We start from the raw sequence: 57237 nt of genomic DNA on the forward strand, positions 1-57237 counted from the left end.
TGTACTGGGGCGCGCGCCGCAAGAAGGATCTCTATCTGCTCGACCTCGCGGAACAGTGGGCGCGCGAGATTCCGAACTTCAAGTTCGTGCCGGTGCTGTCGGAGCCGGATGCGAGCGACGCATGGACGGGCCGCGTCGGCTTCGTGCATCGCGCGGTGATCGAGGATTTGCCGGATCTGTCCGCATATCAGGTGTACGCATGCGGTGCGCCGGTGATGGTCGAATCGGCGCAGCGCGATTTCACCCAGCACCACGCGCTGCCGGAAGACGAGTTCTACGCGGACTCGTTCACGAGCGCTGCCGATCTGGCAAACGCGGTTTGAGATGAGCGACATCGGCGGCGCCGGCGTGTGTGCGCCGCCGATCGCCATGGCTGTTTCCCGAAGCGCGGCTGGCAAGACGGCCGCGCTTTGCACAGGTGGCGGCGGCTTCATCGGCGGCGACGGCGTCGAAGTACAACGCGTGAGCCTGACTCTCGAGCGCGGCGCAATCAGGATGCAATATTTTGTGCAGGGCGCTGCACCCGTCGCTATCCACGGTACCCAGATTCGAAGCGAGAAAATCGACCGCCGTCAGCGTGTCGAATAGCCGGGGACCATACACCGGCTCATGGTGTGCAACGCGGTTGCGCGTCTGATGGAATCTGCTCCAGTTGAACGGCGACCGTCGACCTGTCGATGGCCTTGCTCGGAAAGATGCGCTTCAGCGCGGGTTTCCAGAGCGTCTGCTCGTACTCCCGCGAAAAGAGCCGCTTCCAGAAATACAGCGTGAGTTGCGTGATTACCTGACCGCCGCGAACGACAATCGACCTTTGCCGCGCACCGATCCGCAATTCATGCTCGAGGTCCGGCGGCACACCTCGACGGAACGCCACCTCATCGAGGGCGCGCTTGTCGGCCGCATCCAATTTGATGTAGGCCGCGCGTTGCGCTCCGCGTACCGCCGCTTCGATCTTGCCGCGCTCCTCGTCTTTCCAGACAAACGGCGCCGGTGGGCAGCGTAGCCAGCCTTCCCCACCGAAATGTTCGCTGAGCCGATCGCAGATCGCATTGCGAAGCGCGATTTCGATGACCGCCGTCACGCTCATCAAGGTCCCGGCGAGTCGCAGCATCTGCTGATGCAGCGCAATGGCGTCGCGTGGCGTGGCGGACATCTCTCGAAACGTCGCAAGTCGCTCGTCGGAAAACAGTTTGGTCACGGCGGAAATTTCCGCGTCTGTCAGGCACTCCATTGACGACAACCTCCATGGGTTTTAGAATCGCCAGCGATAAGTCGGGATCAGTGTTGGCAGCTATCTTCGGATGGGCGAACCCCCGGCTTCCTGATCCAGAAAGGGCGCTCAGTCGAGCGCCCTTTCGCATTTCTGGCGGCGTTCGCGGCGACATAGCCTCGTGAATTCGCCGTCCTTGCGTCATCACAAGCGCCTCCCCCCAACCGCCGCCGTCACATTTTAGTCAGCCGCCGATCTCATAATCGTCACTACGCATGAATGCGCGCGGCGATGAAAAATACCCATCCTGTGCAAATTCATGGTTTACACCGGCGCTTTCCTTGTCGTATTCTTTCGCGCATGAACCGCATCCAATCCGAACTTCGACGTCGCCGCTCGCCGCTCCCCTAGGGACGCCGCTGGCTTCGTCACGGATTCGCGCCACACACGGCGCACGCTGTTCGAATCATGAAAGCCACGGCATGCCGTGGCTTTTTTGTTTTTCCGGTCGCCGCTGCGTAGCCCGCAATGTCGGCCAACGCTCATCCACCCTTTACCCCGCTGTCTGGAGCTAGCCGTCATGAATTTCTCCGAGTACCCGATCGAGTCGCTGATGTACATCACGAACCGGCCCGAAATCGTTTTCACGCACGGCAAGGGCTCGTGGCTCTACGACAATAACGGCAAGCGATATCTGGACTTCATCCAGGGCTGGGCGGTCAATAGCCTCGGGCACAGCAACGAAGGCATGATCGAAGCGCTGAACAGGCAGGCCAAGCTGCTGTTCAATCCGTCGCCGGCGTTCTACAACGAGCCGATGGCACGGCTCGCCGGTCTGCTCACTCAGCACAGCTGCTTCGACAAGGTGTTTTTCGCCAACAGCGGCGCCGAAGCCAACGAAGGCGCGATCAAGCTCGCGCGCAAGTGGGGCAAGAAGTTCAAGGACGGTGCGTTCGAGATCATCACGTTCGATCACAGCTTCCACGGCCGCACGCTCGCCACCATGTCGGCAAGCGGCAAGCCGGGCTGGGACACGATCTACGCGCCGCAGGTGCCGGGCTTCCCGAAGGCGGATCTGAACGACATCGCGTCGGTGGAAAAGCTGATCAACGCGAAGACGGTCGCCGTGATGCTCGAACCGATTCAAGGCGAAGGCGGCGTGATTCCGGCCACGCGTGAGTTCATGGAGCAACTGCGCGCGCTGACCAGACAGCACAACCTGCTGCTGATCGTCGACGAAGTGCAAAGCGGTTGCGGCCGCGCGGGTACGCTGTTCGCGTACGAACTGTCGGGCATCGAGCCGGACATCATGACGCTCGGCAAGGGCATCGGCGGCGGCGTGCCGCTCGCGGCGCTGCTGTCGAAGGCGGAAGTCGCCGTGTTCGAAGCCGGCGATCAGGGCGGCACCTACAACGGCAACCCGTTGATGACCGCGGTCGGCTATTCGGTGATCTCGCAACTGGTGGCGCCAGGCTTCCTCGAAGGCGTGCGCGCACGCGGCGAGTATCTGCGCTCGAAGCTGCTGGAACTGTCGGCGGAACGCGGCTTTAACGGCGAGCGCGGGGAAGGCCTGCTGCGCGCGCTGCTGCTTGGCAAGGACATCGGCAACCAGATCGTCGAGAAAGCCCGCGACATGCAACCGGACGGCCTGCTGCTGAACGCGGCGCGCCCGAACCTGCTGCGCTTCATGCCGGCGCTGAACGTCACGAACGAAGAAATCGACCAGATGATGGCGATGCTGCGTTCGATTCTCGACACGCTGTAATCACTCAGGAACCACCCGATGACGACGACCGCCCCGCTCTCGATCCGCCGCTTCGACGCGCGCGACACCGACGCCGTGGTCGCACTGTGGCAGGAAGCGTTTCCCGAGTACCGGGACGTGACGAGGCCGCAGCGCAATCCGCATCTGTCGATCGCCAACAAACTCGCGACGCAGCCCGAACTGTTCTTCGTCGCGACGCTCGACGAGCGTATCGTCGGCACGGTGATGGGCGGTTACGACGGGCACCGCGGCTGGCTGTATTCGCTCGCGGTGGATGCGTCGCTGCGGCGTCACGGCATCGGCACCCGGCTGGTCGCGCATGTCGAGGCGGTACTGACGGGGCTCGGTTGCCCGAAGCTGAATCTGCAGGTGTTGTCGGCGAAGGCCGACGTCCGCGAGTTTTACGAGGCGCTCGGGTATCGCGCGGATGCGGTGATCAGTCTCGGCAAGCGGCTAGGCGAACTGGCCGGGCCGGTCGCATCGAATTGAGCTGAACTGCGCTGAAACTGAACTGAGTACGCCCCAATAGAAAAAGGCTGCATGCGAAAACGCATGCAGCCTTTTTTACGTCGGTCGCTTAAGCCGGTCGTTCGACCGGCCTACGCGCCTGCTTATTCGCCGAGATACGCGGCGCGCACCTTCGGGTCGTCCAGCATCTGCTTCGCGTCACCCGACATCGTGACCAGACCCGAGTCCATCACATAGCCGCGATTGGCCGCCTGCAGCGCCAGACGTGCGTTCTGCTCGACCAGCAGCACGGTCATGCCTTCGGCCGAAATCGCCCGCACCACTTCGAAGATCTTCTCGACCATGATCGGCGACAGACCCATCGACGGTTCGTCCAGCAGCAACAGCTTGGGACGCGAGATGATCGCGCGCGCCATCGCCAGCATCTGCTGTTCGCCGCCCGAGAGCGTGCCCGCGTATTGCGCGGCACGTTCCTTCAGACGCGGGAAGAAGCCGAACATACGATCCACGTCCGCCTTGATGCCGTCCGTGTCCGTGCGCAGATAAGCGCCCATCTGCATGTTCTCGACGATCGACATGCGCGCGAAGATACCGCGGCCTTCCGGCACCATCGCCAGACCCTTCTTCAGCAGCACGTGCGGCGCCATGCCCTTGATCGACTCGCCCATGTACTCGATGTCGCCGATCGTGTAGGGCTTCAGGCCCGTGATCGCCTTCATCGTGGTGGTCTTGCCCGCGCCGTTCGCGCCGATCAGCGTGACCAGCTCGCCCTGCTGCACTTCCAGGTCGATCCCCTTGACTGCCTGAATGCCGCCGTAGTTGACCTGAAGGCCCTTGATTTTCAACATTGCTTGTGTGGTGGACATCAGTGGACTCCCGCACCCAGATAAGCTTCGATCACCTTCGGATCCTTCTGCACGTCTTGCGGCAGACCTTGCGCAATCACCTTGCCGTAGTCGAGCACCGTCATCTGGTTGCACAGACCCATCACGAGTTTCACGTCGTGCTCGATCAGGAGAATCGTCTTGCCGTCGGCGCGGATCTTGTCGAGCAGCTTGGTCAGCTCGACCTTTTCCGTCGCGTTCATGCCGGCCGCCGGCTCGTCCAGCGCGAGCAGTTTCGGATCGGTCGCCAGTGCGCGCGCGATCTCCAGACGACGCTGGTGACCGTACGACAGATTGCGCGACGTGTAGTCCGCGTACTGTGCGATGCCGACGTACTCCAGCAGTTCAATTGCGCGTTCCTTGATCTCGCGCTCTTCCTGGCGTTCGCCGGGCGTCTGGAACACCGCGCCCAGCAGGCCGTGTTTCGTACGCACGTGACGGCCGACCATCACGTTTTCCAGCGCGGTCATACCGCCGAACAGACGGATGTTCTGGAACGTCCGCGCGATGCCGGCCTTCGCCACCTGATACACCGCGGTCGGCGTGTAGTTCTCGCCGTCGAGCTTGAAGTCCCCCGAATCCGGCGTGTACAGGCCCGTGATCACGTTGAAGAAGGTCGTCTTGCCGGCGCCGTTCGGGCCGATCAGGCCGTAAATGGTGCCTGCCTTGATCTCCAGTCCGACGTCGGACAGAGCCTGCAGACCACCGAAGCGTTTGTTGACGCCTTTGACGGACAGTCGAATGTTGTCGCTCATTATTTTCTCTCCCCGGCTTAGGCGCGAACCGGCTTCTTGCCGCCACGCTTCGACAGTTTCGCAATCTTGTCTTCATGCTTGGGCGACGGCCACAAGCCTTCCGAGCGGTACAGCATGATCAGCACCATCGCGAGCGCGTAGACCAGCTGACGGATCACTTCCGTATCGACGATTTCGTGACCGAAGACCATGTTCTGCAGCGGACCCATCGTCGAGCGCAGGAATTCCGGCAGCACGGCGAGCAGCACCGCGCCGAGAATCACGCCCGGGATGTGACCCATGCCGCCCAGCACCACGCAGGCCAGCACGACGATCGATTCCGGCAGCGTGAACGATTCCGGCGACACGAAGCCCTGGAACGAACCGAACATCGCGCCCGACAGGCCGCCGAACGACGCGCCCATCGCGAACGCCAGCAGCTTCACGTTACGGGTGTTGATGCCCATCGCCTTGGCGGCGATTTCGTCTTCGCGGATCGCGGCCCATGCACGGCCGATACGCGAGTGCTGCAGACGCGTACACACCCAGATCACCAGCAGCGCGGCCAGCACGAACAGGTAGTAGTACGAGTACACCGACGGGAACTGGAAGCCGAACAGCGTGTGCGTCTGCGCGAGGCTGAAGTCGCCGACGTGCACCGGATCGATCGCGGTGATCCCCTTCGGGCCGTTGGTGATGTTCACCGGACGGTCGAGGTTGTTCATGAAGATCCGCACGATTTCCCCGAAGCCCAACGTCACGATGGCGAGGTAATCGCCCCGCAGACGCAGCGTCGGTGCGCCGAGCAGCACGCCGAACAGCGCGGCCAGACCCATCGCGCACGGCACGATGATCAGGAACGGCACGTGCAGCCCGTTCGGCGCGAAATGCGCGATCCACTCGAATTGCGTCGACAGGTGCGGCGAGCTGAGCAGCGCCGAGACGTAGGCGCCAACCGCGTAGAACGCGATGTAGCCCAGGTCCAGCAGGCCGGCGAAGCCGACCACCACGTTCAGGCCCAGCGCGAGCATCACGTACAGCATCGCGAAGTCGAGCACGCGGACCCAGTAGTTGCCGCCGGCCGCGCCGATGATCATCGGTGCGGCGATCACGAAGATCGCGGTGAGGATGCCGACGGTCAGCGTCTTCGTCAGGTTCTTTTCAGGGATGAGCGTCGTGGACGGCTCGATCGGTTGAATTGAGGTCATGTCTATTTACTCCCTGGATCAGGCGCGATCTGCAACGCGTTCGCCGAGCAGACCCGACGGACGGAACACCAGCACAATGATCAGCACGATGAAAGCGAACACGTCCTGATAGTTACTGCCGAACACCCCGCCGGTGAGATTGCCGATGTAGCCGGCGCCCAGCTGTTCGATCAGGCCGAGCAGCACGCCGCCCACCATCGCGCCGCCGAGGTTGCCGATCCCGCCGAGCACCGCCGCGGTAAAGGCCTTCAAGCCGGGGATGAAGCCCATGTAGAAGTGCGCATTGCCGTATTCGGACGCGATCATCACGCCGGCCAGTGCGGCGAGCGCCGAGCCGATCATGAAGGTCGCCGAAATCACGAAGTTCGGGTTCACGCCCATCAGCGACGCATTGCCCGGATTCTCGGCAATGGCGCGCATCGCGCGGCCCAGCTTGGTCTTGTGCACGAGCAGCAGCAGGCCGCCCATCACGAGGAACGCCACCACGATGATCACGATTTCAGTCATCGAAATCACGGCGCCGGGCGTCGTGTCGGTGGCCTTGATCACGTTGAGCGGGTCGGTGGGCAACAGCTGCGGGAACGGCAGCGGGTTGCGCGACCAGATCATCATGGCCAGCGTCTGCAGCAGGATCGACACGCCGATCGCGGTGATCAGCGGGGCCAGACGCGGCGCTTTGCGCAACGGCCGGTAAGCCACGCGCTCGATCGTGTAGCCGACCGCCGCGCACACGATGGCCGCGATGATCAACGCAATGACGAGCGTCGGCACGTTGCCGAGGCCGGGGAAGTGGTTCTGCAGCACGCCTATGGCTGAGAGCGCGACCATCGCGCCTACCATCAACACGTCGCCATGCGCGAAGTTGATGATGCCCAGAATGCCGTAAACCATCGTATAGCCCAGTGCGATGATGGCGTAAACGCTGCCAAGCACCAGCCCGTTGAGGACCTGCTGGATGAAGATATCCATTTAATGCTCCTTAGCCCGTGCAACTGGATTCGCGTTGTTCATCAGCCGGTGGGCGGTGATGCGTGACGGAATCTCAACGGCACTGCGGGTACTGATGTAAAAGACCGGTAAGGGTTATCCGCCGCCGGTTCGCCGGACGACCGGGATGCGGTCGCAAGCTCGCCTTGAGCGGATGCAAAAACGGCACCGTTGGGTGGTTTCGGTGCCGTCAGGCTGAACGTCCCGTCATCACATCTTCACGACGTCGAGAACCGCTTTCTTGCCGTCCTTGAAGTCGTAAAGCGTAATGGCGCCCTCTTTCAAATCACCCTTGTCGTCGAACGCGATGTGGCCGATTACCCCGTTGTAATCGGTTGACGGCATCGCAGCCAGCACCTTGGGCGCCTCGATAGAATTAGCGCGCTTCATTGCATCGACAATCACGTACACAGCGTCATACGTGAACGGCGCGTAAATCTGCACCGGCGTGTGGAAGCGGTCCACGTACTTCTTTTCGAAGTCCGCTCCCTTATCCATCTTCGAAAGCGCGAGTCCCGCCTCCGAGCAGACCAGGTTTTGCACGGCGGATCCCGCCAGCTCCCCTACCTTGTCGGTACACACGCCGTCGCCGCCAAGGATTTTTGCCCTGATACCGAGCGCCGCCGCCTGTTTGGTAAACGGCCCGCCCGTTGCGTCCATGCCGCCGAACATGATCACGTCCGGCTGAACACTCTTGATCTTCGTGAGGATGGCCCGGAAATCCGTGGCCCGGTCGTTCGTCGCTTCACGCGCGACGATCTTCGCTCCGCTCGCCTGCACGGTCTTCGCGAATTCGTCCGCGAGCCCCTTACCGTAGGCGGTTGCATCGTCCACTACGGCGATGCGTCTGGCGCTCAACGCCTTCGTGGCGTAATCGGCGAGCGCCGGGCCTTGCTGCGCGTCGGTGGCGACGACCCGGTAGGTCGTCTTGAAACCCTGCAGCGTGTAGGCCGGATTGGTCGACGACGGCGAGATCTGCACGATGCCCGCATCGCTATAGATCTTCGAAGCCGGAATCGACACCCCCGAATTCAGATGCCCGACCACCGCGACCACGTGATCGTCGACCAGCTTCTGCGCGACGGCGGTGCCCGTTTTCGGGTCCGCTGCATCGTCCTGCGCGTCGAGCTCCAGCTGAATCCTGTGACCGTCGATCGTCAAACCCTGCGTATTGATTTCCTCGACCGCCAGACGCGCGCCGTTCTCATTGTCCTTGCCAAGATGCGCAATGCCGCCCGTCAAAGGGGCCGCATGACCGATCTTCACGATAGTCGCCTCGCTTGCCGGTGCCGCCGCCGTCGTGGCCGCCGATGCACCTGCTCCCGCCTCGCCATCCTGTTTCTTGCCGCACGCGGTCAGCATCGCAACCGCGGCCGCGATGGACACGGCGTAAGCAAACTTGACTCGCATTAAGTAGGTCTCCTGCGCCTTGCAAAATCTCGTGTTCCGGGCCTGGAGGCCTTGAGAACGCGCGCATTGTAACTCCAATTTTGCGACGGGCAATATTGTTGAAACGACAGGGTTTTCCTGCATTGCAACCTTATTTTGAGAGCGAAATTCGCATACAGGCGCAACCCGGTTGCGACTATTTTTCGTGCATCAGTTGCACCACCGCCGCGCCCCATGGCATCAAGTGTTGTGGCGAATTGGCTCAAACCCCGGTTGCAGCGCCTTTTGCGTCAGGTATTACGTTTCTATTGGCACTGTTGATCACGCACTATTTTAGTGCGTCAAAAATGCACGCAAGCGGTTTAACGCGCAATAAACGGGGCCGCATCAATGGGATCGAGTTTAAAAACTCATTCGGATTTCAAAAGAATTTGTGCGCAAGGACACCAAAAGCGACTGGCTCGCTTGATATGGCACTTTTTATTTGGAACGCGCCGGCCAGCGCCGGACGAAAAAAAAGCGCGCCCTCGGGCGCGCTTTTCTTACAGGGTTAGCTGATTGTCAGGCTTTCCCGCTCAGCTCAGGCTGGCAGACCCAGCCCGCGCGGCAACGGAAACGCGATGTTTTCCTCGATGCCTTCGAGCGCACGCACGTTGCGCACGCCGAGTTCACGCAAACGGGCGATCACTGCCTGCGCGAGCACTTCGGGCGCCGACGCACCCGCCGTCACGCCGATGCGGCGCTTGCCCTCGACCCACACCGGATCGATCTGATCGGGCGAATCCACCATATAGGCAGGCACGCCGAGCTTTTCGGCCAGTTCACGCAAGCGGTTCGAGTTCGAGCTGTTCGGGCTGCCCACCACGATCACGACGTCGCATTGCGGCGCCATGAATTTCACCGCGTCCTGACGGTTCTGCGTGGCGTAACAGATGTCCTGCTTCTTCGGTTCTCGGATAGACGGATATTTGGTCTTCAGCGCGCGGATGATTTCGGCGGCGTCGTCGACCGACAGCGTGGTCTGCGTGACGAACGCGATCCGCTCGGGGTCGTCCAGCTGCAGGGCCTGCACGTCCTCGATATCTTCGACCAGATGCATCCCCTCGCCGGCCTGCCCCATGGTCCCCTCGACCTCGGGATGGCCCTTGTGGCCGATCATGACGATGTCGAAACCGTCCTGGCGCATTTTCGCGACTTCGATGTGCACCTTGGTCACGAGCGGACACGTCGCGTCATAAACCCGCAGCCCGCGCGACTCGGCTTCGGAGCGCACGGCCTTCGACACGCCGTGCGCGCTGAAGATCACCGTGTTGCCGGCCGGCACCTCTTCCAGCCGTTCGATGAAGATCGCGCCCTTCTTGCGCAGATCTTCGACGACGTAGGCGTTATGGACGATTTCGTGGCGCACGTAGATCGGCGAGCCGTGCAGCTTGATGGCCCGTTCGACGATCTCGATCGCGCGATCGACGCCGGCACAGAACCCGCGCGGCTGCGCCAGCAGGATCTCGGTTTCGGCGAGAGTCGTATCCGTGATGCTCATGTTTACAGAATCCCGATGATTTTCACTTCGAACGCCAGCGCCTGGCCGGCAAGCGGGTGGTTGAAATCGAACAGGGCCGACGTTTCGCCGACTTCCTTCAGAACGCCGGCGTAGCGGCCGCCACCCGGCGCGTTGAATTCGACCAGATCGCCCGGCGAAAAATCCTCGCCGATCATGCTGTTTTCGCGCAGCGTGGCCAGCGACACGCGCTGGATCAATTCCGGGTTACGCGGGCCGAACGCCTGATCCGGGGTTAGCCGAAAGGTCGAATGGTGGCCGACCTTCAAACCCATCAAAATAGCTTCCAGCGACGGTGCCAGTTGGCCGGCACCCAGCAGCAGCGTGGCCGGCTTTTCGGTGAAGGTGTTGATGACTTCGGCGCCATCGGCAAGGGAAAGCCGGTAGTGAAGCGTCACGTGTGAACCGGGTTTCACCTCGGAAATGTCGATGATGCTCATGCAATGCTCGCTCAGTCGAAGCGCGCTGCACGCGGGCGACGCGGGCGCTGGCGGCGCCTCGTCCACGCGTGTGGCAAACCGTCGGGGGTGCCGTGCGCAAAGCGCCTATTGTAAGCCACCTAGCCAGCGGCGGCTTGGGTGCGTCGCACCGGCCGCGATGGTGCGCGTCGCCCACAACTCGAAGCGGAGGACACTCTATATATGGCAGAAAACGCCAGCTTGATCGATGGAACCCCTTCCACTGCGACGGTCCCGGCCGTCGCGCCAACCCCGGCGTCGCGCGGCAAACGGCCACGCCTGGGGCTGGTACGCGGCAAATGGCTGAAGCGCGACATGCCGCGCGAACGGCTGCTCGAACGTGGCGCCGGCGTGCTGTCGGACACCGAGATGATCGCGCTCGTGCTGGGTTCCGGCCTGCCGGGCCACGACGTGTTCAGCGTCGCGCGGGCGCTGCTGCAGCGTTTCGGTTCGCTGCGCGCGATGCTCGACGCCACCTATTCGGATTTCGAAGGCATCCGCGGCATCGGGCCGGCGAAAATCGCGCAACTGCTCGCCATCATGGAAATGGCGCGCCGCTCGCTGGTCGACGTCATGCGCGAACGTCCGCTGCTGAACTCGCCCGAAGTGGTGGAAAAATTTCTCCGCCTGCGCATCGGCACGCTTCAGCAGGAAGTGTTCATGTCGCTCTATCTCGACGCGCGCCATCGTCTGATCGAATGCGAGCAGAGCGCGCAGGGCACGCTTACGCGGATGGCGGTCTATCCTCGCGAAATCGCACGGCGCGCGCTTGCGTTGAATGCGGCCAGCCTGATCGTCGCGCATAATCACCCGTCCGGCGTCGTCGAACCCAGCGCCAGCGACTGCCAACTGACACGAACGTTGCGCGACGCCCTCGCGCTGATCGACGTACAACTGGTCGATCATCTCGTGATCGGCGTCGACAGGGTTTTCTCGTTTGCCCGCGCCGGCTGGCCCTGACAGCGATGCGGCACCGATCGCGACCGGCTTGCGGGCCGCCCGAAACCGCTGGAACCTGGACGGCGCGGGCGTTGCGCGGAGTAAGGTGTCGCAAATAAGGTTTGATTTTGCGGCTTTTTTTCTGCTAGAATTCCGGTTTGCCTTATTTCCAACCCCCTGTTCCGAAGCCACCAAGGCGTTCCGGAAAGGACCAAGCGCCTCTAGTTTCATAACTTAAGCGTGGCTCTTTTCGGGAAACTTTCACGGCGTTCGAACTCAGAATTAGCGTATTAGGAGTGCTCTCATGGCACGCGTATGCCAAGTAACTGGGAAAGCGCCGATGAGCGGCAACAACGTTTCCCACGCGAACAACAAAACCAAGCGCCGGTTCCTGCCGAACCTGCAAAGCCGCCGTATCTGGGTGGAAAGCGAAAACCGTTTCGTGCGTCTGCGCATTTCGAACGCTGGTCTGCGCTTGATCGACAAGAACGGTATCGACGCTGTGCTCGCAGATCTGCGCGCACGCGGTGAAGCCTAAGGAGTAAATCATGGCGAAAGGCGCACGCGACAAGATCAAGCTGGAATCGACCGCAGGCACGGGTCACTTCTACACGACGACGAAGAACAAACGCAACATGCCGGAAAAGATGCTGATCAAGAAGTTTGATCCGGTCGTCCGTAAGCACGTTGAGTACAAGGAAACCAAGATTAAATAAATCTTGGCTCCAGCCCTCTGACGAAGGCAAAGACACACTGAAAAGCCTCGCATTCATGCGAGGCTTTTTTGTTTTTAGCGTCACCGATTGCCGCCGGGCTCACGATCTTAGCGCCTCACTTTTCTCCTCGTCTTAAAACGCACCTTCGCGTACTCAGATAGTCCTAACCCGTTTGGCCAGCTTTCCCTAGTCCAGCGCGGCGCGTATCCTTTCGTGTTTCGACGTCGGGTAGACATCTCGTCGTCACGGCAAAACGATAGGAGATGCGTGGCATGGAATTCGATGTGGCGATTGTCGGTAGCGGGCTGGCGGGCTTGAGCGTGGCACTCAATCTCGCCGAGACCCGGCGGGTTGCGGTGGTCGCCAAGCGATCGATGACTGAAGGCGCGAGCGATTGGGCGCAAGGCGGCATTGCCGCGGTGCTGGACTCGGCGGATAGCATCGAAAACCACGTGCGCGATACGCTGATTGCCGGCGGCGGTTTGTGTGACGAAGCGGCGACGCGCTATATCGTCGAACACGGGCGTGCGGCGATCGAATGGCTGATCAGCCAGGGCGTGCCGTTCACGCGGGATGACGCCGCGGAACTCGGCTTCCATCTGACGCGTGAAGGCGGCCATAGCCATCGGCGCATCATTCACGCCGCGGACGCTACAGGCCACGCCGTGGTCGCCACGCTCAGCGAACGCGTGCGCCGTCATCCGAATATCACGCTGCTCGAAGACCACTACGCGATCGACCTGATTACGTCAGATCGCCTCGGGCTGCCGGGGCGTCGTTGTCATGGCCTGTACGCGCTCGACCTGCAAAACGGCCGTACCGTGACCATCGAGGCGCCGCACACCGTGCTCGCCACCGGTGGCGCCGGCAAGGTCTATCTGTACACCACCAATCCCGACACCGCGACGGGCGATGGCATCGCGATGGCATGGCGCGCGGGTTGCCGCGTGTCGAACATGGAGTTCATCCAGTTCCACCCGACCTGCCTGTTCCATCCGTACGCGAAGTCGTTTCTGATTTCCGAGGCCGTGCGCGGCGAAGGCGGCATCCTGAAGCTGCCGGATGGCACGCGTTTCATGCCGAATCACGACGAGCGCGCCGAACTCGCGCCGCGCGACATCGTTGCCCGCGCGATCGACTTCGAGATCAAGAAGCGAGGCATCGACTGCGTGTATCTGGACATCAGCCATCAGTCGCCCGAATTTTTGCGCGAGCACTTTCCGACCATCCTCGCGCGCTGTCTGGAGTTCGGCATCGACATCACCAAAGAACCGATTCCGGTCGTGCCGGCCGCGCATTACACATGCGGCGGTGTCGTCACGGACCTGGCGGGGCGCACTGATCTCGCGGGCCTTTACGCAGTGGGCGAGACATCGTGCACGGGGCTCCACGGCGCCAATCGTCTTGCCAGCAACTCGCTGCTCGAATGCCTCGTGATTGGACGGTCGGCCGCGCAGGCGATCGAAGAGGAAGGGTTCAGCGCCGCCGTCCACGCGCCGCTGCCCGATTGGGACGAAAGCCGCGTGTCGGACCCGGACGAAGAAGTCGTGGTCGCGCACAACTGGGACGAACTGCGCAGGCTGATGTGGAATTACGTCGGGATCGTGCGCACCGATAAGCGCCTGATGCGTGCCAAGCATCGGCTTGCACTTCTGCGCGACGAGATCCACGAGTACTACGCGAACTTCAAGGTCAGCCGCGATCTACTCGAACTGCGCAACCTGGTGGACGTGGCGTCGTTGATCGTCGAAGGCGCGCGGTCGCGACGCGAAAGCCGTGGGCTGCACTTCAGCCGCGACTGGCCAGCCACCCTGCCGAAGGCGCTGCCGTCGGTGCTGTCGCCGGAGCACGTGCGCAATCGCAACGTGTGACGTTGAACCCGCTCGCGCTTCGCATCCGTTGGCCGGGCGGGTTACATGAGTCCAAGGAAATAAAAAGGCCATCGCCAGTTGAACAATCTGGCGATGGCCTTTCTTTATTCGACGGCCTTCTTCATCCAAAATCCAAAGCCACGCGTGTCGGGCCAATTGGGTAGGCTAAGAACGTCCCCCCCTCAAACAATCCGCATCGAGTAATCGGCCGCGCGAACGTCCTTCGTCAGCGCGCCAATCGACACTCGGTCGACGCCCGTTTCCGCGATCGTCTTCACCGTGTCGAAGTTCACCCCGCCCGACACCTCCAGCACCGCCCGGCCAGCGGTGATACGCACCGCGTCACGCATCGCATCGAACGAAAAATTATCCAGCAGGACGGATTGCGCACGATGCGCCAACGCCGTATCCAGTTGCTCGAGCGTTTCGACTTCGATCTGGATCGACACGCCGGCGTTGAGCGCCAACGCCGCATCCATCGCTGCGCCGACTCCACCGGCCGCCGCGATGTGGTTTTCCTTGATCAGAATGCCGTCGTAAAGCGCGAGACGCTGGTTCGCTCCACCGCCCACGCGCACCGCGTACTTCTGCGCGAGCCGCAAACCAGGCAAGGTCTTGCGCGTGTCCAGAATGCGCGTTTGCGTATGCGCGATGGCATCGACATACCGGCGCGTAGCGCTCGCCACGCCCGACAACAACTGCAGAAAATTCAGCGCATTGCGCTCCGCCGTCAGCAGCGCGCGCACCGGTCCGCGCAGTTCGCACACCGGCGTGTTCGCCGTCATGCGATCGCCCTCCCGGTACAACCAGCGCACTTCGATGCGCGCATCCACTTCGCGCACGACCGCATTGAACCAGGGCACACCGCACAGCACCGCATCTTCACGGACGATGATGCGCGCGTCGCGCACCTCGTCCGCCGGAACCAGACGGCCGGTCTGATCGCCACTGCCGACGTCTTCGGCCAGCGCATCGGCGACATTGCGCGCCAGCGCTGCGTCGAACGCCGCGCCGTATTGCGCGCGAATTTCCGCGAAAAGCGGCGACACCGCGTCGCCCGAATTACGTTCCACCACGTTTTCGACCGCCCCCATCACGCCGCCCCCACGTTCGAATACAACTGCGCGTCGCGCGCGAGATCGCCGCTCGCCTGCACGCGCTTCTTGTGACGCGCGGCGAAATCCAGCATCCGGTCGATGGGCAAACGCGCCCGCTCGCCGATCGCTGCGTCGACGAAAATTTCGTTGTGGCCGCGCTCCAGTACGTCGGCCAGATTCGCGAGACCGTTCATGGCCATCCACGGGCAATGCGCGCAGCTCTTGCAGGTGGCGCTGTTGCCGGCCGTGGGCGCGGCGATCAAGGTCTTGCCCGGCGCGGCGAGTTGCATCTTGTGCAAAATGCCGAGGTCCGTCGCGACGATGAAATGGCTTGCGTCGAGCTTCTGCGCGGCGTCGATCAACTGGGTGGTCGAGCCCACCACGTCCGCCTGCGCCACTACGTTGGCCGGCGACTCCGGATGCACCAGCACCTTCGCGTCCGGATACTCGGCGCGCAGCAGATCGAGCTCGATGCCCTTGAACTCGTCGTGCACGAGACACGAACCCTGCCACAACAGCATGTCCGCGCCGGTCTTGTTCTGAATGTAGCTGCCGAGGTGCCGGTCCGGCGCCCAGATGATTTTCTCGCCACGCGCGTGCAGATCGGCAACGATCTCCAGTCCGATCGACGACGTCACCATCCAGTCCGCGCGCGCCTTCACCGCTGCGCTGGTGTTCGCGTAGACCACCACCGTGCGATCCGGATGCGCGTCGCAGAACGCGGAAAATTCATCCGCGGGGCAGCCGAGATCGAGCGAACAGGTCGCGTCGAGATCGGGCATCAGAATGCGCTTGTTGGGGCTGAGGATTTTCGCGGTCTCGCCCATGAAGCGAACGCCCGCCACCACCAGCGTCTGCGCTTCGTGGTCGCGCCCGAAGCGCGCCATTTCCAGCGAGTCGGCCACGCAGCCGCCGGTTTCGTCGGCGAGTTCCTGCAATTCCGCATCGACGTAGTAATGCGCGACGAGTACCGCTTTCTCGCGTTCGAGCAGCGCGCGAATGCGCGTCTTCAGTGCCGCCTTTTCCTGCGCCGACGGCATGTCGGGTACCTTCGCCCACGCCTGCCCGATCCCGCAGGTCATGCCTTGCGCTTGCGGCCGGTCGTATTCGACGGTCCTGATCGCCTGCTGATCCATGATCTCCTCTGCCCTCGCTCTGCCGCCGCGAATGGTCAACGACGCGTCGTCGCAATTTTCGCGGCCCAAAAAGCAAAACCCCGCCAACGCGGGGTTTTGTGACGTACCGGGATTTTAATGGATTTCGGTATCAGGCATAACGACGCAGTCGCATCGCAAATTCCTGCAGCGCCTTGATGCCGCTCTGTTCGGCGCGATGACACCAATCCTGCAACTGCTGCAGCAGTTGCTCACGCGATGCGTTGGAGCGTTCCCACATGGACGCGAGTTCGTTGCGCATGTCGATGTAGGTCTTCAGCTTCTGGCTGTTCGCGAAGATCTGCGGCAACTGACGCTTCTGCGGCTCGTCCAGACCCGCTTCTTCCTTGTGGAACCAGCTACGCGCACCGCGCATCACCTGGTACTTCTCGCGCGCACCGACTTCCTTCAGATGCGCAAGCTCCTGACGATACGCGCGCTTGAGCGCCTTGCCGTAACGCGCCATCACTTCGTAGCGATTGGCCAGCACAGCCTGCAGCGTGTCCTGATCGAGCACCAGCTTGCCGGTGGTCAGACGCGGCGTGGGCGCGACCTTCTTCACCTTGGCGAGACGGAACGCCGACATGATGCGGATGTACATCCAGCCGATGTCGAACTCGTACCATTTGTTCGACAGCTTGGCCGAGGTCGCATACGTGTGGTGATTGTTATGCAGCTCCTCGCCGCCGATGATGATGCCCCACGGGAAAATGTTGGTGCTCGCATCCGACGAGTTGAAGTTGCGGTAACCCCAGAAGTGCGCGAGACCATTGACCACGCCGGCCGCCCAGAACGGGATCCACACCATCTGCACCGCCCAGATGGTCAGGCCGACCACGCCGAACAGCGCGATGTTCAGCACCATCATCAGGCTCACGCCGAGAATCGGGTATTTGGTGTACACATTGCGTTCCATCCAGTCGTTCGGCGTGCCGTGACTGAACTTGCGCATGGTTTCTTCGTTTTTCGCTTCGGTGCGGTACAGTTCCGCGCCTTCGAGCAACACCTTCCAGATACCGCGCGTTTGCGGGCTGTGCGGATCTTCTTCGGTCTCGCACTTGGCATGGTGCTTACGGTGAATCGCGGCCCATTGGCCGGTCAGCATGCCGGTGGTCATCCACAGCCAGAACCGGAAAAAATGACTGACGACGGGATGCAGCTCCAGCGCGCGGTGCGCCTGGCAGCGATGCAGATAAACGGTCACGCCGATAATCGTGACGTGCGTCACGGCCAGCGTGTACAGCACGAGTTGCCACCACGAGAAGCGCAGCAGGCCGTGGGCAAGGAAGTCGAGCAAGGAATTCAACAAGGCGATTTACCTGTGGAACGAGAGACACGAGACACGCGCGACATGCCCGTGTCAAGAAAGTGAAAGCATACAGCGGGATTGGACGTCATTCTACTTGAACCGTTCCAAGTGTTTGTAACAAATAGAGATTTTTTGTGGGATATCAACAGGATGGCACTCTCCGGCGGCCCTTTTCGCGCGACCGGAGAGGGTGGGATGCCTGTCAGCGGGCGCCGTCCGCCTGATTGGCTGCCGGAGCGGTCATAGTTACCGGCTGCGGCATCGCGGCACTCGCATTGCCGACGATCCGGATTTCGCGTTGCGCGAATGGAATCGAGATGTCGTGCTCGGAGAACAGACGCCAGATGTTGCGGTTCACCGTGGATCGAACGCCCGAGGTGCCAGTGGCCGCGTCCTCGATCCAGAAACCCAGCTCGAGATTGATGCCGTCGGCGCCGAAGCTTGCCAGATACGGCGTGGGCGCGGGCTCCTGGAGCACCCGCGGCACGCCTTCGGCGGCTTGGGCGAGGAGCGCCATCGCCTGTTCGACGTTCGACGTGTATGCGACCTGGACCGCCACCTTCGCGTAACCACGGGTCAGATACGACGACTGGTTCTGCACCACGTCCGTGATCAGCTTTTCGTTCGGGATCAGCGTCTCGATGCCGTCGAGACCGCGCACGACGGTGTAGCGCGTGCGGATCTGCGTGACCATGCCTTGCAGGCCGCTCACGTTGATCGTGTCGCCGATCCGCAGCGACCGGTCGATCAGGATGATGAAGCCCGACACGTAATTGCTGGCGATCTTCTGCAGCCCGAACCCGAGTCCGACACCGAGCGCGCCGCCGAACACGCCGAGCACGGTGATGTCGATGCCGACCAGCGACAGGCTGATCAGAATCGCGGCCAGCATCAGCGCCGCCCGGCCGACGCGCGCCACCACCACCTTCAGGTTGGCGTCGAGCGTGGTGGAGCGGATCAGGCGGTCCTCGAAGGTCGAGCCGAGCCACATCGCGACGACCATCGTCACGCACACCCACAGCAGACCGGTGGTAAGCGAGAGCAGCGTCATGTGCGCATTGGCGACGCGGAAATGCACGCTGGCCATCCACGCGATCACGTCGTCCTGAATGCCCATCACGGTCAGCACCATGCCGGCCCAGACGATCAGCGAGACGAACTTCTCGACGAGGAACAGCCACGGATGGGTCACGCCGTCGTGGCTGAACACGCGCCGCGCGAAGAAAAACACGATGTAGATCAGGCCGATGCCGAACAGCGGCACCAGCGCCAGATCGAGCAGCGCGGTATGCATGAACGGCCCGGCGATCGCGCGCGCCACCCACACGAGCGCCGCGCCGATCAGCGGGAAGAACGCGCGGTTCAGGCTTTCCGCGCCGAAGCGCAGCGTCTGGTAGCGGGTCTGCCGGCGCAGGTCCAGCGTGCGTCGCAGTAGCCGCGCGAGCAGCCACGCCAGCGCGAGCGTGCCGAGCAGCACGCCGACCTGCCAGAGCATCACGGGCTGTCCGAAATCGCGCGAGACGTCGCCGAACATATGAGAAAAGATACGGTTATGCATGATGTCGCCGAAACCGCCGGCGCCCGTGGACTCGAAAACCGAGCCCGCCGGCGCCGGCCAATCGCTGTCGCGCTGCTTAGCTCTGGCGCTCCAGCACGGCGGCGAAGAAGCCGTCGGTGGCGTGACGATGCGGCCACAGCGACAGGTAGTCGCCCATTTCCAGCTCGATCCGCTGCTCGGCCAGCACGTCGCGCGCCGGCACCAGCACGAAGTCCGGGTGATCGGCGAGGAACTGCTGGACGACCGCTTCGTTTTCCGCTTCCAGAATCGAGCAGGTCGCGTAGACGAGGCGGCCGCCCTTCTTCACCAGACGCGCGGCGCTCGCCAGAATCGACGCCTGCTTCGGCGCCAGTTCGGTGATCGACTCGGGCGACTGGCGCCACTTCAGGTCCGGATTGCGGCGCAGGGTGCCGAGGCCGCTACACGGCGCGTCGACCAGCACGCGGTCGATCTTGCCGGCCAGCCGCTTGATCTTCGCGTCGTGTTCGCTGTCGATCAGCACCGGATTGACGTTCGACAGACCGCTGCGCGCAAGGCGCGGCTTGAGCTTGGCCAGACGCCGCTCGGAGATGTCGAACGCATAGAGACGGCCGGTGGAGCGCATTGCCGCGCCCAGCGCCAGCGTCTTGCCGCCCGCGCCCGCGCAGAAGTCGACGATCATCTCGCCGCGCTTCGGCGCAACCAGCGAGCACAGCAACTGGCTGCCCTCGTCCTGCACTTCGAGCCAGCCGTGCTGGAACGCGTCGAGCTTGGTGAGCGGCGGCTTGCCGACCACCCGCACGCCGAACGGCGCGAACGGCGTGGCGCCGGCCTCGATGCCGGCCTTCGACAGCGCGTTCAGCACGTCGTCGCGGCTGGCCTTGATCGGGTTCGCGCGCAGATCCAGCGGCGCCGGGTAATTCAGCGCGGCAGCCAGTTGCGCGAGTTCGGCAGCTTCGAAGCGCTTGTTCAGCGCCTGATAGATCCAGTCGGGCAGATTCAGGCGAATCCGCAGCGGCAGGCTGTCCGGATCGATCGTCGCGACGTGTTCGAGCCAGCGCGATTCCGCTTCCGAGACGAACGGCTTGAGCGCCGTGCGCCCCGCCGTCTGCATCAAGCCCAGCAAGGCCATGCGGCGTGCCGGGCTGCCCGCGCCGCTCTCGGCGAGGTGGGCGAATTCCATGCGCCGGCGCAGCACCGCGAACACGGCCTCCGCGATCACGCCGCGCTCGCCGTGTCCGAGCTTCGGATGCGCGCGGAAAAAGCGGCTGGTGGTGGCATCGGCCGGGCCGTTCAGTCTCAGGACTTCAGCCAGCAAAGTCTCGGTTTGTCCAATCAAAAAACCATGCAATCTCATACGCCCTCTCCGGCGGTGTGACCGGCAAAGAGCCATTGCGGCTCCGGCGGCGTTAGCGTGACGCGCAGGCCGTCGAGCGCAAGACGCCCTTCGACGAACCAGCGCACCGCGCGTGGATAAATGATGTGTTCGGTTGCCAGCACGCGTTCGGCGAGCGTGGCGGGGGTGTCGCCAGCGTCGACGGGCACCGCCGCCTGCGCGACGATCGGCCCGTGATCCAGCTGCGACGTGACGAAATGCACCGACGCGCCGTGCAGCCGCACGCCGGCGTCCAGCGCCTGCTGATGGGTTTTCAGGCCCGGAAAGCTAGGCAGCAGCGACGGGTGCACGTTCAGCATGCGCCCGGCGTAATGATCGACGAAACCGGCGGTGAGCACCCGCATGAAGCCGGCGAGCACCACGAGATCGGGCGCGAACGCGTCGATCTGCCGGGCCAGCGCCGCGTCGAAGCTGTCGCGATCCGGATACTCGCGGTGGTCGACCACCGCCGTGGCAATGCCGTTCGACGCCGCGAACGCAAGGCCCGCGGCGTCAGGACGGTTGGCAATCACGGCGGCGACCTGGGCGGGCCAGGCCTCGTCCGAGCAGGCTCGCACGATCGCTTCCATGTTGCTTCCCCGTCCGGAAATCAGGATGACGAGTTTTTTCATCCGCGGATTTTATCATTCGGGGGACCCCGAAACCGCGACGCGCCGCCGTCTCGTGCGCCGAGCGTTTATAATCGTTTGTTTTGCGGCACCCCGGCCGCCCTACTCCAACCCGCTATCGTGAGAGTCTTCCGCGGTCTTCCCAATGCTGAAAGCCGTGCGCCCTGCGCACTGACCATCGGCAACTTCGACGGTGTCCACCGCGGCCATCAGGCTTTGCTCGCGCACGTTCGCGCGGCGGCGGATGCACGCGGCCTGCCCGTCTGCGTGATGACCTTCGAGCCGCACCCGCGCGAGTTCTTCAACCCGGCCGGCGCGCCGCCGCGCATCGCGCTGCTGCGCGACAAGCTGGAAGCGCTGCGCGCCAACGGCGTCGACCGCGTGGTGGTCGAGCATTTCAATCACACGTTCGCGAGCCAGTCGCCGGCCACGTTCGTCGAGCGGATCATCGTCAACGGGCTGCACGCGCGCTGGGTGATGATCGGCGACGACTTCCGCTACGGCGCGAAGCGCGCGGGCGATTTCGCGTCGCTGAAGGCTGCGGGTCAGCAATACGGTTTCGAGGTCGAGCAGATGGCCACGGTGGCCGATCCGTCCGGTGCGCGCATTTCCAGCTCGGGCGTGCGCGCCGCGCTGGTGGCGGGCGATCTCGACGCGGCGCGCGCCGCGCTCGGCCGCGATTACCTGATCAGCGGCCACGTCGTGCACGGCATGAAGCTCGGCCGCGATCTCGGCTTTCCCACGTTGAACCTGGCCATCGCGCACAAGCGGCCGGCGCTCGCGGGCATTTTCGTGGTGCGCGTGCACGGCGTGGCGGACGAGCCGCTGCCGGGCGTCGCGAGCCTCGGCCTGCGCCCCACCGTCGACGATTCCGGCCGCGTGCTGCTCGAAGTGCATCTGCTGGACTGGCACGGCGACGCGTACGGCAAGCTCGTGCGCATCGAATTCCTGAAGAAGCTGCGCGACGAGGAAAAGTACGTCGACCTCGAAACGCTGACGGCCGCGATCGCGCGCGACGTCGCCAACGCCCGCGCCTGGTTCGCGGCCGTCGGCGCCGGTACGCCGGGCAGCCGGTCCACCGGCTTCGCCACCTCGGCCACCGACCGAATTAGATAGCCGCCGCGGTTCATGCGCGCGTGACCGACGCCGCGTGAACCCTCGCCGCGCGCATCGAAGGGCGTCCGTGGATCACGCGACATGCCTGCCGGGCGCGCCCCACGCCTTCGCGCATCGTGCGCATTCCGCGCCCTGCTGCGCATAGAACGAATTCATCGCGACCACATCATGAGCAACAAGAAAGCCGATTCGAAACCGCAGTCACGCTATCCGGTGAACCTGCTCGACACGCCGTTCCCGATGCGCGGCGACCTGCCCAAGCGCGAGCCGCAATGGGTCAAGGAGTGGCAGGAACGCAAGATCTACGAGAAGATCCGCGCCGCCTCCAAGGGCCGCAAGAAGTTCATCCTGCACGACGGCCCGCCGTATGCGAACGGCGACATCCACCTCGGCCACGCGGTGAACAAGATCCTCAAGGACATGATCGTCAAGGCGCGCAATCTGGCGGGCTTCGACGCGGTCTACGTGCCGGGCTGGGACTGCCACGGCATGCCGATCGAAATCCAGATCGAGAAGCAGTTCGGCAAGTCGCTGCCGGCCGCCGAAGTGATGCAGAAGGCGCGCGCCTACGCGAGCGAGCAGATCGAGAAGCAGAAGGTCGGCTTCCGCCGTCTCGGTGTGCTCGGCGACTGGGACAACCCGTACAAGACCATGAACTTCACGAACGAAGCCGGTGAAATCCGCGCGCTCGCGAAGATCCTGGAAAAGGGTTACGTGTATCGCGGCCTGAAGCCGGTCAACTGGTGTTTCGACTGCGGCTCGGCGCTTGCCGAGGCGGAAGTCGAATACAAGGACAAGAGCGATCCGACCATCGACGTGCTGTTCAGCTTCGCCGAGCCGGAGAAGACCGCGCAGGCGTTCGGTCTCGCCGCGCTGCCGCGCAACGAAGGCGGCATCGTGATCTGGACCACCACGCCGTGGACCATCCCCGCCAACCAGGCGCTGAACCTGCATCCGGAAATCGTCTACGCGCTGGTGGATACGCCGCGCGGGCTGCTGATCCTCGCGCAGGAACGCGTGGAGGCCTGCCTGAAGCAGTACGGTCTGGAAGGCACGGTCGTCGCCACCGCGCCGGGCGCGAAGCTCGTCGAACTGCGCTTCAACCATCCGCTCGCGTCCGCGCATCCGGCCTACAAGCGCACCGCGCCGGTGTACCTCGGCGACTACGTGACGACCGAGTCGGGCACGGGCGTCGTGCACTCGTCGCCGGCCTACGGCGTGGAAGACTTCGTGTCGTGCAAGGCGCACGGCATGGCCGATTCCGACATCATCAATCCGGTGATGGGCGACGGCCGCTACATCGAATCGCTCGCGCTGTTCGGCGGCCTGTCGATCTGGGCGGCCAATCCGCAGATCGTCGAGGCGCTCCGCGCGGCCGGCTCGCTGCTGTACACGAAGTCGTACGAGCACAGCTACATGCACTGCTGGCGTCACAAGACGCCGATCATCTATCGCGCGACGTCGCAGTGGTTCGCCGGCATGGACGTCAAGCCGAACGACAGCGACAAGACGCTGCGCGAAACCGCGCTGGAAGGGATCGAGAACACCGCGTTCTATCCGGCGTGGGGCAAGCAGCGTCTGTTCAGCATGATCGCCAACCGGCCGGACTGGACGCTGTCGCGTCAACGCCAGTGGGGCGTGCCGATGGCGTTCTTCGTCCACAAGGAAACCGGCGAGCTGCATCCGCGCACGCTGGAGTTGCTGGAACAGGTCGCGCAACGCGTCGAGAAAGCCGGTATCGAAGCGTGGCAAACGCTCGACCCGCGCGAACTGCTCGGCGACGAAGCCAATATGTACGAGAAGAACCGCGACACGCTGGATGTCTGGTTCGATTCGGGCACCACGCACTGGCACGTGCTGCGCGGCTCGCACAAGGACGAACTGCAATTCCCGGCCGATCTGTATCTGGAAGGCTCGGACCAGCATCGCGGCTGGTTCCACTCGTCGCTGCTGACCGCGTCCATGCTCGACGGCCGGCCGCCGTACAACGCGCTGCTGACGCACGGCTTCACCGTCGACGGCGAAGGCCGCAAGATGAGCAAGTCGCTCGGCAACGGTATCGACCCGCATGAAGTGGCGAACCGCCTGGGCGCGGAAATCATCCGCCTGTGGATCGCGTCGACCGACTACTCGGGCGAGCTGGCGATCTCCGAGGAAATCCTGAAGCGCGTGACCGAAGCCTATCGCCGCATCCGCAACACGCTGCGCTTCCTGCTCGCGAACCTGTCCGACTTCGACTTCGCGCAGCACGCACGGCCGCTCGAAGACTGGCTGGAAATCGATCGCTACGCGGTCGCGCTGTCGGCGAATCTGCAGAGCGACATCCTCACGCACTACGACAAATACGAGTTCCACCCGGTGGTCGCCAAGCTGCAGACGTTCTGCTCGGAAGACCTCGGCGGCTTCTATCTCGACGTGCTGAAGGACCGCCTGTACACCACCGCGGCGGACTCGGTCGCGCGGCGTTCGGCGCAGACCGCGCTGTATCACATCGCGCATGGCCTGCTGCGTCTGATGGCGCCGTTCATGTCGTTCACCGCCGAGGAAGCGTGGAAGGTGTTCCAGCCGGACAGCGAAACGATCTTCACCGAGACCTATCACGCGTTCCCGGCCGTGCCCGAGGCCGGGGCGCTGCTCGACAAGTGGACGCTGCTGCGCGCCGCGCGCGGCGACGTGACGAAGGCGCTGGAAGAAGCCCGCGTCGCGAACCTGATCGGTTCTTCGTTGCAGGCCGAAGTCGAGATCCGCGCGAGCGGCGCGCGTTACGACGCGTTGACGAGCCTCGGCGACGACCTGAAGTTCGTGCTGATCACGTCGGCGGCAACGGTCGTGAAGGTGGCGAGCGAAGCGGAAGAAGGCGTCGAGGTGCTCGCGTCGAAGTACCTGAAGTGCGAACGCTGCTGGCACTATCGCGCGGATGTCGGCGAACACGCCGATCACCCGTCGCTGTGCGGCCGCTGCTTCAGCAATCTGTTCGGCGACGGTGAAAAGAGGAGCGCGGCATAATGGCGAGAACCCTGTCGAAAGCATCGAGCGGCAATAGTTCGCTGGCGCCCTGGCTGGGCGTCGCGCTGATCGTCATCCTGTTCGATCAGTTGACCAAGATCGCGATCCAGAAGGTTTTCGCCTACGGTATCGCGCACGAGATCACGCCGTTTTTCAACCTGATCCTCGTGTACAACCGCGGCGCGGCCTTCAGTTTCCTCGCGATGGCGGGCGGCTGGCAGCGTTGGGCGTTCACCGCGCTCGGCGTGGTGGCGGCACTGGTGATCTGCTATCTGCTCAAGCGCCACGGCGGCCAGAAGATGTTCTGCACGGCGCTCTCGCTGATTCTCGGCGGCGCGCTCGGCAATGTGATCGACCGGCTCGCGTACGGCCACGTGATCGACTTCCTCGATTTTCACGTGCGCGCGTGGCACTGGCCGGCCTTCAATCTCGCCGACAGCGCGATCACGATCGGCGCGATCCTGCTGGTGCTCGACGAGCTGCGGCGCGTGCGCGGCGCCTCGCGCTAAGCTAACGCCGCAAACGCCACGGATGCCGGCCTGACCCTGCACGGGTGAATGCCGGTATCCGGTTCGAAAGACGCGGCGGCCCCGGTGCGACGCCTCGCGCGATTCCACCATGCGCCGCCCGCCACCACGCTTTGTCGGAGGCTTCGTTGGCAACCGCAGAACTCGCAGGAAAACATCTCGTCCTCGGCATGACGGGCGGCATCGCCTGCTACAAGATCGCCGAACTCACGCGTCTGTTGACCAAGGCCGGCGCGACCGTGCAGGTCGTGATGACCGAAGCGGCCACGCAATTCATCACCCCCGTCACCATGCAGGCGCTCTCGGGCCGTCCGGTCTACACGAGCCAGTGGGACGGCCGCGTGCCGAACAATATGGCGCATATCGATCTGTCGCGTGAAGCCGATGCGATCGTGATCGCGCCCGCCTCCACCGACTTCCTCGCCAAACTCGCGCACGGCATGGCCGACGATCTGCTGTCGACACTCTGCGTCGCGCGCGATTGTCCGCTGCTGGTCGTCCCGGCGATGAACCGTCAGATGTGGCAGAACCCCGCGACGCAGCGCAACGTCACCCAGTTGCGCGCGGACGGCGTGCAGGTGCTCGGCCCCGATTCCGGCCCGCAGGCATGCGGAGAAATCGGCGACGGGCGCATGCTCGAAGCCGCCACCACCTACGAAGCGATCGCGTCGTTTTTCGCACCGAAAATTCTCGCTGGCCGACGCGTGTTGCTGACCGCCGGTCCGACCTTCGAACCGTTGGACCCGGTACGCGGCATCACCAACCGCTCCAGCGGCAAGATGGGCTTCGCGCTCGCGCGCGCCGCGCAGCAGGCCGGCGCCGACGTGCATCTGGTCGCCGGCCCGGTCGCGCTGGACACGCCGTGGGGCGTGTTCCGCCAGGACGTGCAAACCGCGCAGCAGATGCACGACGCGGTGATGCACGCGGTCGCGGACGCCGACATCTTCATCGGCGTGGCCGCGGTGGCCGACTGGCGCGTCGATCACGCGAGCGAGCACAAGATCAAGAAGACCGCCGGGCGCGCGTTGCCGAGCTTCACGTTCATCGAGAATCCGGACATTCTGGCTGCCGTCGCGAAGCTGCCGCATCCGCCGTTCACGGTCGGCTTCGCCGCGGAAAGCGGCGACCTCGAGGTGCATGGCGAGGAGAAGCGCGCGCGCAAGAATGTGCCGCTGCTGATCGGCAATCTCGGCCCGTTGACCTTCGGCCTCGACGACAACGAGGTGATCCTGTTCGAAGCCGCCGGCGCGACCAAACTGCCGCGTGCCGACAAGCAGACGCTCGCGCGCGCGCTGATCGCGGAAATCGCGAAACGTCTGCCCGACGCGAGTCTGATTCGCTGAGCGCCGCGCGCGGCGGCCGGCGACAGATAAGTCGCCAGGCATCGCCGGCCGCGTGTGCCGCATGAAATTTCTGGAGTTATGCCGACATGACGCTACTCTCCGTGCTCGATCAAACGCCCGTGATCGCCGGGCACTCGGTGGCGGATGCGATCGCCGCCACCGTCGAACTTGCGCAACTCGCCGACGACCTCGGCTACACGCGCTACTGGTGCGCCGAACATCACGGCTTGCGAGGCGTGTCGAACCCTTGCCCCGAAGTGCTGCTCGCGCGCCTGGGCAGCGTGACGCGGCGCATCCGGCTCGGCTCTGGCGGCGTCATGTTGCCGTACTACAGCCCGTTCAAGGTCGCCGAGCAATTCATGATGCTCGAGGCGCTGTTTCCGAACCGGATCGATCTCGGCGTCGGCCGCGCGCCGGGCGGCGACATGCGAACCGCGCAGGCGGTCGCAGCCGGCGACTACAATCGCGGCGACATTTTTCCGCAGCAGGTCGCCGATCTGATCGGCCTGATGCACGGCACACTGCCCGAGGAGCACATCGCGCGAGGCGTGCTGCTGCAGCCGCAGGTCGACACGCGCCCGCAATTGTGGATGCTCGGATCGAGCGAGTTCGGCGGCTTGCTGGCGGCGCAACTCGGCATTCGCTTCGCGTTCGCGCATTTCATCAATGCGCATTTCGGGCAGCAGGTGGCGCAGGCGTATCGCGAGCGCTTCAAGGCCAGTGACGAAACGCAGCAGCCCTATCTCGCCGCCGCGGTCTTCGTGATCTGCGCGGACACCGAACAGGAAGCCGCCGATCTGGAAAAAGCCGTCGACCTGCGCCGTGTGCAGATGGCCTACGGCCTGAACGAACCCATCCCGACGATCGAACAGGGCATCGCGCAGGAATACGGCCAGCGCGAACAACTGGTGATCGCGCGGGAACGGCCGCGCAGCATCGTCGGTACGCCGGACAGCGTCGCTGAACGCATGCGTGCGTTGCAGGAGCAGTTCCAGGCCGACGAACTGATCGTATTGACCGTCGCGGGCAGCTATCGCGCGCGCCTGCGCTCCTATGAACTCCTCGCGGACGCTTTCCAGCTGGCCCGCTAAGCTTCAACCTTCTCTTTCACGAACCTGCATGAAACTCGACCTGAAGATTCTCGACGCGCGCATGCGCGACCAACTCCCGGCCTACGCGACCACCGGCAGCGCGGGCCTCGACCTGCGCGCCTGCCTCGACGCACCATTGACGCTCGAACCCGGCCAGACGGCGCTGGTGCCGACGGGCCTCGCGATCCACGTCGGCGATCCGGGTTACGCGGCGCTGATTCTGCCGCGTTCGGGTTTGGGTCATAAGCATGGGATCGTGCTGGGCAATCTTGTCGGTCTGATCGATTCGGATTATCAAGGCCAACTGATGATCTCGACGTGGAACCGCGGCGAGACCACGTTCGTGCTGAATCCGATGGAACGCCTTGCGCAGTTGGTGATCGTGCCGGTGGTGCAGGCCGAGTTCAATATCGTCGAGGACTTCGAGACCAGCGAGCGCGGCGCGGGCGGGTTCGGCAGCACCGGCAAGCATTGATGATGCGGCACATGGCGGCCCTGCGATCATCCGAAGACGCGGCCTCCAAGACATAAAAAAACGGCGCGGGTTTTGCAACCCGCGCCGTTTTTTCTTGCGATGCGCGCCCGGCTTTCGCCAGGCGTCACGCCACCGACCTTACTCGACCTCGACCGCTTCCGGATTCGGATTGCGCGGCGCCGGATGCTCGTCGAAGGTCAACTGGACCTTGTCTTCCGCATCCACGTCGACCGACACGCGACCGCCGTTCATCAGCTTGCCGAACAGCAGCTCGTCGGCCAGCGCACGACGGATCGTGTCCTGGATCAGACGCTGCATTGGCCGCGCGCCCATCAGCGGGTCGAAACCGTGCTTGGCGAGATGCTTGCGCAACGCGTCGGTGAAGAGCGCGTCGACCTTCTTCTCGTGCAACTGATCTTCCAGCTGCATCAGGAACTTGTCGACCACGCGCATGATGATTTCCTCATCGAGCGAGCGGAAGCTGATCGTTGCGTCCAGACGGTTACGGAACTCCGGCGTGAACATACGCTTGATGTCGACCATTTCGTCGCCGGTTTCGCGGCGGTTCGTGAAGCCGATCACCGACTTGCCCATCGCCTCGGCGCCCGCGTTCGTCGTCATGATGATGATGACGTTGCGGAAATCCGCCTTGCGGCCGTTGTTGTCCGTCAGCGTGCCGTGGTCCATCACCTGCAGCAGCACGTTGTAGATGTCCGGATGCGCCTTCTCGATTTCGTCGAGCAGCAGCACGCAGTGCGGCTTCTTCGTGACGGCTTCGGTCAGCAGACCACCCTGGTCGAAACCGACGTAGCCCGGCGGCGCGCCGATCAGCCGGCTGACCGCGTGACGCTCCATGTACTCGGACATGTCGAAGCGGATCAGCTCGATGCCCAGCGTGAACGCGAGCTGCTTCGCCACTTCCGTCTTGCCGACGCCGGTCGGGCCGGAGAACAGGAACGCGCCGATCGGCTTGTCCAGCTTGCCGAGGCCCGCGCGCGCCATCTTGATCGCGGCCGACAACGCGTCGATCGCCGGGTCTTGCCCGAACACGACGCTCTTCAGATCGCGATCCAGCGTCTGCAGCTTGCTGCGATCGTCCTGCGACACGCTTTGCGCCGGCACGCGCGCGATCTTCGAGATGATCTCTTCGATCTCGTTCTTGCCGATGGTCTTCTTCTGCTTCGACTTCGGCAGAATGCGTTGCGCGGCGCCCGCTTCGTCGATCACGTCGATCGCCTTGTCCGGCAGATGACGATCCGTGATGAAGCGTGCCGACAGTTCAGCCGCCGCCGACAGCGCGCCCGACGAATACTTCACGCCGTGATGCTCTTCGAAACGCGACTTCAGGCCACGCAGAATCGCCACCGTCTGCTCGACGGTCGGCTCGGTCACGTCGACCTTCTGGAAGCGGCGCGACAACGCAGCGTCTTTTTCGAAGATGCCGCGATATTCGGTGAAGGTCGTCGCACCGATGCACTTGAGCGTGCCCGACGACAACGCCGGCTTCAGCAGATTCGACGCGTCCAGCGTGCCGCCCGACGCGGCACCCGCGCCGATCAGCGTATGAATTTCGTCGATGAACAGAATGGCGTGCGGACGTTCCTTCAATTCCTTGAGGACCGTCTTCAGACGCTGTTCGAAGTCGCCGCGATATTTGGTGCCGGCGAGCAACGCGCCCATGTCGAGCGAATACACCTGGGCGTCCGCGAGGATGTCCGGCACTTCGCCGCGCGTAATGCGCCATGCGAGGCCCTCGGCGATCGCCGTCTTGCCGACACCGGCTTCGCCGACCAGCAGCGGATTGTTCTTGCGCCGGCGGCACAGCACCTGCACCACGCGCTCGACTTCCGACTCGCGCCCGATCAGCGGATCGATGCGGCCGTCTTTCGCCATCTGGTTCAGGTTCTGCGTGAACTGGGCGAGCGGCGTTTCCTTCTGCGCGGCGGCTTCGTCGGACTCGGCATTCGCGTCGCTCGCTTTCGCGGCGTCCGTGCTGCTCGTCTTGGCGATGCCGTGCGAGATGAAATTGACCACGTCCAGACGCGTCACGCCCTGCTGCTGCAGGTAGTAAACCGCATGCGAATCCTTCTCGCCGAAGATCGCCACCAGCACATTCGCGCCGGTGACTTCCTTCTTGCCGTTCGAGGTGGATTGCACATGCATGATCGCGCGCTGGATCACACGCTGGAATCCCAGCGTGGGTTGCGTGTCCACGTCGTCCGTGCCCGGCACGGTCGGCGTGTTGTCATGAATGAAGTTGCGCAGGTTCTGGCGCAGATCCTCGATATTGGCCGCGCATGCACGCAACACTTCCGCCGCTGTCGGATTGTCCAACAGTGCCAGCAAAAGATGTTCGACCGTTATGAACTCGTGCCGCGCCTGGCGTGCTTCCATGAACGCCATGTGCAGGCTGACTTCCAGTTCCTGGGCAATCATGCTTCCTCCATCACACACTGCAGCGGATGCCCGGCCTGCCGTGCGTGGGTAACGACTTGCTCGACTTTGGTCGACGCGATGTCCCGCGTATAGACCCCACAAACTCCCCTGCCTTCGCGATGCACCTTCAACATTACCTGTGTTGCGGTTTCACGATCTTTATTGAAGTATTCCTGCACGATCATCACGACAAATTCCATTGGCGTGAAGTCGTCATTCAGCAGCACCACCTTGTACATGGAAGGCGGCTTGAGTTTTTTCTCCTGCCGCTCCAGTACGGTGCCGTCCTGCTTGTCCGGGATAATCGCCATACACCCATTCTAAACAACTAGGACAGGCCCGCAATCCTGTCAAAACCCGGCCGACCGGCCGGTGAGCCCGTTCGCCAACGTCTGGTGAACTCACCCTCACCAAAACGTGCGCCATTCGACGAGCCGTTTGCGGAGCCGGCCCCTATCCTGATGCAGCGCGGCCTTGCTGCACCGCAGTCGGATCGAGTATCGCACAACCTGCCGGAACCGGCTGGAACGCTCGCCCCGTGCCTCTCGGCGGTGGGCAACTGACAGGACAGCATGTGAGTCGATTATGCGACTTTTCAAGACAGCCCGCTTGCGCAACCGCACATAACAAAAGCGGGAAAAACCCTGGAAAAGCATGTGTTTGCAACTGGACAACGGCCGTCTCAAAATTTTCTTGACACCCGAATAAAGAGCCCCAACAATCAAGCTGGCACTTTTTTCACTGAGCCATAATTTCGAAAAAATGCCGATGGTGAGCTTGTGAGGAGGGAGCGGCTGCCTCGCGCGGTCGTCGAGCTTTTCGAGGGCTCGTGGTAGTGATATGAGTTACAGGGGAAGTTGGAATGGCAACTGGTACGGTCAAATGGTTCAATGACGCAAAAGGTTTCGGATTCATCACGCCTGATGAAGGTGGCGAGGATCTGTTTGCACACTTCTCGGCCATCCAGATGAATGGGTTCAAGACCCTCAAGGAAGGCCAGAAGGTAACCTTCGAGGTCGTGCAAGGCCCGAAAGGCAAACAGGCATCGAACATCCAGGCACCTGCCTGATAACGTTCGATACCCGTCCTTTGAAACCCGGCTTCGTGCCGGGTTTCTTTTTTGTGGCGCAGCGCGTTGACGCTCGTCGCATGCGAATCGGATTTTGGGTCCGACGCTCTAATACGCCGGGATAGGCCGAGTTTGCAATCCATCGCGCATCATCCCAGCATGTAAAACAAAAAACCCCGGTAACGCGCGATGTGTCGCCGGGGTTTGCCGGCACGCATCGACGCGTGCCGGAATGCGTGTAGAAACGCGTGTAGAAACGCCGCTTACATATTCTCGATCAGCACCTGCCCGAAGCCCGAGCACGACACCTGCGTCGCGCCTTCCATCAAACGCGCGAAGTCGTATGTGACGCGTTTCTGCAGGATCGACTTTTCCATCGACTGGATGATCAGGTCGGCCGCTTCGAACCAGCCGAGGTGACGCAGCATCATTTCCGCCGACAGAATTTCGGACCCCGGATTCACGTAGTCCTTGCCCGCGTACTTGGGCGCCGTACCGTGCGTGGCTTCGAACATCGCGACCGAGTCCGACAGATTCGCGCCCGGCGCGATGCCGATCCCGCCGACTTGCGCGGCCAGCGCATCCGACACGTAGTCGCCGTTCAGATTCAGCGTGGCGATCACGTCGTATTCAGCCGGACGCAGCAGGATCTGCTGCAGGAACGCGTCCGCGATCACGTCTTTAACGACGATATCGCCACCCGTCTTCGGATTCTTGATCTTCATCCACGGGCCGCCATCGATCAGCTCCGCCGCGAATTCCTTCTGCGCGAGCGCATAGCCGTAGTCGCGGAACGCGCCCTCGGTGAACTTCATGATGTTGCCCTTGTGCACCAGCGTGACCGAGCGGCGATCGTTGTCGATCGCGTACTGGATCGCCTTGCGCACGAGCCGCTCGGTGCCTTCGCGCGACACCGGCTTCACGCCGATCCCCGAGGTTTCCGGGAAGCGGATCTTCTTCACGCCCATTTCTTCGGTCAGGAACTTGATGACCTTCTTCGCCTGCTCGGACTCGGCCGGCCATTCGATGCCGGCGTAGATGTCTTCCGAGTTCTCGCGGAAGATCACCATGTTGGTCTTTTCCGGCTCACGCACCGGCGACGGCACGCCCTTGAAATACTGCACTGGCCGCAGACACACATACAGATCCAGTTCCTGGCGCAGCGCGACGTTCAGCGAACGGATGCCGCCGCCGACCGGCGTGGTGAGCGGCCCTTTGATCGACACCACGTATTCCTTGAGCACCTGCAGCGTCTCTTCCGGCAGCCACACGTCCGGTCCGTACACCTTGGTCGATTTCTCGCCGGCGTAGATTTCCATCCAGTGGATTTTCTTCTTGCCGCCGTAGGCTTTTTCGACCGCGGCGTCCACCACCTTGATCATCACCGGCGTGATGTCGAGACCCGTGCCGTCACCTTCGATGTACGGAATGATCGGCTGGTCGGAAACGTTGAGCGAGAAATCTGCGTTGACGGTGATTTTCTCGCCGCCGGTGGGGACCTTGATGTGCTGATACGGCATGATCGGACTCCAGTGATAGCCAGGCTGAAAGCTGATGGGAGACTGCGAAAATGGGCGCTTCCTCGCTGCGCGCAATGCCGGACGCCTGCAAGCGACCTGGCCGCTATTCTAGCCCACGCGACTGCCGCGTCATGGGCGCGGCCGCTCGGGGTTTTCCAACATGACAGCGGATTCGCGCAACGAGTACAAACTCCTATGTCTTATATAAGACATAGGAGTTATCGGCGCGCATTATGCATTATTATCCCGCCCATGACTATCCGGCCAAACGGCCAGCGCGGCGCTTTTTGCCGGCAGGGTTCGCGCGGCGTCATCCGCCGTGCAGCCGCCTCACGCGCCTCCTACTCTTGCCTCTCCATGCGCCTTCTCGCCCTGAACAAACCGTTCGGCACCATCTGCCAGTTCTCTCCTCACGAAACGCGCGCGTCGCTGGCCGACTGGGTCAAGGTGCCGGGCGTCTATCCGGCCGGCCGTCTCGATTCCGACAGCGAGGGCCTGCTGCTGCTCACCGACGACGGCGCCTTGCAGGCGCGCATTGCCGAACCGCGTCACAAGCTCATCAAACGTTATTGGGCTCAGGTGGAAGGCGCCGTCGATAGCGCCGCGCTGACGAAGCTCGCTCGCGGCGTCGACCTCGGCGACTATGTGACGCAGCCGTGTCGCGCGGAATACGTCGAACCGGGCGATACGCTGTGGACTCGCACGCCGCCGATCCGCTATCGCGCCGCGATCCCGACGACGTGGATCGAGTTGTCCATCACCGAGGGCAAGAATCGCCAGGTGCGCAGGATGACCGCCGCGGTGGGATTTCCGACGCTGCGTCTGGTGCGCGTCGGCATCGGCGCGCTCGATATTTTTTCGCTTGGACTGCAACCGGGACACAGCGTCGAATTGCCGTCGCGGGCGCCTTGGGACGGTGTCGCCTGACGGGTGTCATGCGAGAACAGGCGCGAGCAAGCAGGCGCACGCGCTCGACAATCTGACTCGCCGCTTGTGGATAAGACAACTAACTCGTTGTATCCGCAAGCAATTCAAAGCGTGAAACTCGCATTAAAAAACGTGAAACAAACACGCTCGCGTCACACGCGCGTCATTCGATCCGCTTCATTACACCCGCATATAAATTTTCCAGAAAAATGACGTCAACCGTCGTGCGAGCTCACGCGTTATTCGACGCAGATGCCGCCCGAAGCTATCCGGCATTCAGCCTTAAGGGCCTTTGCACAAGCCGCTCACGCGGTCGACGCGGGGAGTCTGAGCGCTAAACAGACGCGTCGAAAAATTTGTTCGATGCGCTGTCAACCGAAAGGTGGATGGCACGTTTACCGACATGACTCTTACATAACCGGGTCATTTGGTTAATTAACTAAAGCTGAGGATTCTCAAAATGAACAAACTGATCGCCGCTCTGGTCGCTGGTCTCTTCGCAACGGCAGCATTCGCACAAGCTTCGGCACCGGCAGCAGCTCCGGCAGCAGCAGCTTCGTCGGCAAAGAAGACCACGAAGAAGGCTCACAAGAAGTCGCACAAGAAGGCAGCAGCAGCAGCTGCAGCTTCGGGCGCTTCGGAGTAAGTTTGTTGTAAAAACGCAGTCAAGAACTAGCTTCATTGCCGTTCTTACGGCGTTGAAAGGCAGATCACCGCAAGGCGATCTGCCTTTTTGTTTTTGACCTGCTCGCGTAACATTCGCGGGTTAATTTCCAGCAAGGAGTCATGCCGTGCGATTTTCCATGCGCTCGTCGATTGCGCGTTTCGCTGTAGCCGTTGCATTGCCGCTCGCCGCGCTGTCGTTCGCCGCCAGCACCGCCCCTGCGCACGCGCAGGACATGCCGTCCGGCGCGAAGCAGCCCAGTGAATTTCCGCGCGTGAAGCTGACCGCCGGCATGTTCGTGATCGACGCCGCGGTCGCCGCGAACGACGCGGACCGCGAGCAAGGTTTGATGTATCGCACGACCCTCGCGCCGAACGAAGGCATGCTGTTCGTCTTCAACGAGCGCGCGGTGCATTGCTTCTGGATGAAGAACACGTTGATCCCGCTGTCGATCGCATTCATGCGCGCCGACGGCACGGTCACCGATATCGACGAGATGCAGGCCGAGACCACCGACAATCACTGCCCGAAGAACAACGGGGTGTACGCGCTGGAGATGAGCAAGGGCTGGTTCACGTCGAAGGGCATCAAGCCGGGAATGAAGATTCAGGGCCTGCCGGCCGCGCAGCAATAAGACGCTCCGATTCCGCGAAGCCGGTGCCTGCAAAACAGGCACCGGCTTTTTTTATGGGCGCGCGTCCCCATCTCGGAACGACGCGCGCCGACCCGGTCCGTGAGTTTCCTGCAAAAGCCGGGCCGACGCGCTATCCTAGTATTCTCAGCACCGCAACACCCAGGCTCCCCGGGCGGCATCAGCAAGCGGCCCGGCAGCGTTACAAGGCGCGCTATTCCAAGGAGGTTCACGTGCCCCGCAAGACTCCCATCGAGCGCTACCGGAACATCGGCATCAGCGCTCACATCGATGCCGGCAAAACCACCACCACTGAACGCATCCTGTTCTACACAGGCGTGACCCACAAGATCGGCGAGGTTCACGACGGTGCGGCGACGATGGACTGGATGGAACAGGAGCAGGAGCGCGGCATCACGATCACGTCGGCGGCCACCACCGCTTTCTGGAAAGGCATGGCCGGCAACTATCCGGAGCATCGGATCAACATCATCGACACGCCGGGACACGTCGACTTCACGATCGAAGTGGAGCGCTCCATGCGCGTGCTCGACGGCGCGTGCATGGTGTACGACTCGGTCGGCGGCGTGCAGCCGCAATCCGAAACCGTATGGCGTCAGGCGAACAAGTACAAGGTGCCGCGCATCGCGTTCGTCAACAAGATGGACCGCGTGGGCGCGGATTTCTTCCGCGTGCAGCGGCAGATCGGCGATCGTCTGAAGGGCGTCGCGGTGCCGATCCAGATTCCGATCGGCGCGGAAGAGCACTTCCAGGGCGTGGTCGATCTGGTCAAGATGAAGGCGATCTTCTGGGACGAAGAGAACCAGGGCATCAAGTTCGAATACCGTGATATTCCGGCGGAGCTCGCGGCAACGGCCAAGGAATGGCACGACAAGATGGTCGAGGCCGCGGCCGAGGCCAGCGAGGAACTGCTCGACAAATATCTGGGCGGCGAGACGCTGAGCGAAGAGGAAATCAAGCACGGCATCCGCACCCGCTGCATCGCCAACGAAATCGTGCCGATGCTGTGCGGCAGCGCGTTCAAGAACAAGGGCGTGCAGGCCATGCTCGACGCGGTGATCGACTATCTGCCCTCGCCGGTCGACGTGCCCGCCATTACCGGCCACGACGAACACGACAAGGAGATCGAGCGTCACCCGACCGACACCGATCCGTTCTCGGCGCTCGCCTTCAAGATCATGACCGACCCGTTCGTCGGCCAGTTGATCTTCTTCCGCGTGTATTCGGGCGTGGTGAATTCGGGCGACACGGTCTACAACGCGATCAAGGAAAAGAAGGAACGCCTTGGCCGGATCCTGCAGATGCATGCGAACGAGCGCAAGGAAATCAAGGAGGTCTACGCGGGCGACATCGCCGCGGCCGTCGGTCTGAAGGAAGCGACGACGGGCGACACGCTGTGCGATCCGAACCACGTGATCATCCTCGAAAAGATGATTTTCCCGGAGCCGGTGATTTCGCAGGCCGTCGAGCCGAAGACCAAGGTCGACCAGGAAAAGATGGGTATCGCGCTGAACCGTCTTGCCCAGGAAGATCCGTCGTTCCGTGTGCAGACCGATGAAGAATCCGGCCAGACGATCATCTCCGGGATGGGAGAGCTGCACCTGGAAATTCTGGTCGACCGGATGAAGCGCGAGTTCGGCGTGGAAGCCACCGTCGGCAAGCCGCAGGTCGCGTATCGCGAAACGGTGCGCAACAAGGTCGAAGACGTGGAAGGCAAGTTCGTCAAGCAGTCGGGCGGCCGCGGTCAGTACGGTCACGCGGTGGTGACGCTGGAGCCGGCGGAGCAAGGCAAGGGCTACGAATTCGTCGATGCGATCAAGGGCGGCGTGATTCCGCGCGAGTACATCCCGGCGGTCGACAAGGGCATTCAGGAAACGCTGAAGGCCGGCGTGCTGGCGGGGTATCCGGTGGTCGACGTGAAGGTCACGCTGACCTTCGGTTCGTACCACGACGTCGACTCGAACGAAAACGCCTTCCGCATGGCGGGGTCGATGGCGTTCAAGGAAGCGATGCGCAAGGCGAAGCCGGTGCTGCTCGAACCGATGATGGCCGTCGAGGTGGAAACGCCGGAAGACTTCATGGGCAACGTGATGGGCGATCTGTCGAGCCGCCGTGGTCTGGTGCAAGGCATGGAAGACATCGCGGGCGGCGGCGGCAAGCTGGTGCGCGCCGAAGTGCCGCTCGCGGAGATGTTCGGTTATTCCACGTCGTTGCGCTCGGCCACTCAGGGCCGCGCCACGTACACGATGGAGTTCAAGCACTACGCCGAAACGCCGAACAACGTCGCCGAGGCGGTGATCAACGCGAAGCAGAAGTAAGCGTTCGAGTTAGCTGCTGGCGTCGATAGACGTTGAAGAAGCCCGTCCCTCGTGGACGGGCTTCTTCGTTTACAGGCACCGTGACGGCGGCCTCCGCCTCCAGAACGCCAACGGTCACCATGGCGTGTCCGGCCTCCATTCCGGCACCCCACGCCTTTTCGAACGTGCAAGAATGCGGCAGGAACGACGCGCTGCCGATCGTCGTCACCGACGCCCACGAGGAGACACATCATGAGCCAGGATCACGAACATCCGCACTACAAGAACGAACATCCGGCCACGCCGATCGACTGGCGCGAGCACGGCGTGAAGGTCATCAAGGGCGATCAGCTCGACAGCAACACCGCGCAGACGCCGGGCATGAATCGCGCGGCCGCGATCAACGCAGCGCGGGTCGGCGCGCAGAAGATCTGGGCCGGCACGGTGACGATTCATCCGAACGCGAAGACCGGCGCGCATCATCATGGCGCGCTCGAAAGCGTGATCTACGTGGTGCGCGGCCAGGCACGCATGCGTTGGGGCGAACATCTCGAGTTCACCGCCGAAGCCGGCCCGGGCGACTTCATTTTCGTGCCGCCGTATGTTCCGCATCAGGAGATCAACGCGAGTACCGACGAGCCGCTCGAATGCGTGCTGGTGCGCAGCGACAACGAGGCCGTGGTGGTCAATCTGAACATCGACGCGGTCGAAGCGCCGGAAACCGTGTTCTGGGTCGATCCGATTCACAAGCATCCGCATGATCATTGAAGACCGTCGAGGTTCGTCGACCGTCGCCGATGCGGTAAATCCAACAGCGCTCGCGCCACGCAGTCGGTAAGAATGCAGCGTAAAAACAGCGGTTTTCCTGCGTTAGCGCCGCCTGGACGCAACACCTTCGCCATGCATGGAGGCATGCGCGCCAAGGCCAACGCACGGAACGTTGTGACGACGACACATCCCGGCCCTTTTATGCGCGAATCATCGCTCGCGGGTTGCCGCAAGGGCTCCGCATCGCGAGGCAATCGCTTACACTGAACCCGCTTTGCGCAGCCCGGCGAGCCCTTTCGCCGCCGCGCCTTTTCCGCCGCCGTAACGTCCGCCGCCGGCGCGCCTCGCGCCCGGCTCGTGCGAGACCCGTGCGGCCCTTCAGCAACCGGCAACAGAACGGACTGGACACTCCATCGATGAAGACTCCCGCGGACCGAACCACCGATCTCGATCTCAACCTCGACGCAGCCCGCCTGCGCGCGGACAACCTCGGCCACCACGCGCTCGACGAATTTGCCGCCGGCCGCATCACGCGCCGCGAACTGCTGCGCTACGCGAGCGTGATCGGTTTGTCGCTGGTGGGCGGCGGCGTGCTGAACGCGCCGCGTGCGCGGGCTCAGGGCAACGCGGCGGCGTCGAACCAGACGATTCGCGTCGCGCATCTGACGCCGGCCGGCGCGGTCGATCCGCTCACCGTCACGGACGCCGCGAGTCTCGCGCTGCTGAATCAGACCGGCGAATTCCTGATCGACGACGACGGCGAAAAACTCGTGCTGAAGCCGGCGCTCGCGCTGTCGTGGAAGCCGAACGACAAGGGCGACGTGTGGACCTTCAAGCTGCGCCCGAACGTCAAGTTCCACGACGGCCAGGTATTCGGCGCGAAGGACGTGGTCGCCACCTTCGACCGTCTCGCCGATCCGGCGAGCGGCTCGGCGGCGCTATCGGTGCTGAAGGGCGTGCTGTCGAAAGGCGGCGCGAAAGTCGTCGACGAACACACGGTGGCTTTCCACCTCGACGCACCGAACGGCAACTTCCCGTACTACGTTTCCTCGGACAATTACAACGCCGTGATCCTGCCCGCGAACTACGCGGGCGGCTATGAAAAGACCTTCATCGGCACGGGTCCGTTCAAGCTCGAAAAGTATCAACCGAAGGTCGGCGCATCGTTCGTGCGCAATCCCGACTACTGGGGCGACAAAGCGTTACCGCAACGGGTACAGTTTTCCTTCTACGCTGACGAACAGGCGCAATTGCTCGCGCTGCAGGGTCATCAGGCAGACGTGATGGGCACCTTCACCGTGCAGGGCGGCGCCAGCATCCTGAACAATCCGGACTACAAGGCGGTCGGCGTGAAGTCGAGCGCGCACCGGCAGATTCACATGCGCAACGACAGCCCGCTGTTCAAGGACAAGCGCGTGCGCCAGGCGCTCGCGTTGTCGCTCGATCGCGACGTGCTGGTGCGCGGACTCTTCAAGGGCCGCGCGCAACTCGGCAACGACAGTCCGTTCGCGCCGGTGTTTCCTTCGTCCGACGCCGGCGTCGCGCAACGCCGGATCGATGTCGCCAGGGCAAAACAACTGCTCGCGCAGGCCGGCGTGCCGAACGGTTTCGACGTCACGCTGACCACCGAAAAGTACATGGAGATCCCCGACCTCGCGGTCGTCGTGCAGAACGCGGCGAAGGCGATCGGCGTGCGCATCAATCTGAAGGTGGAGAGCCAGTCGCTGTACTACGGCGCCGGCACGCCGGGTAAATCGGACTGGCTCGACTCGCCGCTCGGCATCACCGACTACGGTCATCGCGGCGTGCCGAACGTGTTCCTGAATGCACCGCTCACCAGCAACGGCACATGGAACGCCGCGCACTTCAAGAACCCGCAATACGATCAACTGGTCGCGCAGTTCGTCGCCGCGGTCGATCTCGGCTCGCAGAAAAAAATCGCCGGGCAGATCCAGACGCTGCTGCTCGACGAAACGCCCGTCATCATTCCGTTCTTCTACGATCAGCTGATCGCGATGCGCAAGGGCGTGAACGGCGTGCGCTTCACCGCGCTCGCGCAACTCTATTTCGACCGTGCGGTGCTGAGCGCCTGAGCGCGGCGCGTTTGCGGCAGGAGCACACGATGTCGACCATGGCGCCCCCTTCCGTCCCGTCCGTCTCCAGCGGCAATGCCGCGCGCGTCGCGCGGTTTCTGGCGACGCGCGTAGGCCTCTCGCTGATCACGCTGTGGCTGTTGTCGGTGATCGTGTTCGCGGGTGGCCAGCTGTTGCCCGGCGACATCGGCCGCGCGGTGCTCGGGCCGCTCGCCGATGCGCGCGCGGTCGCCGCGCTCAATCATCAGCTCGGCGCGGACCGGCCGTTGATGACGCAATACGTCGAATGGATCGCGCATTTCGTGCGCGGCGACATGGGACTGTCGTATGCGTACCGCGAGCCGGTCGGACCGTTTATCGCCGACGCGCTCGCGCATTCGGCCAAACTCGGTCTGCTCGCGTTCATCGTGGTCGTGCCGCTCGGCATCGCGGGCGGCGTGTGGTCGGCCATGCATGCGGGGCGCTGGCTCGATCGCACGATCAGCATTGCCGGTTTGTCGGCCACCGTGGTGCCGGAGTTCGTATCGTCGATCGTGCTGATTCTGGTGTTCGGCGTGTGGCTGCGCTGGCTGCCGATCGAGGCCTCGTATCCGCCCGATGCGGGCCCGCTCGAACAGTTGCGCCATCTGATTCTGCCGGTGCTGCCGCTGGTGCTGGTGTTCTTCGGCTACATCGCACGGATGGCGCGGGCGGGCACCGTGGAAGCGCTCGATGCCGACTACACGCGCACCGCGATCCTCAAGGGGCTGCCGCGCCGCGTGGTGATCTGGCGGCACGTGCTGCGCAATGCGCTGCTGCCCACCATCACGGTGGCTGCGACGCAACTCGGCTACATGATCGGCGGTCTCGTGGTGGTCGAGACGCTGTTCCACTATCAGGGGATCGGTTCGTTGATCTACAACGCCGCGAAGGCCAAGGATTTCCCGATGCTCGAGGCCGGCGTGCTGACGATCGGCGTGGTGTACACGGTGGCGAATCTCGTCGCCGATGCGCTGCACGTGCTGCTCAATCCGCGTTTGCGGGTAAGGAGCGCCGAATGAGCGACGTCGTGCCGCCCAGCCCAGGCGCGCCGGCGCCCGCGCCTTCCGCGCCGCCGTCGCCGTCGCCCTCGCCACGTCCGAACGCCGAGCCGCGCTTCGATCAGTTGCGCGTGCTGCTGCGCTCGCCGACCTTCGTCGTCGGTGTCGCGATCGTCGCGTGGTGGATCGTCTGCGCGCTCGCCGGACAGTGGATCGTGCGCATCGATCCGTACGCGTCCGACCCGCTCAACTCGCTGATGCCGCCCGATAGCACGCACTGGTTCGGCACCGATCAGCTCGGCCGCGATGTGTTCTCGCGCGTGATCGTCGGCGCGCGCGACATTCTTACCATTGCGCCGCTCGCCACGCTACTCGGCACCGTGGCGGGTACGGCGCTGGGGCTGATCGTCGGTTACTTCGAAGGCTGGGTCGACAACGTGGTGGGCCGCGCGATCGACGCCGTGCTCGCGTTGCCGCTCGTGATCGTCGCATTGCTCGCGCTCGCCGCGGTCGGCGCATCGAACTTCACGGTGATCCTCGTGATCGGCATCACCTTCACGCCGATCACCGCGCGCACCGTGCGCGCCGCCGTGTTCGCCGAACGTCATCTCGACTACGTGGCCGCCGCGCAACTGCGCGGCGAACGCGCGCCGTACATCATGTTCGTGGAAATCCTGCCGAACGTGCTGCCGCCGATCATCGTCGAGGCGACCGTGCGGCTCGGCTACGCGATCTTCGCGGTGGCCACGCTGTCGTTTCTCGGCTTCGGCATTCAACCGCCGTCGGCTGACTGGGGGCTCGCGCTGTCCGAGTCGTACACGCTGATGGCGGGCGGCGCGTGGTGGACCGTGGTGTTCGCGGCGGGCGCGATCGCGTCGCTGGTGGTCGGCGTGAACCTGATCGCCGACAGCGTACAAGGCGTACTCGACCGATGAACGGACCGCCGCCTTCCTCATTCCCCGCCTTCGACGTGTCGAAGAGCGATCGCACCGACGCGTTGACCGTCGTCGGTCTCACGGTCACGTACCGGATGCGCGGGCGCGACCGCGAAGTGCTGCAGGACGTGTCGTTCCGCGTGCGGCGCGGCGAAGCGTATGGACTCGTCGGCGAATCGGGCTGCGGCAAGTCGACCGTCGCGATGGCCGCGCTGCGTTATCTGCCGCGTAACGGCAAGGTGAAGGCCGGCAAGATCGTCATCGCCGGCGAGGACGTGCAGAAGCTCGACGCCGATGCGCTGCGCAATCTGCGAGCCAATGCGATCTCGATGGTCTATCAGGACCCGGGGCGCGCGTTGAATCCGTCGCTGACGATCGCGCGTCAGGTCTCCGAAGCGTTCGAAGCCGCCGGCGCGACACGCGGCGAAGCGTTGCAACGCACGCGCGAGATGCTGCAACGCGTGCGCATCGCGGCGCCGGATCGCGTGATGGAGAGCTATCCGCACCAACTGTCGGGCGGGATGCAGCAGCGCGTGGTGATCGCGATGGCGCTGGCATCGAACCCCGCGCTGCTGATTCTCGACGAACCGACCACCGGGCTCGATGCGACCGTCGAAGCCGAAGTGCTCGATCTCGTCGCACAGTTGCGCGAGGAATTCGGCACCGCCGTGCTGTTCATCAGCCACAACCTCGCGGTGATCGGGCGGATGTGCGAGCGCGTCGGCGTGCTGTACGCGGGCAAGCTGGTCGAGGAAGGCGCGACCCAGGATGTGTTCTCGCGGCCGCGTCATCCGTACACCGTGGGGCTGCTGCGCTGTCTGCCGACCGAGGGGCGCAGCAAGGACAGCGAGCGGCTCGATACGATCGCCGGCAGTCTGCCGTTGCCGGGCTCGGTCACGCAGGGCTGCATCTACGCGGAACGTTGCCGTCTCGCCGACGATCGTTGCCGCCGCGAAGCGCCGCCGCCGTATCGGGTGAATGCGGCGCATGGCGATCAGATGTCGCGGTGTCATTATCACGAGCGGGCGCTGGAGTTGCCGCGCGTGGGGGCGGATGGGGCGGTGCTGGAGCGGTGGGAGGCGATGCGTGGTGCTGGTGCTGGTGCTGGTGCTGGTGCTGGTGCTGGTGCTGGTGCTGGTGCTGGTGCTGGTGCTGGTGCTGGTGCTGGTGCTGGTGCTGGTGCTGATAATGCTGAGGTTACCGGTGCCACTGCCAGCGCCGCAACTGGAACTCGTAGCGACAAGGACCGCCCACGCCCGCTCGTCCTTCGCGCCGCCAATCTCTCGAAGACTTTCCACGTAAGCGGCGCGCCGCTGCGCGCGGTCGACAACGTGTCGATCGATCTCGCGCGCGGCGAAACGCTCGGCCTCGTCGGCGAATCGGGCAGCGGCAAGACGACGCTCGCCAAGCTGATGCTCGGCCTGCTCACGCCCGATGCCGGCAGCGTGCTCGAACTCGACGGCGCACCACTCGCCGCGCGCGTCACGCGACGCAACGACGAGCAGGTGAAGTCGTTGCAGATCGTGTTCCAGAACCCGGACTCGGCGCTCAATCGCGCGCATTCGGTCAAGCGTTTGATCGGCCGCGCGCTGTCGCGGCTCACCGCGCTGCGCGGCCCCGCGATCGACGAACGCCTCGCCTCCCTCACCGCCGACGTGCGTCTTCCGGCCCGCTACCTCGGCTCGCGCACGCGGCAACTGTCCGGCGGACTCAAGCAGCGCGTGGCGATCGCTCGCGCGTTTGCCGGCGAACCGCGCGTGGTGGTGTGCGACGAGCCGACCTCCGCGCTCGACGTCTCCGTGCAGGCCGCGATTCTCAATCTGCTCGCCGACCTGCAACGCGAACGCGACGTGAGCTACGTTTTCATCTCGCACGATCTGCACGTGGTGCGTTATCTGTCGGATCGCATCGCGGTGTTGTACCTCGGACGATTACTGGAGATCGGGCCGGCCAGGGCGGTGTTCGACGGTCCGCACCATCCTTATACCGAGGCGCTGCTGTCGTCGGTGCCGACGCTCGATGCGCACGGCGAGGCCCTGGACGATGCCGATGCCGCAGGCGACGCACGCCCCCGTATCCGCATCCGCCTGTCTGGTGATCTGCCAAGCGCGGCCTCGCCGCCGTCCGGCTGCGTGTTTCATACGCGCTGCCCGCGCAAGCTCGGCGCGATCTGCGAGCAGCAGGAGCCGCCGTTCGCCGATGCCGATGCCGATGCCGATGCCGATGCCGATGCGAATGTGAATGGCGGCGGCGCCGCTTATCCGAACGCCCAGGCCAGCGACATCGGCGCCGCCGCGCATCGAATCCGCTGCCATATCCCCATCGACGAATTGCGCGCGCTGCAAACCGCCGCACGCGGCAAACCATCCTCCCCGCCTCCCGGCGACCGCTTGAACGACGCACCGGATAACGCCGAATAACGCCGAATCGCGCCAGACGCCGGATAAAACCCGGCACGACGACCGATACGGCGACATCGCCGCATCGGTCCAATCGACCCGATTCCCGCGTTTGCGGCCCGCGCGTTTCATCGCCGAAACGTTTTCCCCTGTTTTTTCGGCACCGGCATCGCACATGCCTGTTCGAGGCCCGTCGCCGCAAGGCTTTGCGGCCAGTGGCATGGATATCGCTAAATAGTGGCCAGACATCGCGGACGAACGGTTCGACGACGCGGCGGCCCGGCAAGAGCGACGCATCGGCGGAGCGTGGTCAGTCACGTCCATGCGCGATCGAATGCGATGCCGTGCGGTGGCGGGCGGCGCTCGTGGGACACGCGCATCGAGCGTCGACCGTGAGGGTCCGCGTAAGGAGCGCATAGCCGTGACGATGAGCGATCGACCAGACTCGGCAAAAGGACTCGGGGAACGGTGAGGTCCGCGGACGAACGGACCCGCCGCTGCGGAATCGGCATGAGAGATGACGGCAGCGAGGCGCCGGCGTTCCCTCGGGAGAGAGGCGATGAACACCAGAAGACTCAATCGATATTACTTCGGGGTACTGCGCAGTGCGGCGATCGTCGCGGGCGTCACCGCGTTGGCGACGCAACTCGCTTACCCGGCATCGACGGATGTGATCCCCAAGTGGATCGTGCTCGCCGATGCTCCGCTGGCCGCCAGCGGCACGCATGGCACGCACGACGACGCCGCGCTGGCGCAGGCGGACACCGCGACGGTCGGCGGCGCGACCGCGGGCGGCATGCAAACGGGCGGCGTGGCCGCGGGCGAATCGGCGATGGGCGCCGAGCCAGGCGCCCCGAGCGCCGCCGACGATGCCGCCGCGGTCTTCCAGCCCCGCGGCTGCGATGGCGCGACGCTGTTCGGCTGCGGCCATCATGGCGGCGGCAGCGGCAGCAACGGCGCGTCGAGCGCGGGCGGCTCGGGCAATAGTGGAGCGGGTGCCGGAGCCGGTGCAGGTGCGGGCGCCGGTGCGGCTGGCGGCGGCGCAGCGGGCTCGGGAAGCGGTAGCGGGAGTTCCGGCAGCGGTGGAAAGGGAAATAGCGGTGGAAGTAGCGGTGGTGGAAGTAGCGGTGGTGGAAGCAGCGGTGGTGGAAGCAGCGGTGGTGGAAGCAGCGGCGGCGGAAGCAGCGGCGGCGGAAGCAGCGGCGGCGGAAGCAGCGGCGGCGGAAGCAGCGGCGGCGGAAGCAGCGGCGGCGGAAGCAGCGGCGGCGGAAGCAGCGGCGGCGGAAGCAGCGGTGGCGGAAGCAGCGGCGGCGGCAGCAGTGGAGGCAGCAGCGGTGGCGGCAGCAGCGGCAGCAGCGGGAGCGGCGGCTGTGGTTGCGGCGGTTCCAGCGGCGGCCCAAGCGGTGGCAAAGGCGGTGGCTTTGGTGGTGGGTTTGGCGGTGGCTTCGGTGGCGGTTTCGGCGGAGGCTTTGGCGGAGGCTTCGGCGGCGGTCACGGAGGCAAGGGCGGCAGCGGTAACGGTGGTGGCAACGGCGGAGGAAGCGGGCACTAGCAAGCGCCCGTTTCACGGGTAGGGGGCCCCCGCGCCCTACCCGCCGTCGACGACACGGCCGGCTATCGCCTGCTGTCCGCTGGCATCGGCGGTGGCGTCTCGATCCCCCGGTCGAGCGTCACCGCACGAGGCCGGTTCCCTCCTTCCGTTCGGTCGATCCGCCACGCCGTCGAGCCAGCCATTCTTTCGACGCAACGTCGAACTCCCCGCTTCACGATCCCGACCGTCGATCCCGGCCGTCGCAAGGAACCCGGAACCAAACCGGAACACGCGCCTCATATCAATTCAACGTTCGATATGAGGGCACCACAATATGCAAGGAAACGTCCCGTCCTCCGCGGCACGCGTGGCTACCGGTCTGCTTGTCACCGCCGCGCTGGGTTTCGCCTCGCTCGCTCATGCGCAGACTCCCGCACCCACGCAGGCCGCCGCGCCGCTGTCGCCGACGCTCTCGCAGGCCGCCCCGCCGGTCGATCCCACCTTCTCCGCCTATTCGCTCGCCCAGACCTGCAGGCAGAAGAGCGACAACGTCGCGCAAGGACAATGCGTCGGCGCGATTCGCGGCATCATTCACGGCTATCAGTACGGCGTGCTGTTCCTGAGTCAACGCAGCGCGTTGCCGGCCAACGAAACGCAACGCGTGTCGCTGTGTTTGCGCAACACGCCGGTGTCGTCGATCGTCGACGAGTTCGTGACGGATGCTTCGCAAGTCAACGACGAGTCGCTCAAGCACACGCCAGCCGAAGTCGCCGTACTCGGCTCGGTGCACATGCATCACAACTGCGATTAAAAACGGCGGCGTAGATAGATAGCGGCGGCGAGCGCCAGGGCCCGCAGTCGCCGTCGCGCTCACAGCATCTCAAGCGGACGCTTGCTGCGCGGCGGTTTGAAATAAGCGTCGAGCGCCGCGAGTTCGCCGTCGTCGAGCCGCAATTGCGACGCGCGATGATTTTCCTTCACGCGCTCGACGCGCCCCGTCTTCGGAATCGCGAACACGCCCGGCTCGCGCAATACCCACGCGAGCGCCACCTGAAACACGGAAAGGCCGCGCGCCTGGGCGATCTCGTCGAGCGGCGAGTGCCTGGGCAGACGCGCATGATCGACGGGGCTGTACGCCATCGCCGGCAGCTTGCGCGCCGCGAGCCATGGCAGCAGATCGAATTCCGGTCCGCGGCGCGCCACGTTGTAGAGAATCTGATTGGTCGCGCAGGCATCGCCGCCCGGTACCGCGAAGAGTTCTTCCATGTCCTCGGTGTCGAAATTGCTGACGCCCCAGTGACGGATCTTGCCCGCGCGGCGCAACGCCTCGAAGCCCTCGACGGTTTCCTCGAGCGGCACCGAGCCGCGCCAGTGCAGCAGGTACAGATCGAGCCGATCGGTCTTCAGGCGCTTCAGGCTCTGCTCGCAGGCCGCGATCACCCCGCGCCGTCCCGCGTTGTGCGGATACACCTTGCTGACCAGAAACACCTGATCGCGCAAACCGGCGAGCGCTTCGCCGAGCAGTTGTTCGGTCGCGCCGTCGCCGTACATTTCCGCCGTATCGATCAGCGTCATGCCGAGTTCGATCCCGCAGCGCAGCGCGGCGATTTCGGCGGCGCGCCGCGCGGGCGCTTCGCCCATCTCCCACGTGCCCTGCCCCAGTTTCGGAATGCGTTCGCCGTCCGGCAGGCTCACGCTTGCGATGTCGCTCGTCATGCTGACTCCTCGAAATGGCTCGATGGTAAGTAAGGCGTCGGGATGCGCGCCCCGCAAAAAATCATAGGCCGAGTTTAGCGGCTGAGCGGGCATCCGACCGGCCACCTGGCAAAAGCCCGCTATAACGCCGCGCGCCGATGTCATAGAATTGCCGCTTGTCCTTCTTGCGTGAGCCTTATGACTTCTGCCTCGGAAGACCGCTGGCGCGACCTGCGTCCGGACCCGGAAAACGATACGCCGCTGTATCTGCAACTTGCCCGCAAGCTCGGCGCCGCGATTCACGAGAATCGCTGGAACGCGGGCGAGGCGTTGCCTTCCGAGCGCGTGTTGTCCGAGGCGCTCGGCGTATCGCGGATCACGTCGCGCAAGGCAATCGCGTTGCTGGTCGAGCAGGGGTTGATCCGGCGCACGCAAGGCGCGGGCAGCTTCATCACGCCGCGCTACGAAGACCCGCTGTCGCGTCTGTCGAGCTTCAGCGAAATGCTGCGGCGGCGCGGCTTCACGCCGAGTTCGAAGTGGCTGTCGCGCGATATCCTGCCGGCCAATCGCGATGAGGTGATCCAATTGGGGTTGTCGCCGGCGGCGGCGGTCACGCGTCTGCGGCGTCTACGGCTCGCCGACGGCATCGTGATGGCGGTCGAGAATTCCACCTTCCCCGCCGCGGTCATTCCCGATCCGCAGGCGATCGGCGATTCGCTGTACACGTACCTCGAACAGCGCGGCTTGACGATCGTGCGCGCGTTGCAGCATTTCCGCGCGGTAAACGCCAGCGATGAAATCGCGCAGCAGATGAGCATCGCACCGAACGACGCGCTGCTGTTGATCACCCGCGTGGGCTACACCGCCGATCAACGGGCGATCGAATTGACGGACACGTATTGCCGCAACGACTACTACGACTTCGTTGCGGAGTTGCGGAAGTAGACGGGCCCGGTGTCACGCCGCCGGTGGAACGACGGGAGACAGGAGACGGGCGGCGAACGCCGGACGTTCGAACCGTGAAGCGCGGGCCGGGCACCACGACGCACCACGTACCCGCGCCGCATACTCGCTCAGCGCATCACCACCACTCGGCCGCATGCGCGCCCAGCCTTGCCGGCGGCAACGCGTAAGACGCCGGCGTCCCATCCAGTTGCTCAGCGGGCAATACGCCTGACACCCGGCCGAAATCGGAATCCACGCTCGCGAGGCAATCCCGAACCTCGTCGAGCGTGACGTCGGGCGCTTGCCAGCCATCGGGAATCTGGCCGAGCGACTGCAACCATCGTCCGGTTTGCGCAAGCGACAGCCGCACATGCCAGCTGCCGCCTTCGGTCGCGCGGCGCGCCAGCGCGACCATCGCCCCGAACGCGGCGAGATAGCCGGTCGCGTGGTCCAGCGCCTGACACGGCAGATGCTTCGGCGCCTTCCATCCCGCCGCCTGCCGCTCGCTCCACGCGATGCCGCTCGCCGACTGCACCAGGCTGTCGAAGCCGCGCCGCTGCGCCCACGGCCCTTCATGTCCATACGCGGAAACGGATACGTACACAATGCCGGGACGCAGCCGCGCCAGTTCCTCGGGACCGAAGCCGCGCGCCGCCAGCGCACCGGGACGATAAGCCTGCAGGAACACGTCGGCATGCGCGGCAAGATCGCGCAACGTGGCGCGCCCCGCTTCGTCGCGCAGATCGACCAGCGCCGAGCGCTTGCCGCGGCCGTTGTCGATCACCAGCGGCGGGATGTTCGGCAGATGCGGACCGTTGATCATCAGCACGTCGGCGCCGTGGTGCGCGAGCGCGCGTCCGGCCACCGGTCCCGCGATGATGCGCGACAGGTCCAGCACCCGCACGCCGTCCAGCGCGCGCGGCGCGCCGTGTTCCGTCGCGTGCGACGGCCTGGGCGGTTCGGATGGCGCGTCGCCGATGCGCTCGATCTCGAACAGCGGCAAGCCCGCGATCGCCTTCGCCTGGTCGAGCGCGGCCCATTCGCCGGGCGTGCGAATCAGCGCCGCGCACAACCCGGCGTCGGCGAGCGTCTGATCGAGCGTCGCGCCGTCCCATCGACGGATCGCCGCGGCCACCGCCTCGGGACTGTTTTCACAATCCAGCACCGTCAGCACGCCTTGCAGATGATGCGGAAAATTCGTGTGCAACTGGATCCAGCCGCCGTCGCGCGTTTCGTAGAAGCCCATCACCGGATCGCGCAGCGCGGGCGGCGGACCGTCGTCGATCCGCAGATACCGCTCGCTGCGAAACGAGGCCAGCGCGCGCCGCATCTCGACCGTCACCTGCTGCCGATGACCGCCGCGCAGCCGGTGATATTCCGCCGCCGCGAGCCCGGTCGCCGCGATGGTCGCCGACGCCAGGCTGCCGACCCGGAACACGGACGGCAAACCGGGATCGTCGCCGCTGAGCGACACGTTGTGCAGTGCGGTCGGGTCGCAGCCCGCCAGGGTCCAGATATGTTTGAGCGCGAGTTCGGATGTCATGGCCGTGGTGATCGGAGCGAATAGAGGTTCATCGGGCTTATCGGGTTCTTCGAGTGAGCCGAGTCTAGAATTCCGCCGCTCGCCGATCAATCTTGATTATGATAATCAACATATATTGATTTCTTCGGTTCCGATCGCTTTCCATGCCTACATCGAATTCCCTGACCGCACGCGAAGCCGCCGCCGCGCTCGGCATCACCCTGCCGACGCTGTATGCGTACGTCAGCCGCGGCATGCTCCAGTCCACGCCGGACGCGCAAGGCAAGCACCGTCTCTACGATGCCGCCGAAGTGCGGCGCCTCGCCAAACGCAAGGAAGACGGCAAGCGCGCGGGCAAGGTCGCGCAGAAGGTGCTGGACTGGGGCGTGCCGGTGCTCGAATCGTCGATCACGCTGGTATCCGACGGCCGCCTGCTATATCGCGGACGCGATGCGATGGAGCTGGCGGCCGAGGCGTCGCTGGAAGACGTCGCGGCGTTGCTGTGGGAATGCAGCGCGCGGCGCATCGCCCAGGCGCCGGCCGTCCCGGTCGCCGCCGCGCAGTGGGGCGCGTGGCTCAAGCTCTGGGCCGACAGCACGCCGCTCGACCGTGCACTGGTGCTGCTGCCGGCCGCCGCCGCGCAGATGCCGCGCGTGTGGGCGCTCGGCCGTGACGCGCAACTCGATACCGCCTGCGCGGTGATGCGGCTGCTGGCCGCCGCGATGATGTCGGCGGCGCCGTCGAACGAACCGCTGCATCGGCAACTGGCGGCCGCGTGGCAGGTGCGCAACCGTCAGCAGGCGGGGTTATTGCGCGCGGCGCTGGTGGCGTGCGCGGACCACGAGTTGAATGCGTCGACCTTCACGGTGCGCTGCATCACGTCGACGGGCACGCATCTGTTCGGCGCGGTGGCGGGCGGACTGGCCGCGCTGGCCGGACCGCGTCATGGCGGCGAAACCGTGCGGATCGCGGCGCTGCTCGACGAGGCATCGCGCGCGCCCGACCTCGACCGTTATCTGGCGAATCGCTTCGCCCGCCTCGAGCACGGCGCGCACGGACCGATGCTGTCGGGCTTCGGTCATCCGCTGTATCCGGACGGCGATCCACGCGGACGCCTGTTGCTGTCGATGCTCGCCGACTGCGCGCCGGCCCGCTCGCCGCTCGGCGACGTGATGGCACTGGCGCGCACGGTGCGCGACACGACCGGCGCGGAACCGAATGTGGACTTTGGCTTGGTGGCGATCGAACGGGTGCTGGGCTTGCCGCCGGGATCGGCGTTCACGCTGTTCGCGGTGGGCCGGGTGGTCGGCTGGATCGCCCACGCGATGGAACAGACGCGCGACGGCCGGTTGATCCGGCCGCGCGCGCGGTATGTCGGGGACTATGAGGCGTAGCCGGGATAGGGATGAGGTGGCTAGCCCCGATCTCGCGGCAAAGGTGATGAGGAAACCGGGCCTGGCTCAGTGGCTCAGCCGCTAAGGCCCGCCCGCGGCGTCACACTTTTCGTCAAGCTACGCCCAGCCAGCGCGGCAGCCGGTTGAACAGCGACCAGCTTGCGATCGGCGTCATCGCCGTGCGTTCCGAACCGCTCGCCACCGCGAATCGCGCGCCGGCCTGCCCCGCGCTGATCCACGCGACCGCCCGCTTCGGCAGCTCGACCGACTCGCCGGTGGCGAGCCAATGGTCGGTGGCCTCGCCTTCGACGGTCAGCCAGATCTCGCCCGAGATCACCTTGAAGATCGACGGACGCGCGACACGCCAGGCCGCGACGGGTTCGCCCTGTTCCAATTCGAAAATCCGGACTTCACGCATCGCACTCTCCTTCGAAGCTTTTTCTGTTGTATCGATTATTGACGTGCGATCATCGGATACCCATGCACAGTTCCGAACACTTTCATCGGAACTGTTCAGTCGAAAAACCGGACAGTTGCCACAAGCGACTGTCACCTCGGCAAACGGCGAACGCGGCAAGCCGCTGCGCCGTGAGAGAAGCGGGAAAGGAGCCGCGATGAAACTCGAAATCCAGCTCGAACGGGACAGCGGTGTGCCGCTGACGGAACAGATCGTCACCGGCGTCACCACGTGGATCCGCACGCGCACCGCCCATCCCGGCGCGAAGCTACCGTCGATCCGCCAGTTCGCGGCCGATTACGGCGTGAGCCGCTTTCCGGTGATCGAAGCGTACGACCGCCTGGTATCGCTCGGTTACGTCGATTCGCGCCACGGCTCGGGCTTTTATGTGGCCGACCGGCAACCGGCCGGGACGGCTTGCCAGGGCTCGTCGGACCTGCGGCGCGCGGAAGAGGAAACCGACCATCTGCTGCAGCAGTTCAACCATCCCGGCGAAATGCTCAAGCTCGGCAGCGGCTTCATTCCGGAAGGCTGGCGCGATGTCGACGCGCTCGCGCAGGCGATCCGCCACGTATCGCGCACGGACCCCGCGAGCATGGTCGATTACACGACGCCGTTCGGCAATCTGACCTTGCGCGAGCATCTGCAGGCGCGCATCGGCCAGTTGGGGATTCAGGCCGAGCCGTCGCAGATTCTCATCACCAACGGCGCGAGCCAGGCGTTCGATCTGCTGATCCGCTACATGCTCAAGGCGGGCGACACGATCTTCGTCGAAGACCCCGGTTACTACAATCTGTACGGCCTGCTGAAGCTGCACGGCGCGAAACTGATCGGCATTCCGCGCACCCGCAACGGCCCGGATCTCGACGTCATGCAGGCGCAGTTGAAACTGCACCGGCCGAAGATGCTGTTCATCAACACCGTGTTCCACAATCCGACCGGCACCACGGTCGCGCCGCAGGTCGCGTTCCGGCTGCTGCAGATGGCGCGCGAACACAACTTCTCGATCGTCGAGGACGACATCTACGCGGATTTTCAGACCGACGTCACCGATCGGCTCGCCACGCTCGATCAACTCGAACATGTGATCTACGTGGGCGGATTGTCGAAGACGCTATCGTCGTCGCTGCGGATCGGCTACGTGGTTGCGAGCCCGGCCATCATCAAGGATCTGGTCGACATCAAGATGCTGACGAGTATCGGCGGCTCGCGTTTTGCGGAGGCGGTCGCCGTGTCGCTGCTGGAGCGCGGCGCGTATCGCAAGTACCTGGAACGCCTGCGCCGCCGTATGCGCGACGCGCTCGGCTCGACCATCCAGACGCTCGAGGATGCCGGGTGGGAGTTGTTCGATAAACCCGTCGGCGGCAAATTCCTGTGGGCGCGCGTGCCGCATGTCGGTGATGCGCAACGGCTCGTCGAGTGCGGGGCGCCGCTGGGCGTGACGGTCGCGCCGGGGCACTATTTCCGGCCAGGCATGGAGGTGAGTCCGTGGACTCGCATTCATATCGCGTTTGGAAACGCCCCGCGCGCGCAGGCGTTTTTTCATGCGGCGGCGAAGTTGCCGGAGTCGGCGTGATGTGGGCAAGGCGTGAGCGGGGCGTGGGAGCGGACGGTGGCCGATGCGTCCTTTGCCTTCCACGCTGCGACCGGCGGCGCTTTTCCCTAGAATAACGAGTCCCAGTCCGTCCAAAGTGCGCTAGCCGCTGCCCATGTCCACGCCGCCGACTCCGCCCGCTTCCCGCACCACGTCCTCCACTGACGGCACTGCTGCGACCACGGCTGCGGCTACGGCCACTGCGGCTCCTGCCGCGGCGGCCTCCAATGCGGCGGCCTCCAATGCGGCGGCGACGCCGTCGGCCCGCTCGCTGACCGTGATGCTGTGGCTCGTCGCCACCGGCTTCTTCATGCAGACGCTGGACTCGACGATCGTCAACACCGCCCTGCCCGCGATGGCGACGAGCCTCGGCGAATTGCCGCTACGCATGCAATCGGTGGTGATCGCCTACTCGCTGACGATGGCGGTCATGATCCCCGTGTCCGGCTGGCTCGCCGACAAGTTCGGCACGCGGCGCGTGTTCTTCAGCGCGATCCTCGTGTTCGCGATCGGCTCGCTGCTGTGCGCGAACGCCCACACGCTGAATCAACTGGTGATCTTCCGTATCGTGCAGGGCGTGGGCGGCGCGATGCTGCTGCCGGTCGGACGGCTTGCCGTGCTGCGCACGTTTCCGGCGGAGCGCTATCTGCCGGCGCTGTCGTTCGTGGCGATTCCGGGCTTGATCGGACCGCTGATCGGCCCGACGCTCGGCGGCTGGCTCGTGAAAATCGCGTCGTGGCACTGGATCTTTCTGATCAACGTGCCGGTGGGCGTGGCCGGCTGCATCGCGACGTTCATCTTCATGCCGGACAGCCGCAACGAACACGTCGGCCGGTTCGACTTCAAGGGCTATCTGCTGCTCGTGCTTGGCATGGTGGCCATTTCGTTTGCCCTCGACGGCCGCACCGAGTTCGGCATTCAACATGCGACGGTGCTGGTGCTGCTGATCCTGAGCCTCGCCTGTTTCGTCGCCTACGGTCTGCACGCGGTGCGTGAGCCCGCGCCGATCTTTTCGCTCGATCTCTTCAAGATCCACACCTTCAGCGTCGGTCTGCTCGGCAACCTGTTCGCGCGGATCGGCAGCGGCGCGATGCCCTATCTGATTCCGCTGCTATTGCAGGTGAGTCTCGGCTATAGCGCGTTCGAGGCCGGCATGATGATGCTGCCGGTCGCGGCCGCCGGCATGGCGTCCAAGCGGCTCGTGACGAAATTGATCGTCCGGTACAGCTATCGCAGCGTGTTGATGATCAACACGGTGCTGGTCGGCCTCGCGATGGCGAGCTTCGCGTTGACCAGCGCGAACCAGCCGCTGTGGCTGCGGCTCGTACAGCTAGCGTTCTTCGGCGGCGTCAACTCGATGCAGTTCACCGCGATGAACACGCTGACGCTGAAGGACCTCGGTACCGGCGGCGCCAGCAGCGGCAACAGTCTGTTCTCGCTGGTGCAGATGCTGTCGATGAGCCTTGGCGTGACCGTCGCCGGCGCGCTGCTTGCAACCTTCACGGGCTTGCTGCCGCGTGTGACGGCCGCTAATTCGCTGCCGGCGTTTCACGCGACGTTCCTGTGCGTGGGGATCATCACGGCGGGCTCGGCATGGATCTTCGCTCAGCTTGCGCCGGATATCCGCACGCTGGCGAAGAAGACGGACCCTTCGGAGAGGACTTGAGTGGTGCGGCGGCGGTTGTTCGATCGGAGCGGTGCTGCGAGGCGGTTGTCGGTCGGCCGGAATGGCGCTGCGCTGCGCGGCGCTAAATTTGCAGGACGGCGGGCTTTGGTTCTGCATCGACTCGCTGCGGCGCGCGACGGACCGCAACGACCTCCGTCGATTTTCATCGACCCGCAACGGGGCGCACGTCGCACCAGCAAAGTGCGAAGCGTGGCCATCCCGCCCGCACTGGCGCACAATCATCGCTTGAGCCGGCGATAGGCAGAGCCACGGCAGGGGCTAGCACAGCGATGTGGCAGCGCCAAGGCAGCGATCGGACAGCCTGCGTACCGTGTTTCCGCGGTGTTTCCGCGGTGTTCCCGTGGCGCTCGCGCAGTGTTTCCGCGCGCGCATAGTTCTTGCTCGCCTATCCTGTAAACTCACTGCTTGCGCATGCGGACTCGTGTCGAGCATGCAGGCGCGCCGCCACTTCCACACGACTGACATGATGAGCATGATCGAACTCGATCCTCCCGGCTTCCAGCCCCCCCGCCCGATGGCCGGCGACGAAGGCTCGCGGCGCACCGTCCTGTACGGCGGGTACACCGTCTTCAGCGTGTTCCAACCGGTTTTCTCGGTCTCGCACCGGCGCGCGATCGGTTACCACGCCTCGCTGCGCGCTCACGACGAGCACGCGCGGCAAGTCCCCTCGCACGAGGTATTCACGCAAGCCGCCCGGCGCGGCGACCTGCTGGAACTCGGGCGGCTCGCCGAATCGCTGCATCTCGGCAACTTCAACGCGTTCGACAGCCACGACGAATGGCTCTTT

General features: G+C 64.1%; 52 protein-coding genes (2 of these 52 only partly in view). 32 read left to right on the forward strand and 20 right to left on the reverse strand.

Going from position 1 to position 57237, the window contains the following annotated elements; all coding sequences use genetic code 11:
• Together LFL96_RS15390 and LFL96_RS15395 are read left to right on the forward strand one after the other, a co-directional pair.
• Positions 1–323 carry the 3' portion of a CDP-6-deoxy-delta-3,4-glucoseen reductase gene (locus tag LFL96_RS15390; RefSeq protein ID WP_280996061.1) on the forward strand. 709 nt of this gene lie to the left of the window's left edge, so only the last 323 of its 1032 coding nucleotides appear in the window; its start codon lies beyond the left edge, outside the window; the stop codon is at positions 321–323.
• Position 324: 1 nt separating this feature from the next.
• Positions 325–588 carry a hypothetical protein gene (locus tag LFL96_RS15395; protein WP_280996062.1) on the forward strand — a complete coding sequence of 88 codons (264 nt, stop codon included), beginning with the start codon at positions 325–327 and terminating at the stop codon, positions 586–588.
• 19 nt (positions 589–607) lie between these two features.
• Here the strand turns inward: LFL96_RS15395 and LFL96_RS15400 are convergent, their stop codons facing one another.
• The gene (locus LFL96_RS15400) at positions 608–1087 is read right to left on the reverse strand and encodes a hypothetical protein (protein WP_280996063.1); all 480 of its coding nucleotides are present in this window, start codon (positions 1085–1087) and stop codon (positions 608–610) included.
• A gap of 703 nt (positions 1088–1790) precedes the next feature.
• Between LFL96_RS15400 and LFL96_RS15405 the strand changes: the two genes are divergently transcribed.
• Together LFL96_RS15405 and LFL96_RS15410 are read left to right on the forward strand one after the other, a co-directional pair.
• A complete protein-coding gene (locus tag LFL96_RS15405) occupies positions 1791–2975 on the forward strand; it encodes an acetylornithine transaminase (protein ID WP_280996064.1) in 1185 nt (394 codons plus the stop codon).
• An 18-nt stretch (positions 2976–2993) separates the two neighbouring features.
• Positions 2994–3464, forward strand: a complete 471-nt coding sequence (locus LFL96_RS15410; protein WP_280996065.1) for a GNAT family acetyltransferase — start codon at positions 2994–2996, stop codon at positions 3462–3464.
• Between the two features lie 122 nt (positions 3465–3586).
• On the opposite strand, the gene LFL96_RS15415 is transcribed toward LFL96_RS15410, so the two are convergent.
• The 5 genes from LFL96_RS15415 to LFL96_RS15435 form a co-directional block, all read right to left on the reverse strand.
• On the reverse strand, positions 3587–4309 hold the full coding sequence (locus LFL96_RS15415) for an ABC transporter ATP-binding protein (protein WP_280996066.1): 723 nt from the start codon (positions 4307–4309) through the stop codon (positions 3587–3589).
• The gene (locus tag LFL96_RS15420; RefSeq protein WP_280996067.1) at positions 4309–5082 is read right to left on the reverse strand and encodes an ABC transporter ATP-binding protein; all 774 of its coding nucleotides are present in this window, start codon (positions 5080–5082) and stop codon (positions 4309–4311) included. Before LFL96_RS15420 ends, LFL96_RS15415 begins: the two co-directional genes overlap by 1 nt.
• 17 nt (positions 5083–5099) lie before the next feature.
• Positions 5100–6269, reverse strand: coding sequence for an ABC transporter ATP-binding protein (locus LFL96_RS15425; protein ID WP_280996068.1), 1170 nt, complete (start codon positions 6267–6269; stop codon positions 5100–5102).
• 18 nt (positions 6270–6287) lie between these two features.
• Complete coding sequence (locus tag LFL96_RS15430; RefSeq protein ID WP_280996069.1) at positions 6288–7238, reverse strand: branched-chain amino acid ABC transporter permease; 951 nt, start codon at positions 7236–7238, stop codon at positions 6288–6290.
• A 228-nt stretch (positions 7239–7466) separates the two neighbouring features.
• Positions 7467–8666 carry a branched-chain amino acid ABC transporter substrate-binding protein gene (locus LFL96_RS15435; protein ID WP_280996070.1) on the reverse strand — a complete coding sequence of 400 codons (1200 nt, stop codon included), beginning with the start codon at positions 8664–8666 and terminating at the stop codon, positions 7467–7469.
• Positions 8667–8764: 98 nt separating this feature from the next.
• Between LFL96_RS15435 and LFL96_RS15440 the strand changes: the two genes are divergently transcribed.
• Positions 8765–9199 carry a hypothetical protein gene (locus LFL96_RS15440; protein ID WP_280996071.1) on the forward strand — a complete coding sequence of 145 codons (435 nt, stop codon included), beginning with the start codon at positions 8765–8767 and terminating at the stop codon, positions 9197–9199.
• Between the two features lie 26 nt (positions 9200–9225).
• On the opposite strand, the gene ispH is transcribed toward LFL96_RS15440, so the two are convergent.
• Together ispH and LFL96_RS15450 are read right to left on the reverse strand one after the other, a co-directional pair.
• Positions 9226–10185, reverse strand: coding sequence for a 4-hydroxy-3-methylbut-2-enyl diphosphate reductase (gene ispH / locus LFL96_RS15445; RefSeq protein WP_280996072.1), 960 nt, complete (start codon positions 10183–10185; stop codon positions 9226–9228).
• A gap of 2 nt (positions 10186–10187) precedes the next feature.
• Positions 10188–10643, reverse strand: coding sequence for a peptidylprolyl isomerase (locus tag LFL96_RS15450; protein WP_280996073.1), 456 nt, complete (start codon positions 10641–10643; stop codon positions 10188–10190).
• A 201-nt stretch (positions 10644–10844) separates the two neighbouring features.
• Here LFL96_RS15450 and radC point away from each other — a divergent pair, with 201 nt between their 5' ends.
• The 4 genes from radC to nadB all read left to right on the forward strand — a co-directional run bounded on the left by radC (position 10845) and on the right by nadB (position 14187).
• Positions 10845–11621 carry a DNA repair protein RadC gene (gene radC, locus LFL96_RS15455; RefSeq protein ID WP_280996074.1) on the forward strand — a complete coding sequence of 259 codons (777 nt, stop codon included), beginning with the start codon at positions 10845–10847 and terminating at the stop codon, positions 11619–11621.
• A 283-nt stretch (positions 11622–11904) separates the two neighbouring features.
• Positions 11905–12138 carry a 50S ribosomal protein L28 gene (gene rpmB / locus LFL96_RS15460; RefSeq protein WP_064268656.1) on the forward strand — a complete coding sequence of 78 codons (234 nt, stop codon included), beginning with the start codon at positions 11905–11907 and terminating at the stop codon, positions 12136–12138.
• A 10-nt stretch (positions 12139–12148) separates the two neighbouring features.
• The gene (gene rpmG, locus LFL96_RS15465) at positions 12149–12316 is read left to right on the forward strand and encodes a 50S ribosomal protein L33 (RefSeq protein WP_007180630.1); all 168 of its coding nucleotides are present in this window, start codon (positions 12149–12151) and stop codon (positions 12314–12316) included.
• A 272-nt stretch (positions 12317–12588) separates the two neighbouring features.
• Positions 12589–14187, forward strand: a complete 1599-nt coding sequence (gene nadB, locus LFL96_RS15470) for an L-aspartate oxidase (protein ID WP_280996075.1) — start codon at positions 12589–12591, stop codon at positions 14185–14187.
• 182 nt (positions 14188–14369) lie between these two features.
• On the opposite strand, the gene nadC is transcribed toward nadB, so the two are convergent.
• The 6 genes from nadC to purN form a co-directional block, all read right to left on the reverse strand.
• The gene (nadC, locus tag LFL96_RS15475) at positions 14370–15281 is read right to left on the reverse strand and encodes a carboxylating nicotinate-nucleotide diphosphorylase (protein ID WP_280996076.1); all 912 of its coding nucleotides are present in this window, start codon (positions 15279–15281) and stop codon (positions 14370–14372) included.
• Positions 15281–16420, reverse strand: coding sequence for a quinolinate synthase NadA (nadA, locus tag LFL96_RS15480; protein ID WP_280996077.1), 1140 nt, complete (start codon positions 16418–16420; stop codon positions 15281–15283). The genes nadC and nadA overlap by 1 nt, the downstream gene beginning before the upstream one ends.
• Positions 16421–16550: 130 nt before the next feature.
• Positions 16551–17747: an acyl-CoA desaturase gene (locus LFL96_RS15485; RefSeq protein WP_280996078.1), complete on the reverse strand. Its 1197-nt coding sequence runs from the start codon at positions 17745–17747 to the stop codon at positions 16551–16553.
• 202 nt (positions 17748–17949) lie between these two features.
• Entirely contained in the window at positions 17950–19305 is a 1356-nt protein-coding gene (locus tag LFL96_RS15490; RefSeq protein WP_280996079.1) for a mechanosensitive ion channel domain-containing protein, read from the reverse strand.
• Positions 19306–19381: 76 nt separating this feature from the next.
• Positions 19382–20641, reverse strand: coding sequence for an RsmB/NOP family class I SAM-dependent RNA methyltransferase (locus tag LFL96_RS15495; protein ID WP_280996080.1), 1260 nt, complete (start codon positions 20639–20641; stop codon positions 19382–19384).
• On the reverse strand, positions 20638–21291 hold the full coding sequence (gene purN, locus LFL96_RS15500) for a phosphoribosylglycinamide formyltransferase (protein WP_280996081.1): 654 nt from the start codon (positions 21289–21291) through the stop codon (positions 20638–20640). The genes LFL96_RS15495 and purN overlap by 4 nt, the downstream gene beginning before the upstream one ends.
• Before the next feature lie 117 nt (positions 21292–21408).
• Between purN and LFL96_RS15505 the strand changes: the two genes are divergently transcribed.
• From LFL96_RS15505 to dut, 6 genes are all read left to right on the forward strand, one after another.
• Positions 21409–22404 carry a bifunctional riboflavin kinase/FAD synthetase gene (locus LFL96_RS15505; protein WP_280996082.1) on the forward strand — a complete coding sequence of 332 codons (996 nt, stop codon included), beginning with the start codon at positions 21409–21411 and terminating at the stop codon, positions 22402–22404.
• A gap of 168 nt (positions 22405–22572) precedes the next feature.
• Positions 22573–25410 (forward strand): isoleucine--tRNA ligase, encoded by a 2838-nt coding sequence (ileS, locus tag LFL96_RS15510; protein WP_280996083.1) that lies wholly within the window; start codon positions 22573–22575, stop codon positions 25408–25410.
• Complete coding sequence (gene lspA / locus LFL96_RS15515) at positions 25410–25919, forward strand: signal peptidase II (protein WP_280996084.1); 510 nt, start codon at positions 25410–25412, stop codon at positions 25917–25919. Before ileS ends, lspA begins: the two co-directional genes overlap by 1 nt.
• A 146-nt stretch (positions 25920–26065) precedes the next feature.
• On the forward strand, positions 26066–27280 hold the full coding sequence (coaBC, locus tag LFL96_RS15520) for a bifunctional phosphopantothenoylcysteine decarboxylase/phosphopantothenate--cysteine ligase CoaBC (RefSeq protein WP_280996085.1): 1215 nt from the start codon (positions 26066–26068) through the stop codon (positions 27278–27280).
• A gap of 86 nt (positions 27281–27366) precedes the next feature.
• Positions 27367–28371, forward strand: a complete 1005-nt coding sequence (locus LFL96_RS15525; protein WP_280996086.1) for an LLM class flavin-dependent oxidoreductase — start codon at positions 27367–27369, stop codon at positions 28369–28371.
• 28 nt (positions 28372–28399) lie between these two features.
• Positions 28400–28846: a dUTP diphosphatase gene (gene dut, locus LFL96_RS15530; RefSeq protein WP_280996087.1), complete on the forward strand. Its 447-nt coding sequence runs from the start codon at positions 28400–28402 to the stop codon at positions 28844–28846.
• Positions 28847–28984: 138 nt separating this feature from the next.
• On the opposite strand, the gene clpA is transcribed toward dut, so the two are convergent.
• Together clpA and clpS are read right to left on the reverse strand one after the other, a co-directional pair.
• Positions 28985–31282, reverse strand: coding sequence for an ATP-dependent Clp protease ATP-binding subunit ClpA (clpA, locus tag LFL96_RS15535; protein WP_280996088.1), 2298 nt, complete (start codon positions 31280–31282; stop codon positions 28985–28987).
• On the reverse strand, positions 31279–31593 hold the full coding sequence (gene clpS / locus LFL96_RS15540; RefSeq protein WP_006050100.1) for an ATP-dependent Clp protease adapter ClpS: 315 nt from the start codon (positions 31591–31593) through the stop codon (positions 31279–31281). The genes clpA and clpS overlap by 4 nt, the downstream gene beginning before the upstream one ends.
• Positions 31594–32144: 551 nt before the next feature.
• On the opposite strand from clpS, the gene LFL96_RS15545 reads away from it, so the two are divergent.
• Positions 32145–32351, forward strand: coding sequence for a cold-shock protein (locus LFL96_RS15545; RefSeq protein ID WP_007180614.1), 207 nt, complete (start codon positions 32145–32147; stop codon positions 32349–32351).
• 263 nt (positions 32352–32614) lie between these two features.
• On the opposite strand, the gene icd is transcribed toward LFL96_RS15545, so the two are convergent.
• Positions 32615–33871 carry an NADP-dependent isocitrate dehydrogenase gene (icd, locus tag LFL96_RS15550; RefSeq protein WP_280996089.1) on the reverse strand — a complete coding sequence of 419 codons (1257 nt, stop codon included), beginning with the start codon at positions 33869–33871 and terminating at the stop codon, positions 32615–32617.
• Between the two features lie 357 nt (positions 33872–34228).
• Between icd and LFL96_RS15555 the strand changes: the two genes are divergently transcribed.
• The 11 genes from LFL96_RS15555 (at position 34229) to LFL96_RS15605 (ending at position 47967) form a co-directional block, all read left to right on the forward strand.
• Positions 34229–34798, forward strand: coding sequence for a pseudouridine synthase (locus tag LFL96_RS15555; RefSeq protein WP_280996090.1), 570 nt, complete (start codon positions 34229–34231; stop codon positions 34796–34798).
• A 460-nt stretch (positions 34799–35258) separates the two neighbouring features.
• Positions 35259–35444, forward strand: a complete 186-nt coding sequence (locus tag LFL96_RS15560; RefSeq protein WP_280996091.1) for a hypothetical protein — start codon at positions 35259–35261, stop codon at positions 35442–35444.
• Between the two features lie 145 nt (positions 35445–35589).
• The gene (locus LFL96_RS15565) at positions 35590–36096 is read left to right on the forward strand and encodes a DUF192 domain-containing protein (protein ID WP_280996092.1); all 507 of its coding nucleotides are present in this window, start codon (positions 35590–35592) and stop codon (positions 36094–36096) included.
• Between the two features lie 230 nt (positions 36097–36326).
• Positions 36327–38432 carry an elongation factor G gene (fusA, locus tag LFL96_RS15570; RefSeq protein WP_280996093.1) on the forward strand — a complete coding sequence of 702 codons (2106 nt, stop codon included), beginning with the start codon at positions 36327–36329 and terminating at the stop codon, positions 38430–38432.
• Positions 38433–38663: 231 nt separating this feature from the next.
• A complete protein-coding gene (locus LFL96_RS15575) occupies positions 38664–39179 on the forward strand; it encodes a cupin domain-containing protein (protein ID WP_280996094.1) in 516 nt (171 codons plus the stop codon).
• 416 nt (positions 39180–39595) lie between these two features.
• A complete protein-coding gene (locus tag LFL96_RS15580) occupies positions 39596–41272 on the forward strand; it encodes an ABC transporter substrate-binding protein (protein WP_280996095.1) in 1677 nt (558 codons plus the stop codon).
• Positions 41273–41301: 29 nt separating this feature from the next.
• Positions 41302–42312, forward strand: coding sequence for an ABC transporter permease (locus LFL96_RS15585; protein ID WP_280996096.1), 1011 nt, complete (start codon positions 41302–41304; stop codon positions 42310–42312).
• Positions 42309–43226: an ABC transporter permease gene (locus LFL96_RS15590; RefSeq protein WP_280996097.1), complete on the forward strand. Its 918-nt coding sequence runs from the start codon at positions 42309–42311 to the stop codon at positions 43224–43226. Before LFL96_RS15585 ends, LFL96_RS15590 begins: the two co-directional genes overlap by 4 nt.
• Positions 43223–45646 carry an ABC transporter ATP-binding protein gene (locus tag LFL96_RS15595; RefSeq protein WP_280996098.1) on the forward strand — a complete coding sequence of 808 codons (2424 nt, stop codon included), beginning with the start codon at positions 43223–43225 and terminating at the stop codon, positions 45644–45646. Before LFL96_RS15590 ends, LFL96_RS15595 begins: the two co-directional genes overlap by 4 nt.
• Before the next feature lie 538 nt (positions 45647–46184).
• Positions 46185–47177: a hypothetical protein gene (locus tag LFL96_RS15600; protein WP_280996099.1), complete on the forward strand. Its 993-nt coding sequence runs from the start codon at positions 46185–46187 to the stop codon at positions 47175–47177.
• Between the two features lie 313 nt (positions 47178–47490).
• Positions 47491–47967 carry a hypothetical protein gene (locus LFL96_RS15605; protein WP_280996100.1) on the forward strand — a complete coding sequence of 159 codons (477 nt, stop codon included), beginning with the start codon at positions 47491–47493 and terminating at the stop codon, positions 47965–47967.
• Positions 47968–48026: 59 nt separating this feature from the next.
• Here the strand turns inward: LFL96_RS15605 and LFL96_RS15610 are convergent, their stop codons facing one another.
• Positions 48027–48872, reverse strand: a complete 846-nt coding sequence (locus tag LFL96_RS15610) for an aldo/keto reductase (protein WP_280996101.1) — start codon at positions 48870–48872, stop codon at positions 48027–48029.
• Between the two features lie 177 nt (positions 48873–49049).
• Between LFL96_RS15610 and LFL96_RS15615 the strand changes: the two genes are divergently transcribed.
• Positions 49050–49796: a GntR family transcriptional regulator gene (locus LFL96_RS15615; RefSeq protein WP_280996102.1), complete on the forward strand. Its 747-nt coding sequence runs from the start codon at positions 49050–49052 to the stop codon at positions 49794–49796.
• Between the two features lie 136 nt (positions 49797–49932).
• On the opposite strand, the gene LFL96_RS15620 is transcribed toward LFL96_RS15615, so the two are convergent.
• Positions 49933–51339, reverse strand: a complete 1407-nt coding sequence (locus LFL96_RS15620) for a CoA transferase (RefSeq protein ID WP_280996103.1) — start codon at positions 51337–51339, stop codon at positions 49933–49935.
• A 143-nt stretch (positions 51340–51482) separates the two neighbouring features.
• Here LFL96_RS15620 and LFL96_RS15625 point away from each other — a divergent pair, with 143 nt between their 5' ends.
• Positions 51483–52712, forward strand: a complete 1230-nt coding sequence (locus LFL96_RS15625; RefSeq protein WP_280996104.1) for a citrate synthase family protein — start codon at positions 51483–51485, stop codon at positions 52710–52712.
• Positions 52713–52824: 112 nt separating this feature from the next.
• Here LFL96_RS15625 and LFL96_RS15630 read toward each other — a convergent pair whose 3' ends face one another.
• On the reverse strand, positions 52825–53130 hold the full coding sequence (locus tag LFL96_RS15630) for a DUF2917 domain-containing protein (protein WP_280996105.1): 306 nt from the start codon (positions 53128–53130) through the stop codon (positions 52825–52827).
• 196 nt (positions 53131–53326) lie between these two features.
• Here LFL96_RS15630 and LFL96_RS15635 point away from each other — a divergent pair, with 196 nt between their 5' ends.
• The 3 genes from LFL96_RS15635 to LFL96_RS15645 form a co-directional block, all read left to right on the forward strand.
• Positions 53327–54745, forward strand: coding sequence for a PLP-dependent aminotransferase family protein (locus LFL96_RS15635; protein WP_280996106.1), 1419 nt, complete (start codon positions 53327–53329; stop codon positions 54743–54745).
• A gap of 298 nt (positions 54746–55043) precedes the next feature.
• The gene (gene mdtD, locus LFL96_RS15640) at positions 55044–56429 is read left to right on the forward strand and encodes a multidrug transporter subunit MdtD (protein ID WP_281000777.1); all 1386 of its coding nucleotides are present in this window, start codon (positions 55044–55046) and stop codon (positions 56427–56429) included.
• A gap of 487 nt (positions 56430–56916) precedes the next feature.
• A protein-coding gene (locus tag LFL96_RS15645) for an EAL domain-containing protein (protein ID WP_281000779.1) crosses the window boundary here: on the forward strand, positions 56917–57237 show its beginning. It continues 954 nt past the right edge of the window; only the first 321 of its 1275 coding nucleotides appear in the window; the start codon lies at positions 56917–56919; the stop codon falls past the right edge of the window.

It is taken from the genome of Paraburkholderia sp. D15 (assembly GCF_029910215.1).
In the GTDB taxonomy this organism is placed as follows: Bacteria; Pseudomonadota; Gammaproteobacteria; order Burkholderiales; family Burkholderiaceae; genus Paraburkholderia.

What these genes read in the sequence shown, in the direction of transcription:
- LFL96_RS15430 (WP_280996069.1), bottom strand. Translation starts at nt 7,238, where the DNA reads ATGGATATCTTCATCCAGCAGGTCCTCAACGGGCTGGTGCTTGGCAGC.
- LFL96_RS15405 (WP_280996064.1), top strand. Translation starts at nt 1,791, where the DNA reads ATGAATTTCTCCGAGTACCCGATCGAGTCGCTGATGTACATCACGAAC.
- radC (WP_280996074.1), top strand. Translation starts at nt 10,845, where the DNA reads ATGGCAGAAAACGCCAGCTTGATCGATGGAACCCCTTCCACTGCGACG.
- LFL96_RS15495 (WP_280996080.1), bottom strand. Translation starts at nt 20,641, where the DNA reads ATGAGATTGCATGGTTTTTTGATTGGACAAACCGAGACTTTGCTGGCT.
- LFL96_RS15630 (WP_280996105.1), bottom strand. Translation starts at nt 53,130, where the DNA reads ATGCGTGAAGTCCGGATTTTCGAATTGGAACAGGGCGAACCCGTCGCG.
- LFL96_RS15425 (WP_280996068.1), bottom strand. Translation starts at nt 6,269, where the DNA reads ATGACCTCAATTCAACCGATCGAGCCGTCCACGACGCTCATCCCTGAA.
- LFL96_RS15620 (WP_280996103.1), bottom strand. Translation starts at nt 51,339, where the DNA reads ATGACATCCGAACTCGCGCTCAAACATATCTGGACCCTGGCGGGCTGC.
- LFL96_RS15595 (WP_280996098.1), top strand. Translation starts at nt 43,223, where the DNA reads ATGAACGGACCGCCGCCTTCCTCATTCCCCGCCTTCGACGTGTCGAAG.
- clpA (WP_280996088.1), bottom strand. Translation starts at nt 31,282, where the DNA reads ATGATTGCCCAGGAACTGGAAGTCAGCCTGCACATGGCGTTCATGGAA.
- LFL96_RS15585 (WP_280996096.1), top strand. Translation starts at nt 41,302, where the DNA reads ATGTCGACCATGGCGCCCCCTTCCGTCCCGTCCGTCTCCAGCGGCAAT.
- nadC (WP_280996076.1), bottom strand. Translation starts at nt 15,281, where the DNA reads ATGGGGGCGGTCGAAAACGTGGTGGAACGTAATTCGGGCGACGCGGTG.
- LFL96_RS15420 (WP_280996067.1), bottom strand. Translation starts at nt 5,082, where the DNA reads ATGAGCGACAACATTCGACTGTCCGTCAAAGGCGTCAACAAACGCTTC.
- LFL96_RS15575 (WP_280996094.1), top strand. Translation starts at nt 38,664, where the DNA reads ATGAGCCAGGATCACGAACATCCGCACTACAAGAACGAACATCCGGCC.
- LFL96_RS15615 (WP_280996102.1), top strand. Translation starts at nt 49,050, where the DNA reads ATGACTTCTGCCTCGGAAGACCGCTGGCGCGACCTGCGTCCGGACCCG.
- LFL96_RS15635 (WP_280996106.1), top strand. Translation starts at nt 53,327, where the DNA reads ATGAAACTCGAAATCCAGCTCGAACGGGACAGCGGTGTGCCGCTGACG.
- LFL96_RS15490 (WP_280996079.1), bottom strand. Translation starts at nt 19,305, where the DNA reads ATGCATAACCGTATCTTTTCTCATATGTTCGGCGACGTCTCGCGCGAT.
- LFL96_RS15410 (WP_280996065.1), top strand. Translation starts at nt 2,994, where the DNA reads ATGACGACGACCGCCCCGCTCTCGATCCGCCGCTTCGACGCGCGCGAC.
- dut (WP_280996087.1), top strand. Translation starts at nt 28,400, where the DNA reads ATGAAACTCGACCTGAAGATTCTCGACGCGCGCATGCGCGACCAACTC.
- LFL96_RS15525 (WP_280996086.1), top strand. Translation starts at nt 27,367, where the DNA reads ATGACGCTACTCTCCGTGCTCGATCAAACGCCCGTGATCGCCGGGCAC.
- LFL96_RS15600 (WP_280996099.1), top strand. Translation starts at nt 46,185, where the DNA reads ATGAACACCAGAAGACTCAATCGATATTACTTCGGGGTACTGCGCAGT.
- nadA (WP_280996077.1), bottom strand. Translation starts at nt 16,420, where the DNA reads ATGGATCAGCAGGCGATCAGGACCGTCGAATACGACCGGCCGCAAGCG.
- nadB (WP_280996075.1), top strand. Translation starts at nt 12,589, where the DNA reads ATGGAATTCGATGTGGCGATTGTCGGTAGCGGGCTGGCGGGCTTGAGC.
- clpS (WP_006050100.1), bottom strand. Translation starts at nt 31,593, where the DNA reads ATGGCGATTATCCCGGACAAGCAGGACGGCACCGTACTGGAGCGGCAG.
- LFL96_RS15580 (WP_280996095.1), top strand. Translation starts at nt 39,596, where the DNA reads ATGAAGACTCCCGCGGACCGAACCACCGATCTCGATCTCAACCTCGAC.
- lspA (WP_280996084.1), top strand. Translation starts at nt 25,410, where the DNA reads ATGGCGAGAACCCTGTCGAAAGCATCGAGCGGCAATAGTTCGCTGGCG.
- LFL96_RS15560 (WP_280996091.1), top strand. Translation starts at nt 35,259, where the DNA reads ATGAACAAACTGATCGCCGCTCTGGTCGCTGGTCTCTTCGCAACGGCA.
- icd (WP_280996089.1), bottom strand. Translation starts at nt 33,871, where the DNA reads ATGCCGTATCAGCACATCAAGGTCCCCACCGGCGGCGAGAAAATCACC.
- LFL96_RS15395 (WP_280996062.1), top strand. Translation starts at nt 325, where the DNA reads ATGAGCGACATCGGCGGCGCCGGCGTGTGTGCGCCGCCGATCGCCATG.
- LFL96_RS15545 (WP_007180614.1), top strand. Translation starts at nt 32,145, where the DNA reads ATGGCAACTGGTACGGTCAAATGGTTCAATGACGCAAAAGGTTTCGGA.
- LFL96_RS15610 (WP_280996101.1), bottom strand. Translation starts at nt 48,872, where the DNA reads ATGACGAGCGACATCGCAAGCGTGAGCCTGCCGGACGGCGAACGCATT.
- LFL96_RS15555 (WP_280996090.1), top strand. Translation starts at nt 34,229, where the DNA reads ATGCGCCTTCTCGCCCTGAACAAACCGTTCGGCACCATCTGCCAGTTC.
- LFL96_RS15400 (WP_280996063.1), bottom strand. Translation starts at nt 1,087, where the DNA reads ATGAGCGTGACGGCGGTCATCGAAATCGCGCTTCGCAATGCGATCTGC.
- rpmG (WP_007180630.1), top strand. Translation starts at nt 12,149, where the DNA reads ATGGCGAAAGGCGCACGCGACAAGATCAAGCTGGAATCGACCGCAGGC.
- mdtD (WP_281000777.1), top strand. Translation starts at nt 55,044, where the DNA reads ATGCTGTGGCTCGTCGCCACCGGCTTCTTCATGCAGACGCTGGACTCG.
- LFL96_RS15590 (WP_280996097.1), top strand. Translation starts at nt 42,309, where the DNA reads ATGAGCGACGTCGTGCCGCCCAGCCCAGGCGCGCCGGCGCCCGCGCCT.
- LFL96_RS15625 (WP_280996104.1), top strand. Translation starts at nt 51,483, where the DNA reads ATGCCTACATCGAATTCCCTGACCGCACGCGAAGCCGCCGCCGCGCTC.
- ispH (WP_280996072.1), bottom strand. Translation starts at nt 10,185, where the DNA reads ATGAGCATCACGGATACGACTCTCGCCGAAACCGAGATCCTGCTGGCG.
- LFL96_RS15605 (WP_280996100.1), top strand. Translation starts at nt 47,491, where the DNA reads ATGCAAGGAAACGTCCCGTCCTCCGCGGCACGCGTGGCTACCGGTCTG.
- LFL96_RS15435 (WP_280996070.1), bottom strand. Translation starts at nt 8,666, where the DNA reads ATGCGAGTCAAGTTTGCTTACGCCGTGTCCATCGCGGCCGCGGTTGCG.
- LFL96_RS15415 (WP_280996066.1), bottom strand. Translation starts at nt 4,309, where the DNA reads ATGTCCACCACACAAGCAATGTTGAAAATCAAGGGCCTTCAGGTCAAC.
- rpmB (WP_064268656.1), top strand. Translation starts at nt 11,905, where the DNA reads ATGGCACGCGTATGCCAAGTAACTGGGAAAGCGCCGATGAGCGGCAAC.
- ileS (WP_280996083.1), top strand. Translation starts at nt 22,573, where the DNA reads ATGAGCAACAAGAAAGCCGATTCGAAACCGCAGTCACGCTATCCGGTG.
- purN (WP_280996081.1), bottom strand. Translation starts at nt 21,291, where the DNA reads ATGAAAAAACTCGTCATCCTGATTTCCGGACGGGGAAGCAACATGGAA.
- LFL96_RS15450 (WP_280996073.1), bottom strand. Translation starts at nt 10,643, where the DNA reads ATGAGCATCATCGACATTTCCGAGGTGAAACCCGGTTCACACGTGACG.